Origin of the sequence: Flagellimonas oceanensis (assembly GCF_003992595.1) — a bacterium.
Taxonomy (GTDB): domain Bacteria; phylum Bacteroidota; class Bacteroidia; order Flavobacteriales; family Flavobacteriaceae; genus Flagellimonas; species Flagellimonas oceanensis.
The window spans coordinates 1-57,671 of sequence record NZ_RZNA01000029.1 but is presented as its reverse complement, the minus strand read 5'-3'; the positions used below and the strand labels follow the sequence as shown (position 1 = coordinate 57,671).

Genomic DNA, 57,671 nt, shown 5'->3' with positions numbered 1-57,671 from the left:
TCCAAAGATAAATTTGACGTAAGCTATGTTCTTGCAGGTGAAGAGAAAAAGAGGGTTGTCAGAAATGACTTTAAAGGTATCTGCAGCTTTTTGAAACAAGTGGAAGATAGTTGCATCCTGGTAGCTGAACATACTGGAAGCTATGGTGACCTGTTAGTTCATCTCTGTTACCAGTTCCAAATTAAAATAGCATTGGTCCCTGGCTACAACATAAAGCACAGCTTGGGATTGCAACGGGGAAAGAGCGATTCAAAGGACGCATACCGTATCAGGAAATATGGTGAGAGGTTTGTGGAAGAATTACGCTTTATGGAACCAAGGTCGGAATCGGTCAAAGAACTTAAGGAACTTTACAGTTTGCGGGAACAGTTGTCAAAGAGCAGGACATCACTTTTGTTGGGACAGAAAACAAGAAAGCACAGTCCTTCCCAGAGCATTGTGGCCCATAGAAGCTATCAGAGAGCGATAGCCAATCTGGAAAATGAAATTGATGCCATCGAAAAGGAAATTGAAAAAATCGTTCAGAACGATTCCGATTTAAATGATAACTACAAGCTTATTACCAGTATCAAAGGTATTGGTCCTGTAATTGCAAACAATCTGATCATCAAAACGGAAAATTTCAAACGTATCAATACAGCCAAAAAGGCTGCTGCCTTTGCAGGGGTATGCCCGTATCCCAATTCGTCCGGGAAAATGTCTATGAAGTCCAAGACCAGCCATATGGCCGACAAAAAGCTGAAATCTCTGTTGTTCCTTGCCGCCAAGACAGCCGTGACACACAATAAAGAGTATAGTCTATATGCAGAACGAAAAAAACTGGAAGGAAAACCCTATTTCTTGATCATGAACAATGTATCCAATAAAATGCTCAGAACTGTCTATGGTGTAATCCAGAGTCGAAAACCATATGATATGAACCATATTTGTAATGATCCAAGACAATTGAATTGAAATATTGAGGATTTTATTTGGTTTTTAATAGAGTATATAAATAGGTAGGGGTAGAAGCGTTGGCTTTATGCCGTAGTCTTTTGATGGAAGGATTTTACGAGTTTAACTTTCGGGAATATTGTATGATAATAAACCCCCAATCGAAGAACAAGAGTCGAGAAAACCTAAATTCTATGAATTTATATTGATTGACATAGTGGTTAATATCAAATGGAAGTATATGACACTAAATCAAAGTTTATCTTGAAAATAGGTCAAATGTTGTACCTATGTTGTACCCGTGCTTTTTTTTGGTCAATTTTCAAAGTAAAAAAGCCGAAGATTTCTCTTCGGCTTTTAGTGCGGGTGAAGGGACTCGAACCCCCACACCTTGCGGCATCAGATCCTAAGTCTGACGTGTCTACCAATTCCACCACACCCGCATAAAGTGCAAATTAACACTTTTTATTTGGATAAATCCTAAGTCTAGCGTGTCTACCAATTCCACCACACCCGCGAAATGGAGTGCAAATATAAATCAATTTTCCGATTTGCAAATGCACTCCCCTTAAAAACTTGTTTTTTGTACTTTTAGGGTCCTTTTAAATCATATATGAAAGACATAAATAATTACATCAGCACCAACAAAGACAGATTTATCAACGAATTGATCGACCTCTTAAAAATCCCCTCCATCAGTGCAGACCCGGCCTACTCCAAGGATGTTTTGGAAACGGCCAAAGCGGTTAAAAAATCTTTGGAAGACGCAGGCTGTGAAAACACGGAGATTTGTGAGACCAAAGGGTATCCCGTGGTGTATGGCGATAAGATCATAGACCCTGATTTGCCCACCGTTTTGGTATACGGCCATTATGACGTGCAACCACCGGATCCATTGGATTTATGGAATTCGCCTCCTTTTGAGCCCGTGATCAAAGCAACGGAACTGCATCCCGATGGCGCTATTTTCGCCAGAGGTGCATGCGACGACAAAGGACAGTTCTTCATGCACGTCAAAGCGGTGGAATACATGATCAAAAACGATGTTCTGCCCTGCAATGTTAAGTTCATGATCGAAGGCGAGGAAGAAGTGGGAAGCGATAGTTTGGAGGATTTCCTAAAGGAAAACAGCGAAAAACTCAAAAACGATATCATCCTCATTTCCGATACAGGAATGATTTCCAATGATACCCCATCCATTACAACGGGATTGCGTGGACTGAGCTATGTGGAAGTGGAAGTAACGGGGGCCAACCGCGACCTTCACTCCGGAATTTATGGAGGTGCGGCACCCAACCCTATCAACGTTCTCGCTAAAATGATAGCCGAGTTACATGATGAAAACAATCACATAACCATTCCAGGATTTTATGACAAGGTAGAAGTCATTTCGGATGAAGAGCGTGCAGAAATGGCCAAAGCTCCATTTGACTTGGAAGCCTACAAAAAGTCCTTGGACATTGATGATGTTCACGGCGAAAAAGGATACACGACCGGAGAACGTTTTGGTATCCGTCCAACTTTGGATGTCAATGGAATCTGGGGAGGTTACATGGGAGAAGGAGCAAAAACCGTGATTGCCAGTAAAGCTTATGCCAAAATATCCATGAGATTGGTCCCAGACCAAGATTGGCATGAGATCACAGATTTATTTACCAAGCATTTTAAGTCACTGGCACCAAAAAGTGTAAAAGTAAAAGTTACCCCGCACCACGGAGGGCAAGCCTACGTGACCCCAATCGAAAGCAATGGCTACCAAGCCGCTTCCAAAGCCATGGAAACCACTTTTGGGAAAACCCCGGTACCTCAACGTACAGGAGGGAGTATTCCGATCGTGGCCCTTTTTGAAAGTGTTTTTGACAGTAAGACCATCCTTCTTGGATTTGGTCTGGACAGTGATGCCATCCACTCCCCCAACGAACATTTTGGGGTCTGGAACTTTTTAAAGGGCATTGAGACCATACCCTATTTTTACAAGTATTTTAACGAGCTTTATTAACCAACCTAAAACAACCTTATGAAATGAAGTCAACCAACTTTATTATCCACACCTGTTTGGCCGCCTTGTGCGTTTCGTCGTCCCTATTGGCCCAAAACAAAATGCCCTTTGAAACTTATGAAAGAGCCACCAAATATTTGAGCAAGAACATGGCTCCATGGGTACACGATGAAATACAATATCCGTCTTGGGGCAGCAACAAAACGTTTAGTTATGCATTGAGCGCCAAGGAGGGTCCACAATACATGAAGGTCAATTTGTCCAACGGTAAAAAGAGTACAGCTTTTGACCCACAAGAAATGGCCTCGGCTCTATCCGAAGCTCTTGGAAAAAGTATGGACCCTAAAAACCTCCCTATTAGATACTTTGATTTTCAAGACAAGAATACCATAGCCTTCACTCTTGATGGGGAAAATTACCTCTACAATACCAAAAACACTGTTATTTCGGAGGGAGAGACCACACCAAAAAGAAACCGTGATGAATATGTTGCCCCCAATGGTAAAATAGCGGCGTTCATAGACGGTCATAATCTTTGGATCAGGAATTTAGAGACAAACCAAAAAATCCAGTTGACTTTTGATGGTGAAAAGGATTACGGATATGCCACCAACAATGCTGGATGGACAAAAGGAGATAACCCTGTACTGAAATGGTCTCCGAATTCTGATAAAATCGCCACTTTTAAACAAGATGCCCGAAATGTTGGCGAAATGTACCTTACCAGCACCAATGTAGGACATCCAGAGCTGAAAGCTTGGAAGCACCCATTGCCAGGGGACAGCATCGTTTTTAAATTGGAAAGGGTCATCATCGACCTCAACACCAAAGAAATCATCCCCCTTAAAAAAGAATCGGATTTCCAGCGTTCCACAATTACCGACCATGTAGCGGGGAGAAATGGTGAGTTTTATGATAACGATTGGAAAGAAGACGGTTCCCAACTGGCATTTGTCTCTTCTTCGCGAGACCATAAGGTAGCTCACCTCCAAGTAGCAGATGCACAAAATGGGGAGGTAAGGTCAGTTCTCAAGGAAGTGACCAAGACATATTTTGAATCCGGGGCAAGAAAAATCAATTGGAATGTACTTTTTGACAGTAATGAGGTCATATGGTTTTCCGAAAGGGACAATTGGGGGCACCTCTATTTATACGATTTGGAAACCGGAAAATTAAAAAATCGTATCACCCAAGGGGATTGGGCCGTTCAGCAAGTGCTCCACGTTGATGAAAAAAACAGAAAAATCTATTTTACCGCTGCAGGGAAAGAATCGGGAAATCCATACTACCACTATCTCTACTCTGTTGATTTTGATGGAGGCCATTTAAAATTGCTTACACCTGAAAAAGCAGCCCATAGAATTACCTTGGCTCCTGATAATAAAACCTTTTTGGACCAATACTCCACTGTGACCACTGCACCGACTTGGGTGCTCAAAAAAATGAATGGGAAAACCCTAACCACTCTAGGCACAGCGGATATTTCAGAACTTAAGGCAAATGGATGGCAAGAACCAGTGGAATTTCATGTAAAGGCAAGGGATAACGAAACCGACATTTACGGCATCCTCTTTCTTCCCAGTGACTACGATGAAACAAAGTCATACCCCGTTTTAAACTACATCTATCCAGGTCCACAATCGGGCAGTGTGGGCAATTATGGGTTCCTTCCGGCACGTAGGGACCGACAGTCATTGGCTGAACTGGGCTTTATTGTTGTGGGAATTGATGCCATGGGAACCCCAGGACGCTCTAAAAGCTTCCATGACGCCTATTATGGAAATATGGGCGACAATGGCTTGCCGGACAATATAACCGCCATCAAACAACTGGCAGGTAAATATCCAGCCATGGACACCACGAGAGTTGGTATTTGGGGACATTCTGGAGGTGGTTTTGCCTCTACCGATGCCCTTCTTCGCTATCCGGATTTTTATGATGTTGCCGTATCCACCTCCGGAAACCATGACAATAGAAATTATGAGGCAGATTGGGGCGAAAAATGGCATGGGCTATTGGAAACCTACCCCGATGGCACCACTTCCTATGATAAACAAGCCAACCAATTATTGGCCGAAAACTTGAAAGGAAAGTTGCTTTTGGGACATGGAACCATGGATGATAATGTTCCCCCATCAAATACCTTATTGGTAGTGGAGGCCCTCATAAAAGCGAATAAGGACTTTGATCTTATTCTTTATCCCAACAAACGTCATGGCTATGGAGACATGACCACGTACATGACCCGAAAGCGGTGGGATTATTTCGTGAAAAACCTAAAGGGCATGGAACCTCCCAAAGAATTTCCTTTGGAAAAACTCTAACGCAACGCCATACAAACCTTAATACAAAAGCCTCTTTGATAAAGGGGCTTTTTCTCTATATGGATAGTAGGGATAATTTGGAATTCCTCTGTTCCAATGATTTTTTAAGTAACCATGCAGCCGTAGCAGCTCCCAGTTTGGGAGAATTGGTCACAAATCCATACCCATCTGGGCATCGACATGGTAAAACTGCTGGACAGTCCTATTCAAAGGGTTGAAGGCCTAAAGTTTTTTAACGTACTTGGTAATGATCACAATTTGCTGACCATCTACCTTACCTTCAATATACTCGGCATTTTCGTGATCCAAGGAAATCCGTCTAACGGCGGTTCCCTGTTTTGCGACCATGCTGGAACCTTTCACTTTCAGGTCTTTGATCAATACAACACTATCACCATTTTCCAGGATGTTGCCATTTACGTCCCTATGGATGATTTTTTCACTTTCTTCTTCACCCTCGCCCGTGGCTTTGGCCCATTCCAAGGTTTCATCATCCAAGTACATCATCCCCAATAGATCTTGAGGCCACCCTTCTGACTTTAAACGATTGAGCATGCGCCAAGCAACAACCTTTACGGCATCATGCTCGCTCCACATACTATCGTTCAGGCATCTCCAGTGATTGGAATCAACATTATCGGGATTTTCTATTTGATCAATACAAGTGGCACAGCCCAGAAGACTACCGTCCACTCCTCCAGTGGAAACGGGAGGCACTTCATAAACCTTTAGGTTTTCCGTTGCCCCGCATAGTTCGCAGGTGTTTCCGCTTCTCTCCTGTAGTTCTTCCAATAGTGCCATGGTGGATGTATTATTTTAACGGATGCAAACTTAGAACTTTTACACGGTTCACGTTCAACATTCATCAAAGAAAAAATCCACCCATATTGCCATGAGTGGATTTTATCAAACCGCCACCTTAATTACTAAGGCAATTGAGAATATCCATGTCTTGTTTTCCAAAGGAAATATTTTTCGAACAGCACTTTGGAGAAGTCGTAGAAGACATTAGGTATCATAATGGCAAAATTTCGTGGTTTGAACAAGTGGTCGCTTACAATGATCACTTCTTTTTTACCGGCATCCATCACACATATACCCGGGATTTTACCCCAAGCTTTCTTCTTCAATTTATCCTTGCCTGCTGTTACCCTGATGATGTTCTCGGCAACTATTTTACCGGTCTCATCGGATGGATATCCCGTTTTTGGACCTGAAAATGGCACTTTTCCCGGTTTGAATGGCAATTTCACATCCACAGCAATACCTGCTGACCAAATATTGGGATATTTGAAGTGCCTGTAATCGTCCCCAACGGGCAGATATCCTGCGGCATTGGCTTCCAATTTCGGAGAGTTGACCACAAAGTCCACGCCCACAAAAGGAGGCATCAACATGGTAAACTTGCTTGGCAACACCTCATCTGAAGTAAGGGTAACGCTATCCTCGGTTACCTCCTTGACCCCAACCTGGGTTCGATAGTGAATGTTGAACATGTTCATAAAGGACTTGAGCATGGTTTCGCCCCCAGTAATTCCGTCAATACCGAAGTGACCCAAAAATGTTTCGGGTGTAATCCAGTACAAGTCCACTTTCTTCCTGATTTTTTGTTCCCTCAACCATTTTTCCACATTGAACAAAAACTCATAAGCTGCACCCATACAACCTGCATTTTGAGTAGCTCCGATTACAATGGGACCGGGATTTTTCTTAAATTCTTCCAGAGCGCCCCTAGTTTTCATGGCTCCGTTGGGCGTACCTATATAATGGGCATGTTCCTTAACACCGGGAGCCACATCGTATTTTACTTTGGGACCTGTCGCGATGACCAAATGATCATAAGTAAAATCACCTTTACTGGTATGTACTATTTGACTATCGGGGTCTACTTCCAAGGCTTCTGCCTGTATGAAATCGACTCCTTTCTTTTCAAGAATGGTATCTTTTCTGAATGAAATATCCTTGATTTCCCTTCTTCCGAAAGGTACCCAGATCAGTGAGGGAACAAACAAGAACAATGGCGATTTATCTATTACCAAAACCTTATGGTCGTTTTTCCCTTTTCTCTTGATTTCCAATGCGGCGGTCATTCCTGCAAAATTCCCACCAATAACTACTGTGGTTTTCATGATTGCGTGATTTAATACTATAAATATACTGCCCTATTTGTTGTTGGTCAGTAACTTAGGGCACATATAACGACCCTGTCCAAACATCCAAAACAGCCCTTTGTTGATGTGGTTTTTGACTGAATCCTGATGATAAAGGACAAGTTTCCAAGCCACAAACAAACTCTACACTTGTAGAATTGATATTTTTACTCTATGTTTGTAGAGCAATTCTTTTAAATCATCAAAAAATGCAACTGTCAAAATCCGAGGAGGAGTTAATGAACATTGTTTGGAAATTGAAAAAGGCCTTTATGAAGGACATACTGGAGGCCTATCCGGAACCCAAACCAGCGACCACAACGGTGGCCACGCTTTTAAAGCGGATAGCGGACAAAGGTTTCATTGCCTACAACAATGTTGGAAGAAGTAGGGAGTACTACCCTTTGGTCATGAAGAAGGACTATTTTTCCAAGCAAGTGAACGGATTGATCAAAAACTTTTTCAACGATAGTGCGAGTCAATTCGCTTCCTTTTTTACCCAAGAGACCAACTTGAGCAAAAGTGAGTTGGAAGAATTGAAAAAGCTCATCGATAACGAAATCAAAAAGAAGTAGATATGCTGACCTTCCTTTTAAAATCCGCGGCTTGCCTGGCCATATTAATGATCTTTTACAAAGTAATGTTGGAAAAGGAAAGCGTACACCATTTTAAGCGGTTCTTCCTTTTGGGGGCATTACTGGCCTCATTTATAATCCCCAATTTGGTCTTTATCGAATATATTGATGCCGTTGAACCCACCATTAATTCAATTACGCCTAGCACCGACCCTATTTCGGATGCCGTTATCGTAAATAACGCCCCACAAGCTTCAATTTTTGATTGGCAACTTTTGTTGTGGCTCATTTATGGATTGGGAGTTATTGGATTCGGACTGCGCTTTATTGCAAATCTGTTCCGAATACGTTTACGCATCAAAAAGAACCCCAAATTCAAGGATAATTTTGTGACCAAGGTGCTTTTGAATCAAACACTGCCCCCACATACATTTTTGAACTATATTTTTTTAAACCAAAAACAACACGAGGAAAACAGCATACCACAGGAAGTTCTCTTGCACGAGGAGACCCACGCCAAGCAGCGCCATAGTTTGGACATTCTGCTCATTGAACTTGTTGGGGTCATCTTTTGGTTCAATCCCTTGATATACCTTTTAAAATCATCCATCAAGCTGAACCATGAGTTTTTGGCGGACAAAGCGGTCATCCAAAAAGAGCAAAATCATTCACATTATCAAAACACCTTGCTGTCGTACTTATCAAACGAAAGACATCAGTCGGTTGGCATCGCAAATGCCATTACTTATTCATCAATCAAAAAACGTTTTAAAGTCATGAAAACAAACACATCAAAAAAATCATTCGTACTTAGGAGTCTTTTACTTCTACCACTTACGGCCCTATTGTTATTTGGGTTCAGTGAACATCGTCAAATCGAAAGAGAGATTGCCGTGGACCACATCATTACCATGGAACTTTTGGGCAACGAGCGCGTTAAAATCCAGAATGACATTGTCCATTTTGATAAAGTCGCTCAAATTTTAAAGCAGGAATACCTATCCAGTTATGCTTCTGGCGAAACCAAGGTGGAAATCACAGCTGACCGACCCGTGCATCTCAACACCATAAATAATTTGTCCAAAGAAATAAGAACAACCGGTATTGACTTGATCGAGGTGTTTGCCAATGAGGTAATTATGGAAAAAGAAGAGTATAAAGAAAATGTTCCGATTACTTCGACCACAACCAAGTTACATGCCAACAGGCTGACAATGGTTGAAAACAACGCACAATTCCAACAACAAAGCGCCACGCGAGAAGAAATGAAAGAGTACAACGCTTTGGCCAAAAAGTACAATGAAATGGACCGTAACCAAATGCTCATCAAAAAGAGCGAGGTCATGCGCTTGAAGACCATCTATGGTAAAATGTCCAAAAAACAGCAGGCGGATGCTGAACCATTCCCTGATTTTCCACCAGCACCACCCGCACCGGGTGCACCAGAGCCACCATTGGACACAGAAGAGGTAATTAAACTTTACCCCAACAACCCTCCAGCCCCTCCGGCACCACCTAAACCGGTTGAGCATATCAAGGAAATGGTTGCAAAAGGAGCTAGTTTTACCCTAAATGGGGAAAAAATATCCGGTAAAAAAGCAATTGAGGTAGTTCAAAAAAATAAACATATAAATATTGATGCCAGGGAAGCCAATGGAGCAAAACCAATTATAAAACTATCCACTGACCCCATCGTCATCGAAAACTAAGTTTAAGCGACATAAAAATTGTTAAAAGCCCCGATTATGGGGCTTTTTATGTAACAAATCAACCAAAATCACGTTCTAATATCCTATCAATCAAAGAGAACACTTTATGTTACAACGCTTTTTCATCTTCTGCTCGGGTGCGGACACCCAAATTCTAGAGACTTGTTCCAATGGGGAACGCAACAAATATGTAGGTATCGGTGCCACGGTATTCTTCACGGCCGTCATGGCCTTTATTGCATCGGGCTATGCGCTCTACACCGGTTTCGACAATATTTACACCTCAATTTTCTTTGGATTTATCTGGGGTTTGCTCATTTTCAATTTGGACAGGTACATTGTTTCCACCATCAAAAAGAGAGACAATTTCAAGGGCGAATTACTGCAAGCAGCCCCTCGAATCGTATTGGCCTTGATTATTGCCGTTGTCATTTCCAAACCGTTGGAGATGAAAATTTTTGAAAAGGAGATCAACCAAGTGCTCTTGGAAGAAAAAAATGCCATGACCTTGGACAACAAGGAACAATTGGCACTCCAATACACGCCTAAAATTGAAAGTCTTAACCAAGATATCGCCAACCTGAAGAGCGAAATCGCAACCAAAGAGGCGGAGACCAACGCACTTTACGACACCTATATTTCCGAGGCCGAAGGTACCGCAGGAACAGGCTTGCTGGGCAAAGGCCCTGTCTATCAAGAAAAACGTGATAAACATGATGCCGCCCTTGCGGAACTAAATACCTTGAAGCAGACCAATGCCGATAAGATTGAAAACATCGAAGCTCAGATTGCTGCCCTGCAGACCGATTACGATACCGCAGTGACCGATTCCCAGCCCATCATAGATGGTTTTGATGGATTAATGGCCCGCATCAATGCTTTGGGTAAATTACCTTGGTTTCCTTCTTTCTTTATCTTTTTGTTGTTCTTGGCCATCGAAACAGCTCCGATCATTGCCAAGTTGTTGGCCCCAAAAGGTGAATACGACTACAAATTTGAAGAACAGGAAAGTGTGGTGGCCACTTGGGTGACCCAAAAAGTGGAGCAACGCAAACTATTGCTCGCCACCGACGGGGAGCTTAATCAGCAGATTTATGCCGACATTAAAAACGAAGAGGAACTTTACCGTTATAAAAAGGAAAAAGCAGAGGAATTGTTGCGCCTACAGGCCGATTCCTTCCACAATGTACAGGTAAAGGGGCTTTAGTCCACAATCCCCATATTTTTCAAGAGGAAAGAAGCATTCATATTCTGGCAGACCCCTTCTTTGAACTTATAATCGAAGAACAGTTCGCCGTTTACGATCTGTGCATCAAAATACCGGTTCTCCACCTCGGGAAGTTCGTCGGCAAGGCTGCACAGGCTCAGATCGTGGGTGGCCACCATTCCCGTAGACCCATTTTTTACCAAACGTTCCACGAACTTTTTCGAACCCTCGGCCTTGTCCACACTATTGGTTCCCTTTAAGATCTCATCCAGGATCACGAAACAATCTTCTTTCTCCAACTCTTCAACGATGTATTTCAAGCGTTTGAGCTCCGCATAAAAATAAGAAGTCTCATCGGCCAGCGAATCCGAGGAACGCATGCTTGTCAACAAACGGACAGGATTGTATTTCACATCCTTTCCTTTTACGGGCAAGCCCATGTTCGCCATCACAATCTGAAGGCCCACAGCACGTAAAAAAGTACTTTTTCCGGCCATATTGGCCCCAGTTACAATACAAAAACGTCCCTTTCCAATTTCAAAATCGTTCAGGATATTTTTTTCAGGGTCTACCAAAGGGTGTCCCACCTGCTTTCCGCTGAGCACTATATCACTGGCTATCAAACTCGGATAGGTATGATCCTGGTGATTGAAGGCATAGGTCCCCAAACTGATATAGGCATCGAACTGGGCAATGGCAGCAAACCAACCTTCAACCGCTTCTCCATAGGTTGAAATCCAAGATTCAACAGCATTGGCATAATAAACACTGTACAGACCTAGCCCTTGGGCAAAGAATGAAACGATCAAATTGAATTGCTGTTCCAACATGGTCATACTTTGTGAAAAGCGCTTTAGGATTTTTGAGGTCTTCTCGCCTTTTACCTCCAGTTTCTTTTGAAGTTCTTTCAACAATTCGGAGTTGAAGGCATGTTCTTCCAATTCAGAAATCAACCGTTGGTGCTGTTGGATGGTTTCCTGCGCTTGCGACACCTTTGTGGTAAATGCAATGATGTTCTTCGCATAGCGACCAACGATCCCCGCACCCAAAACGTACCAAAACAGGATCAAGCTTTCGGGCACCCAGCCCAAAAAAGCGAAAGTGATCAATCCTATGGACAACAAGGCAAAGATCGGAGGAACGATCCTTGCCCATTTGGGCATGAACGATTTGTGGTCTTTCATCCAATCCGAAACCACATCAGGAGAAATTTTGGGTCGGGTTTCTCCTGCCAAGGCAGAAAAATGTTGCCGCCATTCCGGCAATTGGGCCAACTCTTGAATAGCTGCCTGTTTTTGGGCCATATCCTTTGGATATCCGTCCAACAAAAGGTTTGAAAACACTTCCCTGCCTTGCACCAAAACCGTGCGGTTGGCATATTGGTAAAAAGAACCCCTGCCAAACAAATCAAGGTCCTGTGCATACGGATGATTGGGTTCCAAAAACTCTTTTCCATCTGGCAAATGATGAAACTTACGGGCTAAAATGTCCAACTCCGTCCCATTGATTTTTATGAGTCGTTGCAAGTATTCTTTATGCCGTTTCACATTGCTGAACCGAGTGACCAAAAACAAAAACAGCGCTAAGCCGAGGGGCAACATCACAAAAAGCAACGAACTTCCCCATAGAAAATAAAGACCTAATGCCAAAGCCACAAAAACCGACAATCGCAAGGTGGCCAATAGGCCCAATCGTTTTTTTACCTGTTGAAGTTCTTGCTGATGTTTTTCTCGTTGGGATGTGTAAAAACCCTGTAAATCTCTCATGTAATATCAGCCTAAATTGTTGAGCTCTTGCTTAAGCTTTTTGGTTAATCCCGATACGACCAATTCATAGGAATGGTCTATCAATTCCTTTATCAAATTCGGTGGAAGTTGTTCCAAAAACAGGGTGTTCCAATGCTTTTTGCTCATGTGATAGCCAGCAATGATTGCACCGTCATATTCTTCCCGAAGCTCCTCGGATCTTTCAGGGTCACATTTTAAATTGCATTGGGGCGGGAGGCGTTCCAAAGGAACCAAAGCAAACATTTTGCCCATGACCTTGAACACCAAGGTATTTGCATCAAAAGGAAACTCTTCGGTCACTCCTTTTTTGGACAGGCAAAGTTCCCTAAGCTCCTCTACATTCATTGCTGGATGCCCTGCGAATCGTACACAATGACTTTTTCCCAAAGATCTTCACACTCCTCGATAAACACCTTATGTGGTGCTTCATCTTGGTATGCTGCCTGATCTTCGGCCGATTCAAAAGAAAGAATCAAGGAGTAGGTAAACGAATCGTCCACCACATCGCGAATCGCTTTTGGCGGTTTGCCGATAAATTTGGTCTTCGCGTATTGCGAGTTGTTCAAAAACTTGGTCAAAGAAGCTTCAAAAGTATCTCTAGCCTCTTGACTATCTGGATTCTTGAACCAAAAGAACACGGTATGTGCAAACGTGTGGTCAAAATTATTATTCATATCGGATTTGATTTCTACACAACTGGAGGCCAATACGCCAACCAAAAGCAGGGTTATGATTTTTGTTTTCATATTACTCTTCTAAAAATTGTTTTTCCCTATTTGAAATTTCCAAGGCGGAATAATCCAATGTCCACCCAATGGTTTCTACGATTTTTTCCACGACCAAAACGGCCTGTAATGCTTCTTTTTTTGCGGTTTCCATCAACCCGCTCTCTGGTATTTTCTGTTTGATGTGCTCCTTGGCCTCTTGATTTAGATTCGTCAGATCTGTGGGCGAAAAGCTGTTGAAGATACCATTTTTAATATCATAAAATTGCAGGTCGGGCTCTATGGAAAGTACTTCTGGCTCTGGGAAATGGCTTAGAATGATTTTCTTTTTATCATTTTCGGCCTTCATATCCAGTTTATTCAGGTCGTAGCCGATGTGTGCCTTCGCCTTAATGACGATCAACGCCTTTTTCTTGCTACGGAGCAGACTCATAAAACTGTCCTTGGTATTCTCGTAATGATAGATTTCTGCGAAATCCCCCTCAACGGAAACGAGTTTGCACACACTCCGTATTTTATTGAGTATCACGGTGGATTGCTCCTCGGTAATTTCCTTGTTCTTCTTTTTCCGAAACAAAGAATAGACCCAATACATGAGTATTGCGCCCAAAATCAATCCCAAAACAGTGTCTACGAGTTCCCCCATGTTACTTACCTATTTCACCCAAATGGGTAAACTTGAATCCTTTGTCATACTTTAATCCGTACCCGAACATTCGGTCAAAAGCCGAGTGCGAAAACAAAATCACACCGATCAGCTGGCATAAAGGTAGGGAAAAGTAGATGCCTGTGAGGTAGATTAAAATGGCAATCCCTTTATGATGGAACACATTATAGGAAAGGGCTCCCCACTTGTTTCCGAAAAGATATCCCACCATTCCAATATCAGGTGTCAAGATCAATACCAAAAACCACCACCAGGCGTAGTCCAACAAATTAAAAAGATAGATGCCCAGAACAAACATCATGAGCTCTTCCAATTTAAGGGTTGTTTTCATTTATTGGTTTTCAATTTTATACAAAACGGGCCTACTGGGACTCGCATCATTCTCAAAAGGTGCCACTTGTAAATCCAAAAAATAGGCACCGTCCTCCACAGGGTTGGGCACATAAATAAACTCGGTTATGGTTGCCTTTGTTCTTGGTTTTCCTGCCATGTTCCAAAACGCCCTGTGCGCCAAAAGTTCTCCACCGTCCCTTTCCTTATCCACGGATGGAAGGTCCACAAGCAGGTGTTCCACTCCTTTTTTCACCAAATGTTTGGCAGCTGCCTCTGTTAAGTAAGTTGGATTGGTATCCGAATACTTTTTGGAGCGTTTATCGCCCAAGTTAGGCATAGTCCTAATAACTACGGCCTGCCTTTTTTTGTTGCCCAGAGCATACTTTATTTGTTTTTCCGAAATCACAAAATCATCTCCCATTTGTTCGGGAGCCACCGTAATCACTTCGGCCAGAAAGAAAAATTTCTTTAGTTTTTTGTTGATGGAATTGAACTCCTCGGATATATGTCCCAAACATTCGGTATGTGTTACATGCGAATGTGGGTTGAACCAAATATCATTGAAATTAGTGGATGCGCCCTCGGTTACCTTGCCCACAAATCCATCCTCTTGGTGCGGTGTGATTTTTGGAGGGTCCAGATACCAGGCATTCACGTTTTTGTCGCCGCCTTTGAGCGGTATGGAAATATCCAGGGGTTTGGTCAGATCTATTTTATAGTTTCGGGAGTTGTGTTTTATTGAGGCGATCAAATTATGTTACTTTAAAATCCCCAAGGCTAATGGGGCTAATTCTACTTCATGGATTCCTGCCTATGCAGGAATGACAATTTACTACTTTAAATTAATCATAAAAAGGTCAGAAGCAATTCCATCCGCTAAAAACTTGCCTTTTTTGGTCGTGAGCAGTTTTCCATCATCCACAACCAACAAACCTTGCTCCACAAATTTGGATGATTGTTGATTCAAATATTTCAAGTAATTCTTTCCAAATTCACTTTCTATTCTACCCAAATCAACGCCCCAAATGGTACGTAGGCCCGTCATCACATATTCGTTGTACCTATCCTTAGTGGAGAGTGTTTCGATTTCCATGGGCAAGATACCTTCTTCTATTTTTTTGATGTAAGTGGGGTTGTTGCGAATGTTCCAACTGCGCTGTCTTCCATCATAGGAATGAGCCGATGGGCCTATTCCCAAATAGGCTTTGCCCAACCAGTATGCGGTATTGTTCTTGGAGAAAAAACCTGGTTTCCCAAAATTGGAGATTTCATAATTGATAAAACCCTCCGCTTCGAGCATATCCACCAGAATATGAAATTGCGCTTGGGCCTGTTCATCATCCACATCGTGGACCACCCCTTTTTCTATGAATTTTTTAAGGGCGGTTCGGGGTTCCACGGTCAAGGCATAGCTGGAAATATGGGGCAGTCCAAAATCCAAGGCCTTTTGGATATTGGCCTTCCAACGTTCATTGCCCATATCGGGGATACCATAGATCAGGTCAATAGTTATATTGTCAAAATACTGTGTCGCTTCTTGGATACATTCTTCTGCTTCGCCGGCATTGTGGGCACGGTTCATCAACCTTAAATCCTCTTCAAAAAAGGATTGTATTCCTATACTGAGTCGGTTTATCGGGCATTTGGATAGTTGGATGATTCGATTTTTGGTCAAATCATCGGGATTGGCCTCCAAAGTGATTTCCGGATGGTCAATTACTTTGTAGTTGTCATACACACTTTGGATTAAGAATTCAATTTCCACATCGGATAAAACCGATGGGGTTCCTCCTCCGAAGTAAATGGTTTCTACCTCATCATCGATCTCCGATTTTCGCAGCACCAATTCCTTGGCAATGGCCTGGACCATGGCTTCCTTTTTACCCAACTGTGTGGAAAAATGGAAATCACAATAGTGGCAAGCTTGCTTGCAAAAGGGGATGTGAATGTAAATTCCGCTCATTCAATCGTCACTTGATCTTATCCGGATTCTGTTTGATAAAAGCTTCCCAACCCGTATAACTTTTTCCGACCTCTACCCTACCCTCGTTGTAGAAATGGCAGACGGCCGCTGCCAAACCATCGGTACTGTCGAGGTTTTTGGGCAAGGATTTCAATTTGAGAACGCTCTGAAGCATACGGGCCACTTGCTCCTTACTGGCGTTTCCGTTTCCCGTGATTGCCATTTTTATCTTTTTGGGCATGTACTCGGTTATCGGAACTTCCCTAGACAAGCCTGCGGCCATTGCCACCCCTTGTGCTCGGCCCAATTTGAGCATGGACTGTACGTTTTTCCCGTAAAACGGAGCTTCAATGGCGATTTCATCCGGATGGTAAGTGTCAATAAGCTCCAAGGTTCGTTCAAAAATAAGCTTGAGTTTGGTGTAGGGATCGTCATACTTCCGGAGCATCAACTCGTTCATCTGCACAAAGTGCATTTGCTTGTTTATGACCTTGATAATCCCGAAACCCATGATCGTGGTTCCAGGGTCTATTCCCAATATAATTTTTTCTGTTGCCAAATCAGTAGGTATTTAGTACCAGCGGAAGCCTGAAACGCAAGCTTACCGGTTTTCCTCTTTTCAGTGCGGGGGCTACGGTGGTCAAATCGTTCAAGCGTTCGGATATTTTGGTGTTGAAATCCGATATTTCGTTGAGTACGGATGTTTTTTCCTCCACGTTCAATACCGAGATGAAACCGTGTTCATCAATCAAAAAATCGATGTAGACGGTATCGTTCACATCGTTGCGAACCTGAAACTTGAGCCCTGCCAACGCTTCGGAAAAATATTCGGTGATCACGTTTTGAAAGCACTCCTGTTGCGCATCCTTGGGAGCCGTTTCGTCGCAATCGTCAAAAAGAGGGTATTGGTCCACATCGTTCCAATCAATGGCCATCAGTTCCTCATTGACCAATTTTTGGGTCTTGTCCTCCTTGGACTCGAACAGCTCGCAGGATACGAGCAAACCCATAAAAATGATCAAGAAAACAAACTTCTGCATGACAGCCCCTAGAATTTGGCTGAAATTACGACATTTTGAAGAAATCAGTTACTGGCAAAATGGATTTCCTCTTTTATCTCGGTAATGCGGTTTTTGACCCGCTCCTTGAGCCAAGGCACTATATCCGGATACATTTCGAGCAGCTTTTCATGATAGTTCAAGCGGGTTTCCGGGTCCTTGTAGTATTCATCGGCGAGAATACAGACCTGATAGTAGTTGTAATAGTTTTCCTTGTTCTCTTCCCAAGCCTTTACATAGTAATCCATGGACTTTTTGGTCTGTCCCTTGAGGCGGGCTATGCGACCAAGGTCTGCATACTCCTGTGGAAATGTGGCCATTCGCTCCTCAATGGATTTTTCGATGTAGTATTGTGCACTGTCCAGCTCTTTTTCATCAAAATACACCTCCCCCAGACCCCTATAGGCGGCAGCCAATTTATCCGGGAAGCCACTCAATTTTCGATAAGCTTCCAAGGCCTTTTCAGGCTCCCAGTTTCTGAAGTAACAAAAGGCGAGTTTCTCGTAAACAAAAGGCTTTTCCTCCCCCAACTCCAATAATCGTTCGAAATGGGGAATGGCTTGTTTAAACTGGCCATTATTGAAAAAAGCCAAGGCCTTTAAATTGATCATGGCCACATCGTTCTCGTAAAACCTCAGTCCCTTATCAATATAGACCAGTGCGGAATCCTTGATTTCCTGGCCCACATAATATTTGCCCAAGGAGTATAGGCTTCGCAAATGAGTACTGTCCTTTTCAACCGCGGTTTTGAAAGCCTTGTTGGCTTTATCCTTTTCTTTGAAAGATTCATAGGTTCTGCCCAAATAATAGAAATACTCCGGATTCCCCTGTTTTGAGGAAGTCAAAAATTGAAACATTTCCAGAGCAGGCCCATTGTTCTTTGTTTTCAACAATAACTTACCCAGTTCGAACCGGGCAAGGTCAAACTCAGGGTTGTTGTCCAAAACAGCCCTGTATTGGGCAATGGCCTTATCGTAATTTCCGATGGTGTTGTAGGCCCTTGCTATCTGAAGATTTGATTTTTTGCCCCCGACCTTTGCATACGCATTGATGGACGAGGTGTAATTGCCCAGAGCATATAAACTATCTGCAACGGCCAAAGCCGATGTTTGAGCATCGGCTTTGGAAAAAAACAAAATCAAAAATGTAATGTAGATGTATTTTGTTTTACGTATCAATGGCTAGGATTTAGATTGTCACAAAATTAATTCATAGGTATTCTGATTATTTTGTCCGGAAGGCCTACATATTGGAATTTCAACACGTCCCCTTCTTCAGCTTGAATGGAAAAAACCCCATTGAAATTAGAAATGACCCCTGATTCTTTGCCTTCAACTGAAACAACAACGCCGGACAAACCCAAAGATTCTTTATCGGTCACCGTACCCTCATAAAACGTTTCCCCCTGCTTTTTTATCCTACTCGCACTTACAAGCATATAATCTTTAGCGCCATTTACCGTGGTATCTTCAGGTTGAGTTTGTAACCTAAAGGTAATCGGTATGGCAAAAGGCACTTTTACTATTTTCCCTTCATGTTTTCCGGGTTGCATTTTGGGCAAGCGTCCTATGATTCTTTCTGCTTCGTTCTCCAATAATTCATGGGGGCCTCGCTTTTTTATAGCTGAAATTGCACCATTTGCATCAATTGTGAAGAGAACTGAAACCCTACCTTGAATCCCTTGTTCTTGGGCAGCTTCAGGATATCTAAAATGTTTACGGATATGGGCTTGGATTTTCTCTCGGAAGCAAGCTCGTTTATCTGATGCATCCTCACAACCGGGAAACACGGGTACTTCATCAATGGTGGCGAAGGGAACCGACTCTCCGGTTTCTTGGACTTGAATCTTCTCCCCTTCCATTCCTTTTAACCTAAAGGTTATCGGTATGGAAAACGGAACATCCACGGCTTTGCCATCCATCATCCCAGGGCTGGTCATCTGGGGCACTTTCTTGATAATCCTTACGGCTTCTTCTTCTAAAAGTTCATGGGGGCCGCGCTTTCTTATATTCGTGATGTTACCATCCGTATCTATAGTGAAAATCATTGAGACCCTCCCATGGATACCTTGTTCCTGTGCTTCTGATGGATATCTGAAATTCTTACGGATATGTTCTTTGATTTTCTCAAGAAAACATGCTTTGCTATCCTCCGCACCCTCACATCCTGGGAAAACAGGCGCTTCATCAAGCATTCCAAAGGGAGTTCCATTGTCCGTGACCGATTGGGAGGCATTCTTGGATGACTTATCCACTTTCACGGTTTGGACCTCGCCATCCTCTATTTGAATCTTGATCATACGCTGTTCCCTATCCACTATTTCGAACAACTTCGTCTCTTTGTTCAGGGCGAACTCCTCCAAAAGTTGATTCTTTTTATCTTCCTCAAGGTCTGTCAGTGCATCGAGGTCCTCGACCTGCAAAGTGATTTTTTCAGTTGACCCTCCAAATCCAACGATTACCATTTCTTCCAATGCAACTACTTCGTTGGGATCCTCGGTCTCCGACACCTTTTCATTCTCGCATGAGGTGTAGACCAACATCCCCAGTACCAGAGGTAACAACAATACATACTTTAACTGCCATACGGCTTTGGACTTCTTTCTTTGTAACATGACTATTCGTTTTTTGATTAGTGATTTATTAAAAAATTGATTGACAAAACTGATGTTCTGCGTATGGAACGCTTCGGACAACAGCATCTCAAAATGTGCTGCCTTGTTTTGTTTGACCGCTTTTTCATCGGCAATGAACTCATGGAGCTCTGCAAGCCTGTTTTGGTAGATATACACCAATGGATTGAACCAAAAGACGATTCTTGCCAACTCAAAAAAGAGCAGGTCCAAGGTGTGCCATTGCTTTACATGTACCAATTCGTGAGCCAAGATGTTGGCCTCCTTGTCCTTTTTGATTTCCTCTCCCATGAAAATGTTTCTGAAAAAGGAGAAGGCAGAGGTACTTTTGGGCACCGTGACTTTCGTGAATTCCCGGTAATTTTCCACCACACTTTTATGACGGAGCCTACTTATCTGAACCAACTTGTAAGCGAACCAAATGGTGGCCAAAATACTCCCCGCGCCCAAAACCAAATACGGCCATGGGATACGTTCCAGAAAACTGGCTTCTTCCACTCCAGGACCCAGCGCTACCCCATTCAATTGTGTAAGAAATACCGTTGTGGTCTCCAACTCCTGCGGCATAGTGGTCTGGAGGGCCTGAATCTTTACCCAAGGTAATATGAGGGAAAGCGCGAACGTACCCAACAGATAGGCTCGGTTCCATTGAAAAAAGGTCTCTTTCTTTAGAAAAAGGTCATAGGCCAACAAAAAGACCAGTTGAAACGCTAAAGATTCCAATATATAAGTAATCATTGCTCTTTGTCTTTAATGTTCTTCATAATCTCTTCGAGTTCCTTCAAGCTGATATCGTTCTTCTTCATAAAAAAGGATACCATACTGGTAAATGATCCTTGGAAATATCCATCCATCAAGGTGTTCAACCTTTGGTTGCTGTACTCTTCCTTTTTCATCAAAGGGAAGTACACATGCCCTTTGCCCACTTTTTCGTGCGACACAAAACCTTTGTCCTCTAAAATCCTAACAATGGTGGATACGGTATTATAGGCTGGCTTGGGTTCCGGCAATTCTTCCAAAATTGCGGCCACATTCCCCTTTCCGATTTTCCAAAGGAGCTGCATGACCTCTTCTTCTGCCTTGGTAAGTTGTTTCATTATCAACTAACTTTTTAGTTCAACATGGGACAAATATAACTAAATATTTAGTTTAAACTAATTTTTTAGTTAAAAAATGAAAAAAAATCCGCCAGCGCAGTATGCTGGCGGATAATTGTTTAGAAGGTCACGGTAAGCTTCCCACGCAAGTAGAAAGGCGTTCCCGGTGTAAAATGAATCTCTTCAAACGAGTTGGGTTCATTGAACAAACGGCTTTCCGTGGCGAACTGTGTTTCGTTCCATTCGGTGTCGAACAGGTTTTCCACAATCAGTCCAAACGTCCAATTGTTAACACTATAATTGAGTGTGGCATCGGTCACGAAATAGCCTTCCGCTACGATGGAATTGTCCTCGTTGGCAGGTCTATCATCGATATACCTATAGTTCAATCCCCCTGAAAGGCCCTGTTCGCCTCCTAAAGTAAGACCGCCTACCATGGTAAAATCGGGTGCCAAGGGTATATGGTCTTCCCCATCTGCCTCTTCGGTGCTACGGGCATGGGTATAGTTCGCATCGGTGTAGAGGTATAGCCAATCCAAAGGTTGATACCTAGCCCCTACTTCAACACCCATTCTTCTGGTTTTTCCGCTAGGCTCTACAATACCTGCATCCCCCACGTATACAAACTCTTGATCCAAGAACAAAGTCCACAAGGTGGCGTTCAACACCAGTTTATCAGCTGGTTTTATGATGGTTCCCAAATCCACTCCGTAGGCAGCTGGCAAAATTTCTTCGCCTCCATTGGCCACGACCACCCGGGTATCATTGGAATGGAAACCAATACCCGTCTTCAAGAACAACTGAGTATTCTCCGACGGACTGTAAATGGTATTGAATTTGGGGCTAAAAGCCACTTTTTCCTCACTACGGCTATCGTACAGCTCACTCATTTTATTGATATAATCGAAGCGGAAATAATCCAATCGCAGGGCAGGTTCAAACGTAAACTTGCCCGACTTGAATTCAGCTCCCGCAAAGGCGTAGCCATTTGCCTCGTCCACATCGCCGTATGCCAAGCGTTCCAACAATTCTTGACGGTTCAGGGTACGGGACAATTGGTTGTCGTCCACATTATCGTACCTAAAACCGATCCCTGCATGGTACTTGAACCCCATATCGCCCAAATTGGCCGAATTGTTCTGAAAAACCGTCTTGGCACCAGCCATCATTCGGTCTTCAAACTGTTTGATCTGGTCTCCATTCACGGGATCTTCCAGGAAAAAGGTAAAGTTGGAATACAATTCAAAATCATAGTGGGACACAAAGGCCATGGTATTGAGCGATTTCCCTGTTCCCAGGTTCTTGTTATGGTTCAAAACGAAATTGGTCCTGCTGGTTTGTCCACCCTCGGTATCATCGATGGCTCCAAAGCGACCGATCAAGCCTTGATCTACGGCTCGTTGTGGTATTTGGCCCGATGCATCCCACTTACTGGAAAAGTGAGAAGCCGTCAACAACAGCTCCTGATCTCCGGGCAATGCATAGCGATATCTACCGAGAATATTGATTCGATTGAAGTTCTGTGGCGATTCAAACGGGCCATCCGTCAAATACAGTTCGGAGGCCAGATAGGCATTGCTGTTCTGGTTGTCCATCACATTGAGCATCCCAACAAACCTACGGGCACCAAACTGTCCCACTTCGGTGGACAGCATGCTCTGGTCCAAGCTTTTCCTTAGCCCCAAATTCACATAACCGGCGGTATTGAAGTTCCCCTGGTCAGCGTAGTAAGGCCCTTTCCCAAAGTTTACATTTTCAATGGTCTCCGGAATCACAAAGTGAAGGTCCGCATAACCTTGACCATGGGCATGGGAGACCATGTTCACGGGCATCCCGTCCACATTGATGGCCACATCGGTTCCGTGGTCCACATCAAAGCCCCGCAGGAAGATCTGCTCGGCCTTGCCCCCACCGGCATGCTGGCCAATGATCAGCCCTGGGACCTTCCGCAAAATTTCCTGTGAGGATTTTACGGGATTCGTTTTCACGTCCACATCCACCACCCTACTCAAGGCATCCACTTCGGAGACCAAAACCACTTGATCTAAAGAAATAGAACTCTCTTCAAGGACAATGGTCATCGGGTTTTGTAAATCTGATGGACTTACCACTTTGGTCAAAGTGGCATACCCAAGTTTTGAAAAATAAATGGTATCGCTTACCGAGGTCCTGTCCAGAACAAAATGCCCTGTTCCGTCGGTGTGACTGTGTTGTCCACTGGTCTTGTTGAAAATTCCAGCATCCTCTATCGGGGAACCGGCCTCATCCACCAGTTTTCCCTTTACGTTTTGTGCAGCGATAGTGCCCATGAACAGCATGGACAATGCCGCCATAAAATATTTCATGTCGTTGTCTTTAAATTTTGATTTGTGTAAATTAAGTCTGAATAATAGCATTGCTGAACCTGCTCCAAAAAGGATTGGAACTTGCTTTCTAAAATTGGTCCAGCTATTTTTCAACTACGTTGGGGAGGAGGCGTGGTTACACCTACGTGCCAAAAAGAAGTATAGGATTGATAAACCCAATTTCGCTCGGTAACCGGCAAGGTTTTCATTTCCGATGAAAGATGGGTTCCTTCAATGAAATGTTTGTCCAATTTAAGACTGATATCATCATTGGATTCCTGTTCATCAGATTGATTGGCCTCCAAGAGTTCCTTCAAGGCCTCCAAGGCTTCGTGCGAGTGCCCTGCCATGGCCTCAAGGGAAGAATAGTCAATGGCCTGGTGATCCGAGGCAAAATTATGCTGGTGTGTTTTGGGGGCCAGAACGTGAGAAACCTCGTGAAGGGTCTCCAACACCATTCCATTGAAAAGCCCGAGTAGATAAAACATGCACATTACCGCACATCCCATTCGGATGAACTTTGATTTTGTATGTGTTTTATTCGGTTTCACGACCTCTTGATAATCGGTTTCAAATGTACCTACGAAAAAATTAAGTGTAGGGTTTTATTTTGATTTTGTTTGTAACAATTGTCTGTTACATTTGTCTAACAGTAAAACACAGCCATGGACATTGCTTTGCTCGTTTTAGGGTTTCTTTTGATGCTGGTCGGTATACTGGGCAGTTTTTTGCCCGTTTTACCAGGTCCACCCATAAGTTGGATCGGACTTTTGTTGCTCTACTTGACCAAAGCGGTGCCCGACAATTGGTGGGTACTGGGAATCACTTTTGTGATAGCCATAGCCATAACCATTTTGGATTATGTGATCCCTGCCATGGGCACCAAACGGTTCGGCGGTAGCAAAGCAGGGATGTGGGGCACCATCGTTGGATTGTTGGTCGCCATATTTGTTCCCATATTCGGGCCTTTGGGCATTATCATCTGGCCGTTTATCGGGGCCTTGGTCGGAGAATTGTTGAACAAGGCCAATAAAGAAACCGCCATGAAGGCGGCTTTCGGTTCATTTTTGGGTTTTTTGACAGGTACTTTCATGAAGTTTGTGGTAACGTTTCTTTACGCTGTTTTCTTCATTTACATTACCATCAAGTACGCAGGTGGCCTGTTCACATTCAGTTAGTCCAACCACTCCACTTTATCGGCAATGGATGTTCTCGTCGATGGGATGACCTCCCCATCAAAATAGCCCATATAGAAAAAGCCAAGGCATTTTTCACCCTTCTTCAAATCAAAGAACTCATCCATGTATTTGATGAGCCCGGGCGATGACCAATAACTGCCAATGCCCAGTTCGGTACAGCACAACCACATGTTTTGGACCGCCATGGCCACCGAGGCCACCTCTTCCCACTCGGGCAAACTCCCTTTTGGATCTCGCTGCATGCAGATAGCGATCACGGCTCCAGAATTGGAAGGGTTGAATTGTAATTTTTTGATCTTCATCTGTTTCGGTTTGGGGTCAACTTCCTCATATTTATTGGAAAGGAAAATCCCCAATTCCTGTTTCTTCGCGCCCGTGAGCACCTTAAAGCGCCATGGTTCCGTCTTCTTGTGGGTAGGGGCCCAATTCGCCGCTTCCAGAATCCTTTCCAAGGTTTCCTTGGCGATGGGCCTGTCAATATATTGCTGGGGGAAGATACTTCTCCTCTCCTTGATCAAATCGAAAATCATACTACTCATTTATGTTGAATTCCAAAGTTACGCCGTAAAACCTTGCCATCATAATTCCATAAGGAGGTCCATACCCTTTTGGAGCGCAGGATTTCTATTGTCGGTTTTCCAGACCATACTTAAAACGGCTCGCTGTTTTATGTTTTTCATTTCGATGAACTTGACCTTCATCTGAAACCCATACTGAAGCGTTGTTGGCACAATGGCAATACCCAATTTGTTCTCTACGAGTTTAAAAATGGTCTGTGCATGTACCGATTTATGGGAGACATGGGGCACGAATCCACTATCCTCACAAATACTGAGCACGGTATCGTAGTACATGGGACTGTAATCTTGGGAAAAAAGAATGAAATCCTCATTGGCCACTTGATCGATGTTCCTAAAATTGCCTTTATCCAAAGGATGTTCCTCTGGCAGTACCAACGAAAAAGTATCCTCAAAAACCGGTCTGACGTCCAACCCTTTCGGTACTCGGGACAATCGCACAAAACCAAGGTCCAATCGATCGGCCAAAATAGCATTGATCTGTGCTCGGTTCGAAAGTTCCTCTAAGGTGGTATGGATGGTCGGAAACTTTTCCTTTAACCCCAACAACAGATCGGGCACCACATTCTGCATGGCCGAACCCAAAAAACCGATGCGAACCTCCCCTAATTGACCGTCCCCGATTAGTTTTACTTGCTTTTTGGTCTGCTCCAGATGGTTCAGGATGAATTCCACCTCCTTTTTCAAAAACTCCCCTGCAGGGGTCAGACTCACCTTTTTCTTGTCCCGAACAAACAATTGGGTGCCCAATATCTCCTCCATCTGTTTGATCTGGGTACTCAGACCAGGCTGGGAAATAAACAGTTTTTCGGCTGCTTTTCTGTAGTGAAGCTCCTCGGCCACGGCCAAAAAATAGATGAAATGTCGAAGTTCTATTTGATAATTCATACTTATTGATTATTACAAAAATAAGTATTGGCGATTATTAATCGTATCCCCTAATTTTATGGAAAAGATAAAAGCATGGCTATAGACCGAACATTTCAATTTGGCGAAGACCATTTGACCGCAAGCATCGCCTTGGGCATGGCCCATGGTACCATAAAGGGTGTTTTCTCCGATGAATGCCTCAAAAATGTAAATGCGAGTTATCAACGTGTGCAACGTATTGTGGAAAAAGGCGATACGGTGTACGGTATCAACACGGGCTTTGGCCCCCTGTGCAGTACCAGAATATCCAAGGAGGACACCAAGGTCCTGCAATCCAATATATTGCAAAGTCACAGTGTGGGAGTTGGCGAACCTATATCCACGGAATTGGCAAAAATCATGTTGATCCTAAAGATCCATGCCCTGGCCAAAGGATATTCCGGTATTGCGCAGACCACCCTGCAACGCATGTTTTGGCATTTGGAGAACGATGCCATTCCCGTGGTTCCCTCACAAGGTTCGGTGGGTGCTTCTGGCGATCTCGCTCCACTATCCCATTTGTTCTTACCATTGATAGGCCTCGGCAAGGTATCATATCAGGGAAAGACCATCCCAACACAGGAACTGTTTCAACAAGCCGGACTAAAACCCTTGGAATTGGGTCCAAAAGAAGGGCTTGCCTTGATCAACGGTACTCAATTCATAGCCGCCCATGGGGTAATGGTGGTCCATAAATTACAGTATTGCCTACGCCATGCGGATATCATCGGTGCCATGATGCTCGAAGGCCTACAAGGTTCCATGAAACCATTTTATGAAGAATTGCATGAACTGCGCCCCTTCAAGGGCAACCAGCATGTGGCAGGTCGAATACGGACCCTGCTCCAAGGTTCCGAAATTTTGGAAGACCATATCGATTGTGAGCGGGTCCAGGATCCCTACTCCCTTCGTTGTATGCCGCAAGTACATGGAGCATCACGCAATGCTTGGCTTCATTTAAAAGAATTATTGGAAGTAGAGCTCAATTCCGTTACCGATAATCCTGTCATCATAAATGATGAGCTTACCATCAGCGGTGGCAATTTCCATGGCCAACCCTTGGCCATGGCCTTGGATTATGCCGCATTGGCCGCTTCGGAAATCGGGAATATCTCCGACCGACGCATCTATCTAGCCCTAGAGGGCAACAGTCCAGGAGTTCCAAAATTGTTGATGAACGATACAGGCATCAATTCGGGCTACATGATCTTGCAGTACACCTCTGCTGCATTGGCCAGCGAGAACAAGAGCCTGTGTTTTCCAGCTAGTGCCGATAGCATTCCCACCTCTTTGGGACAGGAAGACCACGTGAGTATGGGATCCATCAGCGGTAGAAAAGCACTGAACATTATTGAGAATGTGGAGAAAATCCTCGCCATTGAACTATTGACCTCGGCCCAGGCATTCGAATACAGAAAACCACTAAAATCAGGTATTCTGTTGGATGAGATCCATACATTCTTGCGAACCAAGGTCGCCTTTGCCAAAAACGACCGTGTCTTTGCCGATGACATTGAAAAAGGAATCGAAATCGTTCAACATCGTGAAATCATTGATTTGGTTGACCGTGTGATGGACGAAAAACAACTGAAGTGGAACGCACCACATCTTGACGAATTTGAAACATATTAGCATGAACAAACCATTATTAATAGGACCATTTAGCCAATTGCTTCCCATGACGGGACTCCCCTTAAAGGGAGCGCTTAAAGATGAGCAACTGCCCATCATAGAAAACGGGGGTATGTTGGTTTCCGAAGGGAAAATTATCAAAGTCGGAATATTTGATGAGTTGAAATCCGATAATGTCGACATCCATAAGATAGATGGTCATCAAGTGTGTCTACCAGGTTTTGTGGACTCCCACACCCATATTTGTTTTGGCGGTACCCGTGCTCGTGATTACGCCTTCCGCAATGCAGGAAAAACCTATTTGGAGATTGCCAAGGCAGGGGGCGGTATCTGGGACACGGTAACCCAAACACGAAAAGCTTCACAAGACGAATTGGTAGCAGGAATCCTTTCCAGAAGTCAAAAACATCTCAATAATGGCGTTACCACTATCGAAGTGAAAAGCGGTTACGGCCTTTCTGTAAAAGAAGAACTGAAAATGCTACGCGCCATTAAAAAGGCCAATGAAACTTCAAATGCGACTTTGGTCCCGACCTGTTTGGCAGCACATATGAAACCAAAAGATTGGAATCAGGACAAGGATTATCTGGATGTGATCATCAATGAATTGTTTCCCATTATAAAATCAGAAAACTTGGCCAATCGCGTGGATGCCTTTGTGGAAGAAAGTGCTTTTTCACAAGAAGAAATCAAACCCTATTTCCAGAAAGCAAAGGAAATGGGATTTGATATCACGGTACACGCCGACCAATTTACCACGGGCGGCAGTCAAGTAGCTGTGGATTTTGATGCGGTAAGTGCCGACCATTTGGAGGCCAGCTCTGAAAAAGAAATTCAATTGCTCGCCAAGAGCAATACCATTGCCACGGCATTGCCGGGCGCATCCCTAGGTTTGGGATGTGCCTACACCCCTGCCCGGAGAATTTTGGATACAGGCGGTGCTCTGTCCATCGCCAGTGACCACAATCCAGGTTCCGCTCCCATGGGCGACCTGTTGACCCAAGCCAGTATTTTGGGAACATTTGAAAAACTCTCCAATACGGAGGTCTTGGCCGGCATCACTTCCAGGGCCGCTGCGGCTTTACGTTTGACGGACAGGGGTAAACTGGAAGCCGGGGCACAGGCTGACTTTGTCGTTTTTCCCACGGACAACTACCAAGAAATCACTTACCATCAAGGGCAGCTAAAACCAAGTGAAGTTTGGAAAAAAGGAACGCCCATCCACTAAAACATCGCATCATGACCGAATTTCAACAACAAATATCACAGGGTATACCCGAGCAACTTCCAGCAAAAAGGGCCTATACTAAAAATGGGAATCCAGCGCCAAAACGGAAAGACATTCTCTCCAAGGAAGAGAAAAAACTGGCTGTACAAAATGCGCTACGTTATTTTCCCGAAGCTTGGCACAAAGAGCTGGCCCCGGAATTTGCAGCGGAGCTAAAAACCCATGGACGCATCTATATGCACCGGTTCAAGCCCGATTATGAAATGTATGCAAGGCCCATTTCAGAATATCCAGCGAAAACACATCAGGCGGCGGCCATCATGCTGATGATCCAGAACAATTTGGACCCTGCCGTGGCACAACATCCTGAGGAACTCATCACCTATGGCGGTAATGGTGCCGTTTTCCAAAACTGGGCACAATACCTGCTCACCATGAAATATTTGGCGGAAATGACCGAGGAACAGACCTTGAACATGTACTCTGGGCACCCCATGGGACTTTTTCCATCGTCCAAAGAAGCACCACGCGTGGTGGTCACCAATGGCATGATGATTCCCAACTACTCCAAACCTGATGATTGGGAACGTTTCAATGCACTGGGCGTCACTCAATATGGCCAGATGACTGCAGGTTCGTACATGTACATCGGACCTCAAGGCATTGTCCACGGAACGGCCATCACGGTCATGAATGCATTTCGAAAAGTATTGGAGAAAAACGAATCTCCCCAGGGAAAGATTTTCCTGACCGCTGGACTTGGGGGCATGAGCGGTGCCCAACCCAAAGCAGGGAATATCGCTGGGGGCATCACCATTTGTGCGGAAGTCAACCCAGAGGCCGCCAAAAAACGACACGAACAAGGCTGGGTGGATGAATTGTTGGTGGACTTGGACCTTTTGGTCGTCCGTACCAAAGAAGCTATTGAAAACAAAGAAGTGGTTTCCTTGGCGTACATTGGCAATATAGTGGACGTCTGGGAACGTTTTTATAAGGAAGACATCTTTATTCATTTGGGCTCCGACCAAACCTCATTGCACAATCCTTGGGCAGGAGGTTACTACCCCGTGGGACTTTCTTTTGAGGAATCCAACGCTTTGATGGTGGAAGATCCCGAAGCCTTCAAGGAAAAAGTACAGGAATCGCTTCGCAGACAAATCAACGCCATCAACAAGCATACTGCAAAAGGCACCTACTTTTTTGATTATGGCAATGCCTTTTTGTTGGAAGTTTCCCGTGCGGGCGGTGATGTGATGGCCGAGAACAATATCGACTTCAGGTATCCATCCTATGTACAGGACATTTTGGGACCCATGTGCTTCGATTACGGATTCGGTCCATTCCGATGGGTATGTACCTCTGGCGACCCAAAGGACCTTCAAAAAACGGATGCCATTGCCCTTGAAGTGATGAAAAAGATAAAATCCGAGGCTCCTGGGGAAATCCAACAGCAAATGCAGGACAACATCAAATGGATCTCGGAAGCGGACCAGAACAAATTGGTGGTGGGTTCGCAAGCTCGAATCCTTTATGCCGATGCCGAGGGACGCAGTAAAATTGCGGATGCCTTCAACACGGCCATTGCCAAGGGAGAAATCAGTGCTCCCGTGGTATTGGGACGCGACCATCACGATGTAAGCGGAACCGATTCCCCTTTTCGAGAAACCAGCAATATTTACGACGGCAGCAAGTTCACTGCCGATATGGCCATTCAAAATGTGATTGGCGATGGTTTTAGGGGCGCCACCTGGGTTTCCATCCACAACGGTGGTGGCGTTGGCTGGGGCGAAGTGATCAATGGTGGGTTTGGCATGGTGCTCGACGGTTCTGAAGAGGCCTCCATTCGTTTGAAGAAAATGTTGTTCTTTGACGTGAACAATGGTATTTCCCGCAGAAGCTGGGCCAGGAACAAGGAAGCCCGCTTTGCCATTGAACGAGAAATGGAACGCTCCCCCAATTTAAAGGTAACTTTGCCGTATCTTGTAGCAGCTGATATTTTGGACCATCTCTTTTAATTTGATGAAACACTACGACCCCCCGAAAAAAGACCTTTGGACAGGAAGAGTCTCCAATAAGTGGCTGTACCTGCACGAAAAAGTGCATTGTACACCCTTGGAGGAACTTCCCGAGGCCCAAAAAAAATCCATTGCTCTTTTGGGATATGCCTGTGATGCTGGAGTACACCGAAACCAGGGGCGTGTTGGAGCTGAAGATGGGCCGGATGCGATCAAAAGCAGTTTTGCCAAAATGCCCAACCATTTGGGCAGCAATGTGCTGTTGCACGATGTGGGTTCCATTACCTGCACCAATAGCGATATGGAATCTGCCCAAGAGCAACTCGCCAAAGGGGTCACAACCCTTTTAGAAAAAAAACAGTTTCCCATCATTTTAGGTGGCGGACATGATATGGCCTATGGTCATTACAACGGAATCAAAACATATTTGGATGCTAAAAAAGAAGGTCAGACCATCGGTATCATCAATTTTGATGCACATTTTGATTTGCGGAAAAACACCGAGCAAAGCAATTCGGGAACCCCATTTTACCAGATAGCGAAAGACTGTGAAAAAGAGGGCATCGATTTTAACTACCTCTGTCTGGGCATCCGGAAGGATGCCAACGACAGAAACCTGTTCCAAACGGCCAGGGAGCTTGATGTGATCTATGTAATGAACGATACCTTCCAAATTCCCTTACTCGAGGAAATCACGACCTGGATCAATGCATTTGCCAAAAATGTGGACCATATTTATGTGACCATCGACCTGGATGGGTTCTCCTCGGCCTATGCACCCGGGGTCAGTGCTGCCTCACCCATGGGCTTTAGCCCTTATATGGTTTTGGAATGCCTGAAATCGATTATCGGCTCCGGAAAACTGATCAGTGTGGACATCGCCGAGATGAATCCCAAGTACGATATTGACGGACAAACAGCAAAGTTGGCCGCTTCACTGGTGCACCATGTGGCACACAGTGTTTCGGGAAGTTGATGTTCTTTGCTTCAGGTCAATCGGTCATATCCAGCGCAGTCGAAAGACTCGAGGTGGCATTATTACCCAATTCATTGGGAAAGGATTCCGCTTTTCAGCGGAATTTGTCCGGCCTGGATTTTTGAACAAGTTCAAACCCGGGTCCCATAAACAAAAAAAGCCTTCCAAAAGGAAAGCCTTTCATTGGCGAGCATCGGTTTGATGCTTCAACCTGATTCCAATCATCGCGACTGGAATCCAACACAACATGGCAAAGATAGCAAAGCTTTTTGAACTTGCCGTCTTTTCAATAAAAATCAAGGCAAAATCATTCCAAAGAAATAAACCCAACATCCAAAATGCAGCTAAGGTTAGGCACGAATCGCACTACTCTTTACCAATGAAATAATCCCGAACACCGTCTTGGCCATGGGGTGATCTCCCGACTGCACTCGAAATGGCATTGTTCTGTTCTTGGTAAATCAAACAGCTTTGATTGCATAGGTGGACTCTCGGCATTTGACTGGACTATGGGATAAGGGCATGTTGACTGTTTGAATTCAAGGGCGCCCATGGGTAGCCCAAGCACCTTTGCTCCACCACTGCAAGAGATGGAACCACCATCGATATTGGACAGGGCCCCCACAGGAACACTATTGTACTGGGGTTGAAAGGCCCGCTCGCAGGAGGCATGGAAGCTGTTGCAATCCACAAGGACAAATATGCGTTAAGGTACGCGCTCCCCACCAAATCACCCAGGAAATCCAATGTGATTCAAATTTGTATCAAGGCAAATTCCGGTCAGCGTGGAATTTCCCAAAGTGATGAAAAACAACCATCCCGTTCCAAAATCCTATATTAGAGCATGGAAACAGAGATAAAGCGTGACGTTTCCCTGACCGGGGACATCAAATTCACTGGACTTCGACTTAAGGAACCCATGCAGACCTCCGCTGGTTTTTTGGGTGTAAAGGAAGCCTTGCGGCACAGTTTTAAGGAAATGGGGATAGTGCGTTCCATGCGCAGTTTGCTCGAAATGAACCAAGAAGATGGTTTTCGCTGCCCCAGTTGCGCGTGGCCCGTACCAGAACATCCATCCAAGATTGCGGAATACTGTGAAAACGGGGCAAAAGCATTGGCAGATGAAGCCACTCGAGAATACATTGGTGCCGATTTTTTCACGAAACATTCAGTGGAAGAATTATCACAGCTCAGCGATTATGAGCTCAACAGCTTGGGACGTGTGGTTGAACCCATGGTCCTAAGACCAAACAGTGTCCATTACGAACCCATTACGTGGCAGGATGCCTTTGAATTGATCTCGGATGAATTGCACCAATTAAAAAATCCTAACGAAGCCATATTCTACACCTCGGGCCGTTCCAGCAACGAGGCAGCATATCTCTACGGGATGTTCGCCCGTGCCCTTGGCACCAACAATATGCCCGATTGTTCCAATATGTGCCATGAATCGTCCGGAGTGGCACTTTCGGAAACCTTGGGCATTGGAAAGGGTTCCGTAAAACTGGACGATTTATACGGAGCAGAGGTTGTTCTAGTCGTGGGGCAAAATCCCGGTACCAATCATCCGAGAATGCTATCGGCTCTGGAAAAATGCAAAAACAACGGAGGGAAGATCATCAGTATAAATCCGTTGGCCGAAACGGGATTGGTCAACTTCAAGAATCCACAGAATGTCTCGGACATGTTGGGCAACGGCCAGCCTATAGCGGACATCCATTTGCCCGTGAAGATCAATGAGGATATCGCCTTGGCCAAACTGCTGCTTAAAAAATTGGTGGCCTTGGATGCAAAAAACCCCCATGTCCTGGACCATGAATTCATTGTAGAGTACGTAGATGGCTATGATGAACTGTTGAAGGATTTGAGCCGCTACGACATGGAAGGCCTTCAACGGAGAAGCGGCGTTTACATGCGGAAAATTGACAAGGCTGCGGCATTGTTGGCCGAAAATTCCAAAATCGTGGTCTGCTGGGCCATGGGCATTACCCAACATAAAAATGCAGTGGACTGCATCAAGGAATACGTCAACATCCTGTTACTCAAGGGAGCGGTCGGAAAACCCTTTGCCGGGACCTGTCCCGTTCGTGGGCATAGCAATGTTCAGGGCGATCGCTCGGTGGGGATCATGCACTACGTGGACAAAACCTTGAACGAGAATATCCAAAAGCACCTTAATTTTGACCCCCCTACTGAAAAAGGATACGATACCGTGGAATCCATTAAGGCCATGCACGAAGGAAAGGCGAAGGTTTTTGTTTGTTTGGGCGGCAATTTTTTGATGGCCGCTTCCGATACACAATACACTGCAGAGGCCATTCAAAATTGTAATTTGACCGTACAAATCAGCACCAAACTGAATCGAAGTCATTTGGTGACGGGCAAGACAGCTTTACTGTTGCCCACTTTTGGACGTTCCGAAAAAGATGAAAAGAACGGCGAGCTCCAATTTTTGACCATGGAAAGCAGTACGGGCAAGGTGAGACAGAGCAAAGGATTGTTACGACCTGCCTCGGAGCACATCAAGAGTGAACCTGAGATCATCTCACTTTTGGCACACACCTATTTTAGGGGGAATCATTCCATGAATTGGTATGAACTGGGTCAAGATTACGACCTTATCCGAAAATTGATAGACAAAACCGTGAAGGGTTTCGAAAATACCAGCGAACGATCCAAAGGGTTTGGGTACTATCTGCCCAATAATGTTCGTAACCGTGATTTTAGGAAACTCCCCAACGGAATGGCCCAATTGTCCATTACCCCGCTGCCCGACCATCAATTAAAACCTGATGAGCTATTGTTGATGACCATTCGCTCGCATGACCAGTTCAACACGACCATTTACGGCTTGAACGATCGCTATCGTGGCATCCATAACGAACGGCGTGTGGTTTTTATGAATGAATGGGATATGATTGAAAAAGGACTGACCCAACTCGATGTGGTCAACCTGCACAGCCATTATGATGGCATCCGAAGAACAGCAGAAAAGTTCTTGGTGGTAACCTATAACATTCCAAAAGGAAATATGGCCGCTTATTTTCCAGAAACCAACTTATTGGTGCCGCACAATCATTTTGCCGATAAGAGCCAGACGCCCATCAGCAAGTCCATTAAGGTTACCGTGGAGAAAATTTCCCGAACTTGATTATTTGAACGCAGGCATTCCCGTAATGTCCGCACCGGTAATCAGAAGGTGGATATCGTGAGTACCTTCATAGGTAATCACACTTTCCAGGTTCATCATATGGCGCATAATGCTGTACTCCCCCGTGATGCCCATACCACCCAACATCTGTCGTGCTTCGCGGGCTATTGTAATGGCCATTTCCACATTGTTCCGTTTGGCCATGGAAATCTGGGCTGTTGTGGCCTTGCCTTCATTCTTCAATTGCCCCAAACGGAAAGCCAATAATTGGGCCTTGGTGATTTCGGTGATCATTTCGGCCAATTTCTTTTGCTGAAGCTGATATGCGGCAATGGGTTTGCCAAATTGAACACGTTCTTTGGCATAACGCAGTGCGGTATCGTAACAATCCATGGCGGCTCCTATGGCTCCCCATGCAATACCATAACGAGCAGAATCCAAACAACCTAATGGAGCTCCCAATCCAGTTTTACCAGGCAATAGATTTTCCTTGGGCACCTTTACATCATCGAAAATAAGCTCGCCCGTTGCGGATGCCCTCAATGACCATTTATTGTGCGTCTCGGGTGTGGAAAAGCCTTCCATACCACGTTCCACGATAAGTCCATGTATTCTACCTTCCTCATTTTTGGCCCAAACAACGGCGATATCGGCAAATGGCGAGTTGGAAATCCATAATTTGGCACCGTTCAGCACATAGTGATCACCGGCGTCCTTGAATTTTGTTTCCATACCTCCGGGGTTGGAACCGTGGTTGGGTTCCGTAAGACCAAAACAGCCCATCCACTCCCCTGTGGCCAACTTGGGCAAATATTTTTTACGCTGCTCTTCGGTACCATAAGCAAATATGGGATACATGACCAAAGAAGATTGTACAGAAGCTGTGGAACGAACCCCACTATCACCACGTTCAATCTCCTGCATGATCAACCCATAACTGATCTGGTCCAGACCAGCTCCTCCATATTCTTCGGGAATGTAGGGACCAAAAGCACCGATTTCGGCCAATCCTCCAATAATTTGTTCGGGAAATTCCGCTTTTTGGGCATATTCCTCAATAATCGGGGATATATCGCGCTTTACCCATTGACGGGCAGCATCACGAACCAGTTTATGCTCCTCGGAAAGCAAATCATCAAGATTGTAGTAATCTGGGGCTTCAAATACGTCAGGCTTCATTCAAAATAATTTTAAGTAAATATAACATTTCATTCGACTATTGTTACATTTTCAAATAAAATGCTTTGGTCAAATCGATGTATTCCTTCGTGTATTGGTGTCGACTTTCTTCAATGACCAACGAATCAATATATGGTTTACTATTGTGGAAACTAAATTCCATCAAACTTCTTTTAAAATCAGTTTCGGGATTTCCCTTGACCCTTGTGATCCGGTTTGGGAACAATCCAACTCCTTCCGCTAGACCATTAACGTTATCCTCTTCTTTAAAGGGAATAATTACCGAAAAAGTTCCGTTATCCGTCAAAAACTGCGATACACCCTGAACCAATTCATCAAAGGGCAATGAGCTGTTTTGCCTTGCTTTATCGCGGGCTTCATTACCACTGGCAACTTCCTCGGCGTAAAATGGAGGGTTTGAAACGATTAAATCGTACTTATCATCCATTTCATCCACAAATTCATCAAATCCCGCATGATAACAGAACAGTCTGTCTGCCCATGGGGAGGCTTCAAAATTGGCAACACATTGTTCGTAGGAAGCGTCATCCAACTCAATGGCATCGATGGTTTCCGCAGACGAACGTTGCGCCAATTGCAAAGCAATGATTCCGGTTCCCGCTCCAATATCCAAAATGGATTCCGGTTGCCTGTCCAGTGATGTCCATGCGCCCAACAATACTCCATCTGTACCTATTTTCATTGCACACTGGTCTTGATAAATGGTAAATTCCTTGAATTTGAACGGTTTCATGACATCAAAGGTAAGTCAAAAGCCTGTACTTGATTGACGGAACCCAATTCAAATAGGGCATTCATTAACCCAAACAGGACATCCGTTGATCCACAGGGTAAAAACCCAGATCAATGTGGTTATTTCTCCAACCATACATTGGGGAGAGCCCGGATCACATCGGTTCCAAATTATCCAAACCCATGATTTTGAAAAAATCCCTTTTGCATTCCTACTTATGCTAGCAGTGGTCACAGCATCACAAGCACAAGAACAGGGTAAATTCCGTGTTGGACTTGAGGCTGGCCACATCATGCCCAGTTTTCGTGGCGCAATATGTGCTCTTGAACCAAAAACCAATATAGCTGACAACATGAACAGTTGGTATACGCTTGGAGTCTACCGCTATGGCCAAAAACGTCCAGGTTGGCCTCGCTTCCGCAGAGGCAAGTGTATCATACCCTTACTTTTGACCGTTGTTTTAACTCAACAAGCTCCTTTGCGCCACTTCTTGGTGCAGGTAATGGCCTTAGTTCCTTTGGCCGCATTGGTTTGACATAACCTATGCCGAAGAAACAGAATGTGATGCAGACCTTGGGGTCGATGATAGGTCCGATGGTCTTTTGGGACCTGGTTTTGCAGCTGACAAATTTAGATTGGAAGCAACCTATAATCTTATCGGCAAAACTGATTTAGGAGAAGGCAGGGAACTGAAAACCTCCTGATTGGGCAAATCCTTGGGTTTTCATCAAGTTGGCGGCAAGTGGAAAAATTAAAATTATTCCGTCTCGATTTGTCAAATGGAGAGAGGGATTGACCTGACTTGCTTTTTGTCCTAACCTAGATAAAGGTCCACCAATCCCTCAGGGGTTTTTACGTGGATGGTTTTATTTTCCCTATCCACTTTGGCAATAATGTCATCACTTATGGGGATCAACAGCTCCTTATCCCCTTTCTTGATTTCGAACAAATCTTGGGAAGCACTATCATTTACGGATTCAACAATGCCTATATCGCCGTGAACCTCATCCAAAATGGTAAAACCGATGACTTCGTGATAGTAGAATCTATTTCCTCTAAGAGGGGGCAACATCGTCAAAGGAAGGTATAATTCAGACCCAATCAATTTATCCGCCGAAGGTTCGTCCTTGACCTCTTCAAAATCGATACGGAGTAGATTGGATTTATGCAATCGGCATCTATCAATAAAAAATGGAATCAGGTTGTTTCCCAATGAAACAAGCACTGATTCCATATTTTCGTAGCTCTCGGGCTCATCGGTATCCAATTTGACCAATACCTCGCCCTTAAAACTATATTTTGAAACGACTTTGCCCAGGTAGAAACAGTCTTCCTTACGCATCGTCCTAAGTTTCTATTCTTCTTCTTTGGCAGCTTCTTCAGCAGCAGGAGCCTCTTCGGCTGGTGCTTCTGCAGTAGCTTCCTCAGTTGCAGCTTCAGCGGTTTCTTCGGCAGCCTCCTCAGCTACTTCTTCTTCTGGCAATGCAGCAGCAGCTCTTTTGGCACTTACTTCTTTTTCAGCTTCCAAAGCTTTTGCTCTAGCTTCTGCTTCTGCTTTGCTCAAACCATCTTTCTTGGCTTGGATTTTTTGCTCTTTCTCTTCCAACCAAGCGTTGAATTTTTCCTCAGCTTGCTCTTCTGTCAATGCACCTTTGCGTACACCACCTGCCAAGTGATGCTTCATCATTACACCTTTATAAGAAAGAATTGCTTTGGCGGTATCGGTTGGCTGTGCTCCGTTCTGCAACCATTTCACGGCACCGTCAACATCAAGATTGATTGTGGCTGGATTGGTGTTTGGGTTGTAAGTACCCAATTTTTCCAAAAATTTACCGTCTCTTTTCGCTCTTACATCCGCAGCGACCACCCAATAGAATGGTTTACCTTTTTTACCGTGTCTTTGAAGTCTGATTTTAACTGGCATATCACATTAATTTGTAGGGTGCCCGACCCTGATTATTAATTCTTTTTAATCGCTTATTCGTAAAGCGGGTGCAAATATACACTTATTTGTTTATGGCACAGCGATTAAAGCAAAAAAAGTTAAAAGCCCTTAACAACTGAAACCTATCCCGTTAAATCTATTATAAAGCACTGTAACTTTTTGTTATTCCGACACTTAACCTTATCTTATATAGTGAAGTCATCGAGAGTCGATGGCCTTTAACCGATAAAATGAAGAGAGATTATGAAGTACACTGTAGAAATGTCGAACAAACTGAACGAACTTTTGGAAAGAACCTATGATGCTGAAAAAGGATTTAAACAAGCAGCCGAAAAGGTGGATAACAAGACCATAAAACAATTCTTTATGGACCGTGCCAAACAGAGATATGATTTTGGACACGAACTCAAGGCTGAAATCAAAGCTTTTGGACAAAGTCCTGAAAAAGGAGGCAGTGCGAAAGGGACCTTACACCGTTCTTGGGTCGATTTCAAATCGTTATTTTCCAATAATAATGAAGAAGCAATGTTGGAAGAAGTTAATCGAGGCGAGAAAGAAGCCATAGAGACTTACAACGACATATTGCACGATAAGGATTTTGTATTGCCGCCGTCCACTGAAAGTTTACTCATGAAGCAAAGAAATGCCATCAGAGAAACCTTGGAAACAGCAAATATATTCGAAACAGCAGTATCGTAATTCCAAAAGTCACTAGATACAAGCAGAAAAAGCTGGGATTTATTCCCGGCTTTTTTTAGTTGATAACTCCTCACAACTCTTTTTTACCAAATCTATCTTCTTCCGTACTTTTATCTATTCTTTTTTTGACCGAGACCGATAGCCTATGTATTTGATTTTTGACACGGAAACCACTGGTTTGCCCAAACGTTGGGACGCCCCGATTACCGACACCGACAACTGGCCAAGATGCGTTCAGATAGCATGGCAGTTGCATGATGAACTGGGTAATTTGATCGAACATCAGGATTTTTTGGTGAAACCTGAAGGGTTCAACATTCCCTACGAGTCGGAACAGATACACGGCATTTCCACTGCTTTGGCGGAAGAAAAGGGAGTTCCCCTGAGCGAGGTCCTGGAAGCTTTCAACAAGGCATTGGAGCAGACCAAATTCGTGGTAGGTCAAAATGTGGGCTTCGATATCAATATTATGGGATGCGAATTCCATCGGGGGGACGTGGAAAGTCCTTTGACCGAACTCCCTGTACTCGACACCTGTACCGAGCATACCGCGGAACTCTGTAAAATACCTGGAGGGCGTGGCGGTAAATTTAAATTGCCCACATTGACCGAACTCCACGAGTTCCTGTTCGGGGAGCCTTTTGCCGAGGCGCACAATGCAACGGCCGACGTGGAAGCCACCACACGCTGTTTTTTGGAACTGGTCCGTAAAAAGCAGTATTCCTACCAAGAACTGGATGTTCAGCCTGATTATTTTGAGCGTTTCTCCGAAGCCAATCCGAAAGAAATAGAGCTAGTCGGGTTAAAGCACATCAACCTGAAGGCCGCATCAAAAGAAATTGCCGATGCCCTTTGGGCGGAAGATACCAGTGGGGTTTCCGACGAGGAAATCAAAGAAAACGTAGAAGCGTTGGAGGAGGAACCTTTTGTACATCTCCACAACCACTCCCAGTTTTCGGTACTGCAGTCCACCATCAATATTAAAGATTTGGTCAAGGCCACGGCCAACCACGGCATGCCTGCCGTTGCTTTGACCGACCACGCCAACATGATGGGCGCCTTTCACTTTGTGAAAGAAGTGATGGGACACAACAAAGCGGCAAAGGCCAAAAACGAGGAACTCATAGCCAATGGCGAACAACCTACCGAAAAAGAGATCACCCCAATCGTAGGTTGCGAATTCTTTGTCTGCGAGGATCACACCAATAAAAATGTAAAGGACTATGGACATCAGATCGTGCTCTTGGCCAAAAACAAGAAAGGCTATCACAATCTGGCCAAAATGTCCTCCATCGCCTACACCGATGGATTCTACTACGTACCCCGGATCGATAAAAAGGTCATTGAGCAGTACAAAGAAGATGTTATTGCCCTCACTGGAAACCTGTATGGTGAAGTGCCCAACAAAATCCTGAATGTTGGCGAAAACCAGGCAGAAGAGGCACTTTTATGGTGGAAGGAACAATTTGGCGAGGATTTTTACATCGAAATTATGCGTCACGGCCAAGAAGATGAAGATCGTGTCAATCAAGTTTTGGTTCGAATGGCCAAAGACCACAATGTAAAACTGGTCGCTACCAACAACACCTATTATTGCGATAAAAAAGATGCCGAGGCACACGATATTTTATTGTGTGTGAAAGACGGCGAAAAACAATCAACCCCCATCGGTAGGGGTCGTGGTTATCGCTATGGATTGCCCAACCAAGAGTATTACTTCAAATCTTCCGACGAGATGAAGGAGCTCTTCAAGGATTTGCCCGAAGCCATCTTGAACATCAAGGAAATCGTTGACAAAATCGAGCCCTACGACCTTGCCAGTGACATTCTGCTGCCCAAGTTCAGCATTCCTGAAGAATTCAAGGACCCAGAAGACGAAGTGGATGGTGGAAACAGAGGCGAGAATGCCTACTTAAGGCATATTACCTACAAAGGGGCCGAAAAACGATACGGCGAACTTTCCGATGAGATCAGGGAACGGATAGACTTTGAGTTGGAGATCATCAAAAACTCCGGGTATCCGGGATACTTTTTGATTGTTGAAGACTTTATACGGGAAGCCAGAAACATGGACGTTTCGGTGGGACCAGGTCGTGGTTCGGCCGCTGGTTCGGTGGTAGCCTACTGCTTAACGATCACCAACATCGACCCCATGAAGTACGACCTACTTTTTGAGCGGTTCCTGAATCCTGACAGGGTGTCCATGCCCGATATCGATATTGATTTTGATGACGAAGGCCGTAGCCGGGTCATGGACTACGTAATAGATAAGTACGGTGCGAATCAGGTGGCGCAGATCATCACTTACGGTACCATGGCGGCCAAATCCTCCATTCGGGATACCGCCCGTGTTTTGGATTTGCCCTTGGGCGATGCCGACCGGATTGCCAAATTGATTCCGAACATGTCCAAGCTCAATAAAATATTTGGGGTGGACGAAGCGGATTTAAAAAAGAAATTTCGTTCCGAAGAACTGGAAAAGGTGAACGAGCTCCTCAATATCGCCGAGACAGATGATTTGGAAGGGCAAACCTTGAAGATGGCCCGAGTGCTCGAAGGTTCCCTGAGAAATACGGGAATCCACGCTTGTGGGGTAATCATCACGCCAGATGACATTACCAACTTCGTGCCCGTATCCGTGGCCAAGGATTCCGACCTGTACGTTACCCAGTTCGACAACTCCGTAGTAGAGAGTGCCGGATTGTTGAAGATGGACTTCTTGGGATTGAAAACCTTGACCCTGATCAAGGACACCGTCAAAATCGTGAAAGCACGAACAGGAACTGAGTTGGTGCCGGATGATTTCCCACTGGACGATGAAAAAACATACGAGCTTTTCCAAAGAGGGGAAACAGTTGGGGTATTCCAGTACGAATCCCCTGGGATGCAAAAACACATGAAAAACCTGAAACCTACGGTTTTTGATGACCTCATCGCCATGAATGCCTTGTACCGACCTGGTCCCATGGAATACATCCCAAGCTTTATTGCGCGTAAGCATGGTGAAGAGGAGATTACCTACGACCTCCCCGAGATGGAAGAATACCTCCAAGAAACCTACGGGATCACGGTTTACCAAGAGCAGGTAATGTTGCTCTCACAAAAACTAGCTGGATTCTCCAAAGGTGATGCGGATGTACTCCGGAAAGCCATGGGTAAAAAGATCTTTGCCCTACTGGAAAAACTAAAGCCACAATTCTTGGATGGTGGGGAGAAAAACGGACATCCACGGGAGGTGCTCGAAAAAATCTGGAAGGACTGGGAAGCATTCGCCTCCTACGCCTTCAACAAGAGCCACTCCACCTGTTACGCCTACATAGCCTACCAAACGGCCTATTTAAAGGCCCACTACCCTGCCGAATATATGGCGGCCGTGCTGTCCAACAACATGAACGACATCAAGCAGGTGACCTTCTTCATGGAGGAATGTAAACGGATGGGATTGGAAGTATTGGGGCCGGACGTCAACGAATCCTACTACAAGTTTGCGGTGAACAAGGACAATGCGGTCCGTTTTGGAATGGGTGCCATTAAAGGTGTAGGGCGCTCCGCCGTGGAGACCATTGTGGAAAATCGAAAAGAGGACGGATCTTACCGATCCATATTTGATCTGGCCAAACGTGTGGATTTACGGGCAGCCAATAAAAAAGCATTTGAGAACTTGGCCTTGGCAGGTGGATTTGATTCCTTTGGCGACACCCACCGTGCGCAATATTTTCATGATGAAGGTGATGGGATTACCTTCTTGGAAAAGGCTGTAAAGTACGGTTCCAAGTTTCAGGAGAATCAAAATTCATCACAGGTAAGCCTTTTTGGCGAAGCCAGCGAAGTACAGATTCCCGAACCTATCGTACCTCCCTGCGAGGAATGGGGCACCATGGAAAAGCTACGCCGTGAAAAAGAAGTGGTCGGTATTTATATTTCAGGACACCCTTTGGATGATTTCAAAAAAGAAATCAAGGCATTCTGTAAAAATACGGTGAGCGATTTCGCCCGTTTGGAAGAGCATGTAAACCGGGAACTAACGGTTGCAGGGGTCATTACCGATGTACAGCATCGGGTTTCCAAAAACGGTAAAGGCTGGGGACTTTTCACACTCGAAGATTACAATGAGTCCTACGAACTGCGGATCTTTGGCGAGGAGTACTTAAAATTTCGTCATTTTTTAATGATCAACTCCTTTGTGCACGTGAGAGCTTATGTACGCGAGGGCTGGGTCAACCGGGATACGGGCAAAAAAGGTGACCCGAGGCTTCAGTTCAACGATTTCAAACAGCTCCAGGACGTCATGGACGCCTTTGCGAAAAAACTGACCATCAAACTGGACATAGATCGTCTGCAAGAACAACGGATCAGAACATTGAAGGAAACCTTGACATCACATAAGGGCGACCACCCGATAAGTTTTGTGATCTATGAGATGCAGGAGGAGATCAAGCTCAAACTATCGAGCCGAAAACAGAAGGTAAAGATAAACAGTGGGTTACTTTCCGAATTGGAAGCCAATGAAATTCATTACAAGTTGAACTAGACCATAATTATTGTCAATGGCGCAATAATTAAAACGAATACGCCCTGTGTAAGTTAGATGGGCATTATTTGACTAACTTTGCATAATATTAAAATAAATAAGATGGCACTAGAAATAACAGATGCGACTTTTGACGAAGTAGTTTTAAAAAGTGACAAGCCTGTCCTAGTAGATTTTTGGGCAGCATGGTGCGGGCCTTGTAGAATGGTGGGTCCGATCATTGAAGAAGTAGGACAAGAATACGATGGCAAAGCTGTTGTTGGAAAGGTGGATGTAGATGCCAACCAGCAATTCGCCGCCAAATACGGTGTACGTAACATCCCTACCGTTTTGATTTTCAAAGATGGTGAGGTTGTGAACCGTCAAGTGGGCGTATCCCCTAAAAAAACCTATACAGATGCTATTGATGCAGCACTGTAAAACGAATTTTGGAATTGGATTTTAAAAAAGGTTTGGCATTTGCCAAGCCTTTTTTATTTTATCTTGTCCACAGAAATCAATTATGGACGTACGATCGGAACTTAGCAAAACGACCCTTTTCCAAAATCTGGAGCTCTTGGCCCATCAAATTGTGGAGGGGTTTATCAGTGGTATCCATAAAAGTCCGTTCCATGGATTTTCCGCCGAATTTGCGGAGCACAAAATTTACAATCCAGGGCAGAGCACCAAACATATCGATTGGAAGCTTTTTGCACGTACGGACCGTTTGTACACCAAACGTTTTGAGGACGAGACCAACCTTCGCTGCCATATGATTTTGGACAACTCGGCCTCCATGTACTATCCGGAAGTGAAGAAATATTCCGTAGGGAACCTCAACAAAATTGGTTTTGGGGTACTTTCCATTGCAGCTTTGATGCAAGTTTTGAAAAAACAACGGGATGCTGTGGGACTCAGTATCTATTCTGATACCTATGATTTCCATGCTTCTGAAAAGAACAGTGAACGTCATTTTCAGATGCTGTACTCCAAATTGAACGAAGTTGCTTCCCATAGAAAAGACACGAAAGAGACCAAAACCTATACCTTCCTGCATCAAATTGCCGAGAAGATCCACCGGAGAAGCTTGATATTTTTGTTCACGGATATGTTCCAGACGGAAACCGAAGAGGAAAAACTGTTTGAAGCCCTGCGTCACCTCAAATACAACAAACATTCCGTGGTCCTTTTTCATCTCTTGGACAAAGAACATGAGCTCAATTTTGATTTTGACAATGCACCCAAACGTTTTGTGGATGTGGAAACAGGCGAACAGATAGATTTGTACGCTGATTCCATTAAGAAAGCATATTCTGAAAAAGTACTGCGATATCAGAAGGATCTGAAACTGAAATGCGCACAGTACCAAATCAAATATGTGGGAGTGGATGTTCGCTCGGACTTCTCCCAAGTCCTGAATTCCTTTATAATAGAGCGACAGAAATTTGCTTGATCATTTTTTTAAAAAAATGTTTTGCCATATCCGAAATGAGAATGTATATTTGCACTCGCTTTAAAAAAGCAAATGAACAAGATTTGAATCCGACCGTTGTCGGAGTCTTGCAAAGATAAAATCATTGGTCTGGTAGTTCAGTTGGTTAGAATACCTGCCTGTCACGCAGGGGGTCGCGGGTTCGAGTCCCGTCCAGACCGCAAAAAGCTCCGATTTCTCGGGGCTTTTTTTATTTTATAAATTTGATTTTCAATTATTTACATTTAAATCTGAAAATCATATTTCTTATAGCGTGCCGCATTCGTGCCGCATTTTTGAACTTATTTTACTTCTTCGCAACATTTTACACAAAGCTATTTCACAAAAAGAAGATTATGTAAAACCGTATAAAACGAATATATCTTCTTACTTTCCTATTTCATAAAAATGCCGTGACTTGAAAATACAATACTGCTCGGATCTACATTTAGAGTTCCCGCATAACAAAAGTTGGTTGGCAGACCACCCTTTGAAACCAACTGCCGAAACTCTAATAATTGCTGGAGACACCCATTACCTAGGATCTGAATATACTAAGCTTGATTTTTTCAAATGGGTCTCTGATAATTATAAACGGGCTTTTGTAATACCTGGCAATCATGAATATTATGGAGGCTATGATTTGTCTTTACATCAAGAGCCTTTTAAATGGGAAATTCAAAAGAATGTATTCTTGTTGAACAACCAAGTTGAGATAATAGAAGACATTAGTTTTCTTTTTTCTACATTCTGGAGCCACATATACCCTGAAAATGGAAGCTTTGTATCCAGTAGAGTCAATGATTTTTATAAAATCATGGTTAATCAAAGAAGGCTAACGGTTGATGATTTCAATAAGCTTCATAACGAAGCCTATACTTTTATTAAGGAAAATTTAAAATCTCAGAATGACAAGACCGTAGTGGTAACCCATCACCTACCCACTCCATTGTGCAATTCCCCTGAATTTGAAGGCAGCCCCATCAACAATGCTTTTGTTGTGGATATAACTGATTTTATAACTAAATCCGATATTGATTATTGGATATATGGCCATATACATAGAAATATTGGCAACGGCACAATGTTAGGAGGCACAATAATGTTATGCAATCAATTAGGGTATGTTCATATGAATGAGCACTATGATTTTTCGAGAGACACTTATTTTGAGCTGAAAAACCCATAAAGATTAGATTTCCAAGTTAATTCAATCAACTAAATTCACCTTTGTTATTCAATTTCTCTATTAAGAAAAGCTATTGAAACAATAAAAAAGCATTTGCAAAACACTACATTTTTTGTAGTTTTATGCAAATGCTTTTCCATGATAGGCCAAGCCATTTCTGAATATTTATACGAAGTAGAGTCCCTAGTGGAAACGCCGGACATAGTATACCACCTTCACCGGATAGAATTGAGCACCCTCAAGACTAACGCAAAAGCCTGATTTTCAACTCCATTTATTAACTATTGAATGGTTCAAATTTCCCCTTTGTTTGGGGTCTTTCCCGTCCAGCAATATTCACATAGTCCATACCTATGGAAATAAGGTAATAGGGTTGACCATTGTATTTTCTTTAATTTTGTACCTTGTTGTACCTAATACTATAACTACCTATGGGCATTGAAACCTATTTTCAACTATTGACAGATGCCGAAAAGAAGCATTTCCCTGAAAAATTGTTTTTTGGCGGGGATGAAGATTTGCTCTATGAGAAAAGAAGGGTTTCCGTTGTAGGTTCGAGAGCATCTTCAAAGGAAGGCCTACAAAGAGCAAAAATCATATCAAAAACTTTGGTCAAGCACGATATCATAGTAGTAAGTGGATTGGCAAAAGGAATAGATACTATGGCCCACCAAACTGCAATCGATTCAGGAGGTAAGACCATTGCGGTTTTGGGAACGCCTTTAAATGTCCCTTACCCAAAGGAAAATGCAACCCTCTTGGAAAAAATCAAGAAGGAGCATTTAGCCATCTCCCAGTTCCCGGAAGGTTTTCCGACACAGCCAAAGAATTTCCCAATTAGAAATAGGACCATGGCATTGATATCCGATGCAACGATCATCATTGAGGCCACTGATAAAAGTGGTACTCGACACCAAGGTTGGGAAGCCCTTCGTTTGGGGCGGGAGGTGTATATTTTGGAAAATGTTATCCATGATTCAAATGTTACATGGGCCAAGGAAATGTTGGATTATGGAGCCCAAGTCCTTTCCAGGGAAAACGTGGACGAGATTTTTACCCACATTCCATACTTGACCTCAAAATTTGAGGATGCCTTTTGAAATTCCATTTGCAACAATGCTGGAATTTGCGAGTCGGGGTACAAATGAGAAGGCCCAACTCTCAAAGAGAATATGTGGTAATATAAAGTCAGGGAATACCCGGGTAATTGAACGACTCATATATTATATGTCTGAATTACCTCAAGAACACCCAATCTCCCAAATGTTCGATAATAACCCGATATTGGTCCCTGCACCTAGGAGTACGCCAATGGTCGAAGGCGCTCATTGGCCAACAAGAATATTGTCGGAACACTTAGTAAATTCAGGTTTTGGCAATTCGGTTCAGAATTTGATTGAAAGAATCAGTCCTGTTCCAAAATCAAGCAATTTCTACACCGCTGAAAGCCGTCCGTCCTGCAACACACATTATGATAGTCTATTGTGTACCCCTCCAGAGGCCTTTGTTGAAAAAATAATATTGGTGGACGATGTTTTCACCCTGGGCAGAACTTCATGTGCTTGTGCAAGGAGGTTAAAAGAAACCTATCCAAATTCCGAAGTTTTGGTTTTTGCAGCAATGAGAACACGAGGGCTCATAACCACCTTGGATGAAATAGTTAAACCTTCTTACCATATAATGGTTTATAATTCCGAACAAGACAGTATTATCTTGCCCAATTAGCATAGTTTTTGATTTACATTACAACGAATCAAGTGACCCTTTTTACGGATGTCAATGAAGGGGATTTAAACCATATAAATTGTACTAAAATCCCAACCTTAAAAATTAAGCCCGGCAAATACACATTCAAAATATAAAATCATACATTACAATCAAAAATGCAAACAAGCCTCCAAAAGGCATTAAAATCCATCATTTTTAATGTTAAAAAGGTTAAAATTTGTTAAAAGGTGAGCAATTCGGTGCCTCCCATTTTTGACCCTCTGGGAAACCCTGAAAAATGGGCATATTTTGTAAAAAGTTCGAGTCCCGTCCAGACCGGTTACCAAAATCCTAATTAGTTGCTTAATAACTAGTTAGGATTTTTTGGTTTAATAACTGTACGATTCCTGTATGGTAAAAATCCTCTAACTTCCTTTTCAAAGTTAATTTTCACCTATCACTGCTCTCTATGTGTGTAGCTCGAACAGTAGTTTTAGTTAATTTTCAATTGGTATTAATTCGGTGGATAAACTAATTTTCAATGTACTCAAAAGGAGAAAATTACTTAAACATCTATTTCTAGTATTCAATAAAAGGGCTCGTGCATAAGTATTAAATAAGATATAGTTTCCCCTTATTAAATTAGTAAGCACTTAAAATCAATTAAATTTTAAACTTTCAATCGCCAATTTCGTTGGCTATGCTTAACATATGCAGTTAAATATAAACGCAAAAGTCTTTTTAAATTAAGTAAACCTATTTGGGGGAGTATGAGTACTAAATGTAAGAATTTTCTAAAAAATCGGGGAGTGCAAAAAGATTTAACCGTTATTTTTTATAATACTGATTGCGATGGTGACCCTTAATTACTTCTAATATACCTTCATCAACCAGCCTCCGAAGAATTGCTGAAACATTTGATGAAGATGATACTACACCAAAATCTTCTTTTAATTTGATGACAACTTCACTGTTATATCTTGGTTTTTTAAAAAAACCTTGATTTATGGATTCAATTAATCTAGATGTTAATCTTGTTTTTTCTTTTCTTGTTGAAGAAAGGATGAATCTGGGTTTAAATCCAACATTAAAATCAAGAACATCTTTAGGTTGAATGTTGATTGCAAGACATATTTCAATAAAATAAGACAAAGAAGTTTCTTCCCCAGATTCTACATCTGAAATTTTTTTATAAGTAAACCCGGTCATTTCAACAACATCCTCAATTTGGAGTTTTTCTTTCTCTCTTTGCTTTTTTAACCGTTTACCTATTGCTTTAAGGGCACTTGTCTTCTTATATCTAGACATAAGCCAAAGTGAGCAATAGAATTAGAGACAAAAAATTACATATAATATAATTTTGTCTTTTTATTCCAATTGTTTATGTTTGGAGTTAGAAATATATTTGCGATACTTCGTGTAAAAACATTTGAAGCCATCGCTTTGAATCTCTCGCTAGAAAACTGGTAATTTTTGCACTAGAGATGATAAGTAGATTGTCTCACGACCCGGGCGTGAGCTCTTCCTATCAGTGCAAGGTATACCAGTACCGCTAGCGGGTAAGTTGAGTTTTCACGCCCAACTTTTTCTTAGCGTTTTGCTTTCTTTATTTCTTTTTCGATGTATCGCTGACCTTTTCAGGTTATGGGAAACAAAAGGCTTGTTTTTTTATTTGAGAATTTATCCTCGGTCTGTTCCAGTTCTAGAGCGGGCCTGACCCTGTTTGAAATTCTCTTTAAGAAAAAGCCCAAGAATCCTATATAACCCTAAGACTATAGTTTTGGGATATTCGCTACATTTTTCCGGTTTACGATTTCCTTTTTTTCCCATAACTGACGACATCCATTTCGGGGTATCCGGCCCTAGCTCGATTTCATAGTCATTTTTCATCTAGGAACCTTATTTCCAAGAGCCTTTGCTACTTGGACAGGGTGGCCTATGTCCGAACCTTGATGCTCTAAGGGAAGTTACGGCTTTATCCTGACTTTCTGGGCAGTGTGACTAGAAACCTATGGACGGTTAGATTGTCCCATAGGAACGCAATACCACTAACACCTTAATCAAAAGAACTCAACATAATGAAGAAATCACCAATATACTCAAGCAGGACAAAACTGTTCCTGTTCTTATATATCCTACTAATTCCCCTACTCCACCAAAAATTGGTGGCAGGGGTAACATTTGATCCACCACAGACCACTATAACCGGTACTGTTACCGACATGGACGGGCTGCCCTTGGGCGGGGTCAATGTTGTGTTGGAATCCACCAACCAAGGGGCCATTTCCGATATGGACGGCACCTACAGAATTGAAGCTGGCCCAAATGGAACACTGGTATTTTCCATAGTGGGCTTTAAATCCTTGAACGTCCCAATAGAAGGAAGAAACGTCATCGACGTTCAGTTGGAGGAGGATGTGACCCAGTTGGGGGAGGTCGTGCTCAATGCCGGCTATTATACCGTTTCCGAAAAAGAACGTACGGGGAACATTTCCACCATAAAAGCGGATATCATTGAAAAACAACCTGTGGCCAATCCCCTAGCAGCCATGCAAGGCCAATTGTCCGGGGTCAACATTGCCCAGACCACTGGGCTACCTGGTGGTGGTTTCAACATCGAAGTGCGGGGCAGGAATTTTATCAATGGTGCTACAGACCCCCTGTTCATCGTGGATGGTGTGCCCTTCGGTTCACAATCCCTTGGGGCATCGAGAGTATCTGGCCAAATCATCGGTGGCAGTATCAGTCCCTTAAACGCCATCAATCCAAACGACATTGAGAGTATTGAAGTGCTCAAGGATGCTGATGCCACAGCCATCTATGGATCCCGTGGGGCCAATGGGGTGGTACTGATCACCACCAAAAAAGGCAGGGCCGGCAAAACACGTTTTGATGCCCACTTGAGCACCACCCTTGGTAAAGTGTCCCGTTTTTTGGACCTAATGGACACCGAACAGTATTTGGAAGTACGAAGGGAGGGCATTACAAATGATGGATACGGCGACCTATTGGAAGATCCCGGATTTGACTTTTTCTGGCCCGATGTCAAATTATGGGACAATAACCGATACACTGACTGGCAAAAGGAACTCATCGGGGGAACCTCCTACCGGAACAATGCACAGCTCTCTGTATCCGGCGGCAATGACCTGACACAATTTTTGATCAGTGGATCCTATCAAAAGGAGACTACCGTGTTTCCCGGGGATTCCAATTATCAAAAGGCAAACCTGCGTAGCAATATAAACCATCAATCCGAGAATGCTCGCTTCAAGATCAACCTCTCGATCGGGTACACCAATGAGAACAACAAAATGCCCACAGTCGATTTTACTTCCAAGGCCTATTCCTTGGAACCCAATGCACCTCGAATTTATGATGACGAGGGGAACATCAATTGGGAGAACAATACTTGGGACAACCCATTGGCCTCCTTGGAGGAAACCTATAAATCCACATCGAATACCCTTATTTCAAATGCGCTTGTTTCCTATGAGGTTACATCAAACTTGGAATTCAGGTCAAATATGGGGTTCACGGATTACCGCTTGGATTCGTACAGGGCCATGCCCAGTTCGGCACGGAATCCGGGTCTGGGGGTTACTCCGCAAAACTATTCCCATCTGATCACCAATGCTTCCCAAAGGGTGTCATGGATCGTGGAACCCCAATTGAACTGGCGGAAGGATTGGAATGGAGTTGCCCTGGACCTTCTCGTCGGAACCACATTCCAAGAGGAAACCATGGAGCAGTTAGTGCAAAGGGGACTGGGTTTTCCCAATAATGGATTGTTGGAAAACCTTGCCGCCGCAGAAAACCTTCAAGTATTTTCAGATACCGATGGCAAATACAAATACAATGCATTGTTTGGAAGAATCAATGTGAACTTATTGAATCGGTATATCCTCAACCTTACGGGCCGTAGGGACGGCTCTTCGCGCTTCGGCCCTGGAAAACAGTTCGGAAACTTTGGTGCGGTAGGCCTTGCTTGGATATTTTCAAAAGAGCGCCTGTTCAGTGAAGGCTCCCTGTTGAGTTTCGGTAAGCTACGGGCAAGTTATGGAAGCACGGGAAGTGACAACATCGGCGACTATCGCTTTTTGGACACCTATCAGGTTTCCGGAAATAACTATAACGGTGTTACGGTGTTGGAGCCAACGGGCATCTACAATCCACGTTTCAGTTGGGAGGAAAACAACAAACTGGAAGCCGCCCTGGAACTGGGCTTTTTCAAGGACAGACTGTTGGTCAACACCTCATGGTACCGCAATCGTTCTTCCAATCAGTTGGTAGGAATTCCTTTGGCAGCGACCACAGGGTTTGCGGAACTGACGGGAAACTTCGATGCCGTTGTGGAGAATACGGGGCTTGAAGTGGACCTTCGTACGGTAAATATCCAATCAAAAGGGTTCAACTGGTCCACAACCCTTAATCTGACCGTTCCCAAGAGCAAACTTGTAGCCTTTGATGGCTTGAAAAACTCCACTTTTGCAAATCGCTATAGTATTGGCCAACCCCTGACCATCGTTAAACTCTATCATGCCCTTGGGGTAGATCCGGAAACAGGGGCATATACCTTTGAGGACTATAATGGGGACGGTGACATCAACAGGGCGGAGGACCGACAATGGATAGAAGATCTGGCCCCCAAGTTTTATGGTGGATTTGGAAATTCCCTAAGTCTGGGCAACCTGACTATGGATGTGCTCTTCCAGTTCAAAAAACAAAAGGCCTATAACACCTTACGATTCGATGCAACCCCTGGGTACAAGGGCAACACTCCTGCAGAACTCTACAACCGATGGGAGGAGCCAGGGGATGTGAAACCCATCCAGAGGGCTTCGGGTGGCCTAGCCGGCGGCGAGGATCTAGGGTCACTTCAAGAGGATAGCAATGCGTCCATTTCCGATGCATCCTTTGTCCGATTGCGGAATATATCCCTGACCTATAAAGTTCCTTCTATGCGTCCCGGATTGGATATGAAAGTCTATCTCCAAGGACAGAACCTCTGGACACTGACCAATTACGAGGGGCCCGATCCCGAGCAACCTTCAAGCACCCGATTGCCCCCATTGAGACAAATAACCTTGGGCGTCCAAATTAGTTTTTAACCGATAAAACAGCAGTATGAAACATTCAGAATATATAAATACACTTGATGTGGCCCTATTGAGGTCATTGTTGAAACCCTATCCAACCCTTAAAAAGTCATGCCTTTTAATATCAGCCATTTTGGTAATGGGTTGTGCAGACTTTGTGGAAGTGCAACCACCTAAAAATACCTTGGTATCCGAAACCGTGTTCAATGATGCGGCCACTGTGGAGTCCGCATTGGCCAACCTTTATTACGATATGCGCGAACAGGGGATGGTTTCGGGGGCCTTTGGCCTGACAACGGCGATGGGCATTTATAGTGATGAATTGGATTATTATGGTTTTAGCGCCGATTATGTCCAACTCTTCCAACATAATGTACTCCCGGGGAATGGGGCCGTCTTGGAATGGTGGCGACAGGCATACCATCTCATTTATGGGGCCAATGATATAATCAAGGGAGTGGATGGTACGGATGGGCTGACCACGGTAGAAAAGAACAGCTTCAAGGGTCAGGCCTTGTTTATCAGGGCCTATTTGCACAGTTTATTGGTATCAGTTTTTGGGGACGTGCCCTATGTCGAGACCACGGACTACTTGAAAACCAATACGGTTGTCCGAACGGATGTGGACGAGGTAAATGATCTTATCATAGCAGACCTTGAAGCCGCATTGGTTTTGTTGGAAGGGACTGCACCTGTTTCCGATGAACGTATTTATCCTGACCAAAATGTGGTCAAGGCCTTATTGGCGCGAATGCACCTTTATATTGGATACTGGGAAGAGGCTGCAGCAATGGCAACCGAACTGATCGACGACTTTCCCCTGGAGTCCGACTTGAATCAAGTTTTTCTCAAGGGTTCCCAAGAAACGATTTGGCAACTAAAGGCGGACAATGAATCTCCGAAAAATACCCGTGAGGCCGAACAGCTCATCATCCAGAGTGTTCCAGGCCAGACCTATGCGCTAACAAATGATCTTCTAAATGCTTTTGAAGCGGATGACTTGCGAAGGGACCAATGGGTCAATGGTATTTCAGATATGGACAATACTGTTACCTATTACTATGCCCATAAATACAAGGCTGGTATCAATGAAAATGAAGCCTTGGAATATTCCATTCTTTTTCGATCTGCCGAACAAATGTTGATCCGTGCAGAAGCCAGGATTAGGTTGGGTGATATTGTCGGAGCTCAAAGTGATTTGAACGCCATTCGGAACCGGGCAGGTTTGGCCAATACCATGGCCAGTACACAGAACGAGATTTTGGATGCTATCATTAATGAACGCAGGTTTGAACTTTTTACAGAGCAGGGACATCGATGGTTTGACCTTAAACGATTGGGGAAAGCGGACGAAATCTTGGGACAATTCAAACCGAATTGGAAAGCCACGGATGTACGGCTGCCAATCCCAGAGAGCGAATTGGACACCAACCCCAACTTATTGCCACAGAACCCGGGCTATTGAGTTTATCACATTACATAGCAACGATACCCTATTCCCTCAAAACGGGGAGGGTTCCGATTCCAAACCCAAAGTAAATCCAAAATATGAGAAACTTAATCCTTATCTGTTTGTTGTCTCTACAGTGTTGGGGATATGCCCTTGACCCAATCAAAGGAGCTGTAATGAATGGTTCAATTGTTGAAACCATTGAACAAGAACCTTTCTTGACCTCTTTTATCCAAGGGGGGCAACTCTATTTGAACATCCCAGATTCGCTATTGGACAAGCCGATGCTTTTTACTTGCCATGACAATATGAGGCGAAGTGCCATGCAAGTGGTATGGTCGAAACTCCATGACAAGATACTGTTGAAGCAACAGGCCGTTGCCTCCACTGCAGGAATCATTATACCGTTCAAGGAAGGGATTGACCTGAAGGACAATATCCTGGCCATATTTCCCATGGAAAGGGAACTGGCTTTACCCGGTGGCCATTGTATCAATATCACCGACCTCATTTTGAACCAAGAATTGGAATGGCCCCAAGGACTGGGAGTTTCCTTTGGAAACCCGGTGCCCCGATTGTCGGTCTTAATGGGCACCAAGGATTTGGACGGGGAGGTAATTATCAAGGCCCGAAGGGGCATGATCAGGAGGAATTCCAAAGCTTCGGTTCCCCTCTATTTTGGGTTCTGTGCCTTGGGGTCACCAATGAAAGCCAGAAGGTTTGATTATCGCATGGGCTTCTATCCCGACGGGAAGATGGGGGTTAGGTTCGGCCAACAAAATGGATTGGCCAATATCACCCGTTGGCGGTTGGAAAAAAAATTCAAGGATCAAAATATCAGCGTTCCCGTTAAACCTATTTCGTTTTTGATTTCCCCAGAGGTCCCCAAAAAATGGCGATCCTATATCAAGGCAGGGATTGAAGAGTGGGTGCCCGCATTTGAGTCCGCGGGATTCAAGGACGCCCTTGTGGTCAAGGAATTGGACAGTTTGGACGAATGGACGGCTCATAGTATCCATTCCAACGTAGTGCACTGGAACCAAAAAAAATATATGAGAGGTTGGGAATATGAGGATTATGGAGGAACCCTTGGCCATATTATTGATTTGAGGTCCGGGGAAATTCTACGTGGCGACATTTTTATGGGGGCATCAGTGCGGACTGTAATGGAGGCTTACTTTGTCCGGGCTGCCCCATTGGACAATAGGGCGCAGCGTTTCCCCTTTCCCGATGAACTCATTGGCGAACTGTTCCAAGCGATAACGGCCCACGAAGCAGGACATGTTTTTGGAATCATGGATGCCAATTTTGGGGAGTATCGGTACCCATGGGATAAAATGGGCGACAGCACTTGGTTGCGCACCATGGGGTATACCCCAAGTGTAATGAACTATACCAGGCCCTCAAACATTCCCCAGCCCTCGGATAGTGTACCCCCTTCGTTGTTGTTAAGACATGTGGGGCCCACCGATAGGTATAACATCAAATGGGCCTATACGGAATTTCCCGAGGGGACAACTCCCCAGCAGGAGAAAGCTGCTTTGGAACGGATGGTCCGATGGCAGGATTCGGTGCCTTGGTACCGGTTCAATCGGAACCAGATGGAGGTTATTGGACCCACAGCCTCCAATGAGGTGGTTGAGACCAACGATCCGGTCCGTAGTACAGGATTGGCCTTAAAAAATATAGAACGTGTGATCGACCTATTACCTGATGTCACGAACGATCAAAATGATAATGGACGCTTGAATCGATTATATGAAAAGACCCTGGAATTGTGGTACAATCATATGGTACATGTTTCGACCCTTATAGGGGGGTATGATATCCATTACAAAGCCATGAGTCAACCGGGGAACATGTACACTTCCATTCCTTGGAAGGACCAAATGGAAGCCTTGGATTTTCTTTTGACACATGCTTTTGCCCCTCCGGATTGGTTGGTAGAACCCGATTTCCATACCAAAAACAGATATTCCACCTTCCCAGACCTGGTCTTGCACTACCAACAAAAGTTAATCATCGACCTGCTTAGGGCCCGTAGGATAAAACGAATGGAGCATCTGGAGGAAGTCTCGGGGAATAAAGGATTGGTCAAAGCATATCTAAGGTATTTGCAAGATGGTTTGTTCAAAGAGATATGGGAAAGTTTCGGTCATGTTGATCGCAGGAAACAGGAAATTCAAAGGGCCTATATCGATACTATAATAGCTATGTTGGGACAGGAAAGGAGCATTATGGAAATTGAAAACCAATTCTTTGTGCATTCTGACTATTCAAAAGGCCTATTGCTCATACAATTGATGGATTTGAAAACAGAGATTGAAAAAGGCATGAGAAGGAATAGAAATGTCGACACATTGGGCCATTGGCGATTGTGTCTCGAAAAAATCAATACTGCATTGTTAGTGACTCCAACGAATTCCATCCAAGATGACTAAGGTCACTTGTCATGGTCTATTTGAATTAGTGAAAA

Annotated in this window: 46 protein-coding genes and 2 tRNA genes (1 of these 48 running past the window's edge); 24 read left to right on the top strand and 24 right to left on the bottom strand. The window is 44.0% G+C overall.

The window, feature by feature from the left end; translation table 11 throughout:
• Positions 1-954: the 3' portion of a transposase gene (locus EO132_RS08675; RefSeq protein WP_127136700.1), read on the top strand. Its footprint begins 24 nt before the window's first position; only the last 954 of its 978 coding nucleotides appear in the window; its start codon lies off the left edge, out of view; the stop codon is at positions 952-954.
• Between the two features lie 340 nt (positions 955-1,294).
• Here EO132_RS08675 and EO132_RS08670 read toward each other — a convergent pair.
• Positions 1,295-1,376, bottom strand: a tRNA-Leu gene (locus tag EO132_RS08670).
• Positions 1,377-1,546: 170 nt separating this feature from the next.
• Here EO132_RS08670 and EO132_RS08665 point away from each other — a divergent pair.
• Positions 1,547-2,932 carry a dipeptidase gene (locus EO132_RS08665; protein ID WP_127137485.1) on the top strand — a complete coding sequence of 462 codons (1,386 nt, stop codon included), beginning with the start codon at positions 1,547-1,549 and terminating at the stop codon, positions 2,930-2,932.
• A 23-nt stretch (positions 2,933-2,955) separates the two neighbouring features.
• Positions 2,956-5,256, top strand: a complete 2,301-nt coding sequence (locus EO132_RS08660; protein WP_127137484.1) for a S9 family peptidase — start codon at positions 2,956-2,958, stop codon at positions 5,254-5,256.
• A gap of 222 nt (positions 5,257-5,478) precedes the next feature.
• Here the strand turns inward: EO132_RS08660 and EO132_RS08655 are convergent, their stop codons facing one another.
• Together EO132_RS08655 and EO132_RS08650 are read right to left on the bottom strand one after the other, a co-directional pair.
• On the bottom strand, positions 5,479-6,057 hold the full coding sequence (locus tag EO132_RS08655) for a PhnA domain-containing protein (protein WP_127137483.1): 579 nt from the start codon (positions 6,055-6,057) through the stop codon (positions 5,479-5,481).
• A 125-nt stretch (positions 6,058-6,182) separates the two neighbouring features.
• Positions 6,183-7,385 carry an NAD(P)/FAD-dependent oxidoreductase gene (locus EO132_RS08650; RefSeq protein WP_127137482.1) on the bottom strand — a complete coding sequence of 401 codons (1,203 nt, stop codon included), beginning with the start codon at positions 7,383-7,385 and terminating at the stop codon, positions 6,183-6,185.
• A 230-nt stretch (positions 7,386-7,615) separates the two neighbouring features.
• On the opposite strand from EO132_RS08650, the gene EO132_RS08645 reads away from it, so the two are divergent.
• From EO132_RS08645 to EO132_RS08635, 3 genes are all read left to right on the top strand, one after another.
• Complete coding sequence (locus tag EO132_RS08645) at positions 7,616-7,981, top strand: BlaI/MecI/CopY family transcriptional regulator (RefSeq protein ID WP_127137481.1); 366 nt, start codon at positions 7,616-7,618, stop codon at positions 7,979-7,981.
• A gap of 2 nt (positions 7,982-7,983) precedes the next feature.
• Positions 7,984-9,690: a M56 family metallopeptidase gene (locus EO132_RS08640; protein ID WP_127137480.1), complete on the top strand. Its 1,707-nt coding sequence runs from the start codon at positions 7,984-7,986 to the stop codon at positions 9,688-9,690.
• A 106-nt stretch (positions 9,691-9,796) separates the two neighbouring features.
• Positions 9,797-10,897: a DUF4407 domain-containing protein gene (locus EO132_RS08635; RefSeq protein ID WP_127137479.1), complete on the top strand. Its 1,101-nt coding sequence runs from the start codon at positions 9,797-9,799 to the stop codon at positions 10,895-10,897.
• Here EO132_RS08635 and EO132_RS08630 read toward each other — a convergent pair.
• The 14 genes from EO132_RS08630 to EO132_RS08565 form a co-directional block, all read right to left on the bottom strand.
• Complete coding sequence (locus EO132_RS08630; protein WP_127137478.1) at positions 10,894-12,663, bottom strand: MutS-related protein; 1,770 nt, start codon at positions 12,661-12,663, stop codon at positions 10,894-10,896. The genes EO132_RS08635 and EO132_RS08630 overlap by 4 nt on opposite strands.
• 6 nt (positions 12,664-12,669) lie before the next feature.
• Entirely contained in the window at positions 12,670-13,029 is a 360-nt protein-coding gene (locus EO132_RS08625) for an MmcQ/YjbR family DNA-binding protein (RefSeq protein ID WP_127137477.1), read from the bottom strand.
• Positions 13,026-13,430, bottom strand: a complete 405-nt coding sequence (locus tag EO132_RS08620; protein WP_127137476.1) for a Dabb family protein — start codon at positions 13,428-13,430, stop codon at positions 13,026-13,028. The genes EO132_RS08625 and EO132_RS08620 overlap by 4 nt, the downstream gene beginning before the upstream one ends.
• A gap of 1 nt (position 13,431) precedes the next feature.
• On the bottom strand, positions 13,432-14,055 hold the full coding sequence (locus EO132_RS08615) for a DUF4230 domain-containing protein (RefSeq protein ID WP_127137475.1): 624 nt from the start codon (positions 14,053-14,055) through the stop codon (positions 13,432-13,434).
• A 1-nt stretch (position 14,056) separates the two neighbouring features.
• A complete protein-coding gene (locus EO132_RS08610) occupies positions 14,057-14,407 on the bottom strand; it encodes a DUF4260 domain-containing protein (protein ID WP_127137474.1) in 351 nt (116 codons plus the stop codon).
• Complete coding sequence (locus EO132_RS08605; RefSeq protein ID WP_127137473.1) at positions 14,408-15,160, bottom strand: cyclase family protein; 753 nt, start codon at positions 15,158-15,160, stop codon at positions 14,408-14,410.
• 81 nt (positions 15,161-15,241) lie between these two features.
• Entirely contained in the window at positions 15,242-16,372 is a 1,131-nt protein-coding gene (gene hemW / locus EO132_RS08600) for a radical SAM family heme chaperone HemW (RefSeq protein WP_127137472.1), read from the bottom strand.
• Between the two features lie 7 nt (positions 16,373-16,379).
• Positions 16,380-16,931, bottom strand: coding sequence for a crossover junction endodeoxyribonuclease RuvC (gene ruvC, locus EO132_RS08595; RefSeq protein WP_127137471.1), 552 nt, complete (start codon positions 16,929-16,931; stop codon positions 16,380-16,382).
• Position 16,932: 1 nt separating this feature from the next.
• Positions 16,933-17,412, bottom strand: coding sequence for a hypothetical protein (locus EO132_RS08590; RefSeq protein ID WP_127137470.1), 480 nt, complete (start codon positions 17,410-17,412; stop codon positions 16,933-16,935).
• Positions 17,413-17,456: 44 nt separating this feature from the next.
• The gene (locus tag EO132_RS08585; RefSeq protein WP_127137469.1) at positions 17,457-18,608 is read right to left on the bottom strand and encodes a tetratricopeptide repeat protein; all 1,152 of its coding nucleotides are present in this window, start codon (positions 18,606-18,608) and stop codon (positions 17,457-17,459) included.
• A gap of 26 nt (positions 18,609-18,634) precedes the next feature.
• A complete protein-coding gene (locus EO132_RS19565; RefSeq protein ID WP_235856417.1) occupies positions 18,635-20,800 on the bottom strand; it encodes a M56 family metallopeptidase in 2,166 nt (721 codons plus the stop codon).
• Positions 20,797-21,159 carry a BlaI/MecI/CopY family transcriptional regulator gene (locus EO132_RS08575; protein WP_127137468.1) on the bottom strand — a complete coding sequence of 121 codons (363 nt, stop codon included), beginning with the start codon at positions 21,157-21,159 and terminating at the stop codon, positions 20,797-20,799. The genes EO132_RS19565 and EO132_RS08575 overlap by 4 nt, the downstream gene beginning before the upstream one ends.
• 119 nt (positions 21,160-21,278) lie before the next feature.
• Positions 21,279-23,504 (bottom strand): TonB-dependent receptor, encoded by a 2,226-nt coding sequence (locus EO132_RS08570; protein ID WP_127137467.1) that lies wholly within the window; start codon positions 23,502-23,504, stop codon positions 21,279-21,281.
• Between the two features lie 110 nt (positions 23,505-23,614).
• Positions 23,615-24,013 carry a hypothetical protein gene (locus tag EO132_RS08565; RefSeq protein WP_127137466.1) on the bottom strand — a complete coding sequence of 133 codons (399 nt, stop codon included), beginning with the start codon at positions 24,011-24,013 and terminating at the stop codon, positions 23,615-23,617.
• Between the two features lie 156 nt (positions 24,014-24,169).
• On the opposite strand from EO132_RS08565, the gene EO132_RS08560 reads away from it, so the two are divergent.
• Positions 24,170-24,682, top strand: a complete 513-nt coding sequence (locus EO132_RS08560) for a DUF456 domain-containing protein (RefSeq protein WP_127137465.1) — start codon at positions 24,170-24,172, stop codon at positions 24,680-24,682.
• On the opposite strand, the gene EO132_RS08555 is transcribed toward EO132_RS08560, so the two are convergent.
• Entirely contained in the window at positions 24,679-25,233 is a 555-nt protein-coding gene (locus tag EO132_RS08555) for a nitroreductase family protein (protein WP_127137464.1), read from the bottom strand. The genes EO132_RS08560 and EO132_RS08555 overlap by 4 nt on opposite strands.
• 48 nt (positions 25,234-25,281) lie before the next feature.
• Complete coding sequence (locus tag EO132_RS08550; protein ID WP_127137463.1) at positions 25,282-26,169, bottom strand: LysR family transcriptional regulator; 888 nt, start codon at positions 26,167-26,169, stop codon at positions 25,282-25,284.
• Positions 26,170-26,244: 75 nt separating this feature from the next.
• Here EO132_RS08550 and hutH point away from each other — a divergent pair, with 75 nt between their 5' ends.
• The 5 genes from hutH to EO132_RS08520 all read left to right on the top strand — a co-directional run bounded on the left by hutH (position 26,245) and on the right by EO132_RS08520 (position 35,192).
• Positions 26,245-27,822 carry a histidine ammonia-lyase gene (gene hutH, locus EO132_RS08545; RefSeq protein ID WP_127137462.1) on the top strand — a complete coding sequence of 526 codons (1,578 nt, stop codon included), beginning with the start codon at positions 26,245-26,247 and terminating at the stop codon, positions 27,820-27,822.
• A 1-nt stretch (position 27,823) separates the two neighbouring features.
• On the top strand, positions 27,824-29,050 hold the full coding sequence (gene hutI, locus EO132_RS08540) for an imidazolonepropionase (RefSeq protein WP_127137461.1): 1,227 nt from the start codon (positions 27,824-27,826) through the stop codon (positions 29,048-29,050).
• An 11-nt stretch (positions 29,051-29,061) separates the two neighbouring features.
• Positions 29,062-31,065, top strand: a complete 2,004-nt coding sequence (locus EO132_RS08535) for a urocanate hydratase (RefSeq protein WP_127137460.1) — start codon at positions 29,062-29,064, stop codon at positions 31,063-31,065.
• Between the two features lie 4 nt (positions 31,066-31,069).
• The gene (gene hutG / locus EO132_RS08530; RefSeq protein ID WP_127137459.1) at positions 31,070-32,041 is read left to right on the top strand and encodes a formimidoylglutamase; all 972 of its coding nucleotides are present in this window, start codon (positions 31,070-31,072) and stop codon (positions 32,039-32,041) included.
• Between the two features lie 844 nt (positions 32,042-32,885).
• A complete protein-coding gene (locus EO132_RS08520; RefSeq protein ID WP_127137458.1) occupies positions 32,886-35,192 on the top strand; it encodes an FdhF/YdeP family oxidoreductase in 2,307 nt (768 codons plus the stop codon).
• Here the strand turns inward: EO132_RS08520 and EO132_RS08515 are convergent, their stop codons facing one another.
• A complete protein-coding gene (locus EO132_RS08515) occupies positions 35,193-36,371 on the bottom strand; it encodes an acyl-CoA dehydrogenase family protein (RefSeq protein WP_127137457.1) in 1,179 nt (392 codons plus the stop codon).
• A gap of 43 nt (positions 36,372-36,414) precedes the next feature.
• The gene (locus EO132_RS08510; RefSeq protein WP_235856416.1) at positions 36,415-37,074 is read right to left on the bottom strand and encodes a tRNA1(Val) (adenine(37)-N6)-methyltransferase; all 660 of its coding nucleotides are present in this window, start codon (positions 37,072-37,074) and stop codon (positions 36,415-36,417) included.
• 136 nt (positions 37,075-37,210) lie between these two features.
• Between EO132_RS08510 and EO132_RS08505 the strand changes: the two genes are divergently transcribed.
• Positions 37,211-37,660: a hypothetical protein gene (locus EO132_RS08505; RefSeq protein ID WP_127137455.1), complete on the top strand. Its 450-nt coding sequence runs from the start codon at positions 37,211-37,213 to the stop codon at positions 37,658-37,660.
• A gap of 279 nt (positions 37,661-37,939) precedes the next feature.
• Here EO132_RS08505 and rimM read toward each other — a convergent pair whose 3' ends face one another.
• Complete coding sequence (gene rimM / locus EO132_RS08500; protein ID WP_127137454.1) at positions 37,940-38,467, bottom strand: ribosome maturation factor RimM; 528 nt, start codon at positions 38,465-38,467, stop codon at positions 37,940-37,942.
• Positions 38,468-38,479: 12 nt separating this feature from the next.
• Positions 38,480-39,049 (bottom strand): 30S ribosomal protein S16, encoded by a 570-nt coding sequence (locus EO132_RS08495; protein ID WP_127137453.1) that lies wholly within the window; start codon positions 39,047-39,049, stop codon positions 38,480-38,482.
• 264 nt (positions 39,050-39,313) lie between these two features.
• Between EO132_RS08495 and EO132_RS08490 the strand changes: the two genes are divergently transcribed.
• From EO132_RS08490 to EO132_RS08455, 8 genes are all read left to right on the top strand, one after another.
• Positions 39,314-39,769, top strand: coding sequence for a ferritin-like domain-containing protein (locus EO132_RS08490; protein ID WP_127137452.1), 456 nt, complete (start codon positions 39,314-39,316; stop codon positions 39,767-39,769).
• A gap of 145 nt (positions 39,770-39,914) precedes the next feature.
• Positions 39,915-44,300, top strand: coding sequence for a DNA polymerase III subunit alpha (gene dnaE, locus EO132_RS08485; RefSeq protein ID WP_127137451.1), 4,386 nt, complete (start codon positions 39,915-39,917; stop codon positions 44,298-44,300).
• 102 nt (positions 44,301-44,402) lie between these two features.
• Positions 44,403-44,720 (top strand): thioredoxin, encoded by a 318-nt coding sequence (gene trxA / locus EO132_RS08480; protein WP_127137450.1) that lies wholly within the window; start codon positions 44,403-44,405, stop codon positions 44,718-44,720.
• Between the two features lie 82 nt (positions 44,721-44,802).
• Complete coding sequence (locus EO132_RS08475; RefSeq protein WP_127137449.1) at positions 44,803-45,732, top strand: DUF58 domain-containing protein; 930 nt, start codon at positions 44,803-44,805, stop codon at positions 45,730-45,732.
• A 126-nt stretch (positions 45,733-45,858) separates the two neighbouring features.
• Positions 45,859-45,932: transfer RNA gene (locus EO132_RS08470), tRNA-Asp, on the top strand.
• A gap of 236 nt (positions 45,933-46,168) precedes the next feature.
• A complete protein-coding gene (locus EO132_RS08465; protein WP_127137448.1) occupies positions 46,169-46,939 on the top strand; it encodes a metallophosphoesterase in 771 nt (256 codons plus the stop codon).
• A gap of 431 nt (positions 46,940-47,370) precedes the next feature.
• Positions 47,371-48,039 (top strand): DNA-processing protein DprA, encoded by a 669-nt coding sequence (locus tag EO132_RS08460; protein WP_127137447.1) that lies wholly within the window; start codon positions 47,371-47,373, stop codon positions 48,037-48,039.
• A gap of 163 nt (positions 48,040-48,202) precedes the next feature.
• Positions 48,203-48,664 (top strand): phosphoribosyltransferase, encoded by a 462-nt coding sequence (locus tag EO132_RS08455; RefSeq protein ID WP_205780338.1) that lies wholly within the window; start codon positions 48,203-48,205, stop codon positions 48,662-48,664.
• Between the two features lie 810 nt (positions 48,665-49,474).
• Here the strand turns inward: EO132_RS08455 and EO132_RS08450 are convergent.
• Positions 49,475-49,954, bottom strand: a complete 480-nt coding sequence (locus tag EO132_RS08450) for a helix-turn-helix domain-containing protein (RefSeq protein WP_127137445.1) — start codon at positions 49,952-49,954, stop codon at positions 49,475-49,477.
• 770 nt (positions 49,955-50,724) lie between these two features.
• Between EO132_RS08450 and EO132_RS08445 the strand changes: the two genes are divergently transcribed.
• From EO132_RS08445 to EO132_RS08435, 3 genes are all read left to right on the top strand, one after another.
• Positions 50,725-53,757 carry a SusC/RagA family TonB-linked outer membrane protein gene (locus EO132_RS08445; protein ID WP_127137444.1) on the top strand — a complete coding sequence of 1,011 codons (3,033 nt, stop codon included), beginning with the start codon at positions 50,725-50,727 and terminating at the stop codon, positions 53,755-53,757.
• A gap of 16 nt (positions 53,758-53,773) precedes the next feature.
• Positions 53,774-55,210, top strand: coding sequence for a RagB/SusD family nutrient uptake outer membrane protein (locus EO132_RS08440; RefSeq protein ID WP_127137088.1), 1,437 nt, complete (start codon positions 53,774-53,776; stop codon positions 55,208-55,210).
• Between the two features lie 83 nt (positions 55,211-55,293).
• Positions 55,294-57,636, top strand: coding sequence for a zinc-dependent metalloprotease (locus tag EO132_RS08435; RefSeq protein WP_127137087.1), 2,343 nt, complete (start codon positions 55,294-55,296; stop codon positions 57,634-57,636).
• Positions 57,637-57,671: the final 35 nt, after the last annotated feature.

Coding starts and splice junctions, on each gene's coding strand:
- EO132_RS08665 (WP_127137485.1), top strand. CDS start 1,547: ATGAAAGACATAAATAATTACATCAGCACCAACAAAGACAGATTTATC.
- EO132_RS08660 (WP_127137484.1), top strand. CDS start 2,956: ATGAAGTCAACCAACTTTATTATCCACACCTGTTTGGCCGCCTTGTGC.
- EO132_RS08655 (WP_127137483.1), bottom strand. CDS start 6,057: ATGGCACTATTGGAAGAACTACAGGAGAGAAGCGGAAACACCTGCGAA.
- EO132_RS08650 (WP_127137482.1), bottom strand. CDS start 7,385: ATGAAAACCACAGTAGTTATTGGTGGGAATTTTGCAGGAATGACCGCC.
- EO132_RS08645 (WP_127137481.1), top strand. CDS start 7,616: ATGCAACTGTCAAAATCCGAGGAGGAGTTAATGAACATTGTTTGGAAA.
- EO132_RS08640 (WP_127137480.1), top strand. CDS start 7,984: ATGCTGACCTTCCTTTTAAAATCCGCGGCTTGCCTGGCCATATTAATG.
- EO132_RS08635 (WP_127137479.1), top strand. CDS start 9,797: ATGTTACAACGCTTTTTCATCTTCTGCTCGGGTGCGGACACCCAAATT.
- EO132_RS08630 (WP_127137478.1), bottom strand. CDS start 12,663: ATGAGAGATTTACAGGGTTTTTACACATCCCAACGAGAAAAACATCAG.
- EO132_RS08625 (WP_127137477.1), bottom strand. CDS start 13,029: ATGAATGTAGAGGAGCTTAGGGAACTTTGCCTGTCCAAAAAAGGAGTG.
- EO132_RS08620 (WP_127137476.1), bottom strand. CDS start 13,430: ATGAAAACAAAAATCATAACCCTGCTTTTGGTTGGCGTATTGGCCTCC.
- EO132_RS08615 (WP_127137475.1), bottom strand. CDS start 14,055: ATGGGGGAACTCGTAGACACTGTTTTGGGATTGATTTTGGGCGCAATA.
- EO132_RS08610 (WP_127137474.1), bottom strand. CDS start 14,407: ATGAAAACAACCCTTAAATTGGAAGAGCTCATGATGTTTGTTCTGGGC.
- hemW (WP_127137472.1), bottom strand. CDS start 16,372: ATGAGCGGAATTTACATTCACATCCCCTTTTGCAAGCAAGCTTGCCAC.
- EO132_RS08590 (WP_127137470.1), bottom strand. CDS start 17,412: ATGCAGAAGTTTGTTTTCTTGATCATTTTTATGGGTTTGCTCGTATCC.
- EO132_RS19565 (WP_235856417.1), bottom strand. CDS start 20,800: ATGATTACTTATATATTGGAATCTTTAGCGTTTCAACTGGTCTTTTTG.
- EO132_RS08575 (WP_127137468.1), bottom strand. CDS start 21,159: ATGAAACAACTTACCAAGGCAGAAGAAGAGGTCATGCAGCTCCTTTGG.
- EO132_RS08570 (WP_127137467.1), bottom strand. CDS start 23,504: ATGAAATATTTTATGGCGGCATTGTCCATGCTGTTCATGGGCACTATC.
- EO132_RS08565 (WP_127137466.1), bottom strand. CDS start 24,013: ATGGGATGTGCGGTAATGTGCATGTTTTATCTACTCGGGCTTTTCAAT.
- EO132_RS08560 (WP_127137465.1), top strand. CDS start 24,170: ATGGACATTGCTTTGCTCGTTTTAGGGTTTCTTTTGATGCTGGTCGGT.
- EO132_RS08555 (WP_127137464.1), bottom strand. CDS start 25,233: ATGATTTTCGATTTGATCAAGGAGAGGAGAAGTATCTTCCCCCAGCAA.
- EO132_RS08550 (WP_127137463.1), bottom strand. CDS start 26,169: ATGAATTATCAAATAGAACTTCGACATTTCATCTATTTTTTGGCCGTG.
- hutH (WP_127137462.1), top strand. CDS start 26,245: ATGGCTATAGACCGAACATTTCAATTTGGCGAAGACCATTTGACCGCA.
- hutI (WP_127137461.1), top strand. CDS start 27,824: ATGAACAAACCATTATTAATAGGACCATTTAGCCAATTGCTTCCCATG.
- EO132_RS08535 (WP_127137460.1), top strand. CDS start 29,062: ATGACCGAATTTCAACAACAAATATCACAGGGTATACCCGAGCAACTT.
- hutG (WP_127137459.1), top strand. CDS start 31,070: ATGAAACACTACGACCCCCCGAAAAAAGACCTTTGGACAGGAAGAGTC.
- EO132_RS08520 (WP_127137458.1), top strand. CDS start 32,886: ATGGAAACAGAGATAAAGCGTGACGTTTCCCTGACCGGGGACATCAAA.
- EO132_RS08515 (WP_127137457.1), bottom strand. CDS start 36,371: ATGAAGCCTGACGTATTTGAAGCCCCAGATTACTACAATCTTGATGAT.
- EO132_RS08510 (WP_235856416.1), bottom strand. CDS start 37,074: ATGAAAATAGGTACAGATGGAGTATTGTTGGGCGCATGGACATCACTG.
- rimM (WP_127137454.1), bottom strand. CDS start 38,467: ATGCGTAAGGAAGACTGTTTCTACCTGGGCAAAGTCGTTTCAAAATAT.
- EO132_RS08495 (WP_127137453.1), bottom strand. CDS start 39,049: ATGCCAGTTAAAATCAGACTTCAAAGACACGGTAAAAAAGGTAAACCA.
- EO132_RS08490 (WP_127137452.1), top strand. CDS start 39,314: ATGAAGTACACTGTAGAAATGTCGAACAAACTGAACGAACTTTTGGAA.
- dnaE (WP_127137451.1), top strand. CDS start 39,915: ATGTATTTGATTTTTGACACGGAAACCACTGGTTTGCCCAAACGTTGG.
- trxA (WP_127137450.1), top strand. CDS start 44,403: ATGGCACTAGAAATAACAGATGCGACTTTTGACGAAGTAGTTTTAAAA.
- EO132_RS08475 (WP_127137449.1), top strand. CDS start 44,803: ATGGACGTACGATCGGAACTTAGCAAAACGACCCTTTTCCAAAATCTG.
- EO132_RS08460 (WP_127137447.1), top strand. CDS start 47,371: ATGGGCATTGAAACCTATTTTCAACTATTGACAGATGCCGAAAAGAAG.
- EO132_RS08455 (WP_205780338.1), top strand. CDS start 48,203: ATGTTCGATAATAACCCGATATTGGTCCCTGCACCTAGGAGTACGCCA.
- EO132_RS08450 (WP_127137445.1), bottom strand. CDS start 49,954: ATGTCTAGATATAAGAAGACAAGTGCCCTTAAAGCAATAGGTAAACGG.
- EO132_RS08445 (WP_127137444.1), top strand. CDS start 50,725: ATGAAGAAATCACCAATATACTCAAGCAGGACAAAACTGTTCCTGTTC.
- EO132_RS08440 (WP_127137088.1), top strand. CDS start 53,774: ATGAAACATTCAGAATATATAAATACACTTGATGTGGCCCTATTGAGG.
- EO132_RS08435 (WP_127137087.1), top strand. CDS start 55,294: ATGAGAAACTTAATCCTTATCTGTTTGTTGTCTCTACAGTGTTGGGGA.